The 57,273-nt window shown below is 62.8% G+C and carries 56 protein-coding genes and 1 riboswitch (2 of these 57 running past the window's edge); of the genes, 40 read left to right on the top strand and 16 right to left on the bottom strand.

What is annotated here, in order from left to right; all coding sequences use genetic code 11:
• From AK2_RS17090 to AK2_RS05920, 11 genes are all read left to right on the top strand, one after another.
• A protein-coding gene (locus AK2_RS17090) for an MFS transporter (RefSeq protein WP_067932400.1) crosses the window boundary here: on the top strand, nt 1-447 show its 3' portion. The gene continues 780 nt to the left of window position 1, outside the view; only the last 447 of its 1,227 coding nucleotides appear in the window; its start codon lies beyond the left edge, outside the window; its stop codon occupies nt 445-447.
• Nucleotides 448-566: 119 nt separating this feature from the next.
• A complete protein-coding gene (locus tag AK2_RS17085; protein WP_067932398.1) occupies nt 567-1,061 on the top strand; it encodes a flagellar protein FlgN in 495 nt (164 codons plus the stop codon).
• Nucleotides 1,062-1,126: 65 nt separating this feature from the next.
• Nucleotides 1,127-2,770, top strand: coding sequence for a flagellar hook-associated protein FlgK (flgK, locus tag AK2_RS05960; protein ID WP_067932396.1), 1,644 nt, complete (start codon nt 1,127-1,129; stop codon nt 2,768-2,770).
• A gap of 122 nt (nt 2,771-2,892) precedes the next feature.
• Nucleotides 2,893-3,807 carry a flagellar hook-associated protein FlgL gene (flgL, locus tag AK2_RS05955; RefSeq protein WP_067932394.1) on the top strand — a complete coding sequence of 305 codons (915 nt, stop codon included), beginning with the start codon at nt 2,893-2,895 and terminating at the stop codon, nt 3,805-3,807.
• 125 nt (nt 3,808-3,932) lie between these two features.
• Entirely contained in the window at nt 3,933-4,505 is a 573-nt protein-coding gene (locus AK2_RS05950) for a DUF6470 family protein (RefSeq protein ID WP_067932392.1), read from the top strand.
• A 231-nt stretch (nt 4,506-4,736) separates the two neighbouring features.
• Nucleotides 4,737-6,161: a flagellin N-terminal helical domain-containing protein gene (locus tag AK2_RS17620; protein WP_067932390.1), complete on the top strand. Its 1,425-nt coding sequence runs from the start codon at nt 4,737-4,739 to the stop codon at nt 6,159-6,161.
• Nucleotides 6,162-6,339: 178 nt separating this feature from the next.
• The gene (fliD, locus tag AK2_RS05940; RefSeq protein WP_067932388.1) at nt 6,340-8,097 is read left to right on the top strand and encodes a flagellar filament capping protein FliD; all 1,758 of its coding nucleotides are present in this window, start codon (nt 6,340-6,342) and stop codon (nt 8,095-8,097) included.
• 15 nt (nt 8,098-8,112) lie between these two features.
• Nucleotides 8,113-8,511, top strand: coding sequence for a flagellar export chaperone FliS (gene fliS / locus AK2_RS05935; RefSeq protein WP_067932387.1), 399 nt, complete (start codon nt 8,113-8,115; stop codon nt 8,509-8,511).
• Between the two features lie 227 nt (nt 8,512-8,738).
• A complete protein-coding gene (locus AK2_RS05930) occupies nt 8,739-9,158 on the top strand; it encodes an SRPBCC family protein (RefSeq protein ID WP_067922453.1) in 420 nt (139 codons plus the stop codon).
• A complete protein-coding gene (locus AK2_RS05925) occupies nt 9,155-9,511 on the top strand; it encodes an ArsR/SmtB family transcription factor (RefSeq protein ID WP_067932384.1) in 357 nt (118 codons plus the stop codon). Before AK2_RS05930 ends, AK2_RS05925 begins: the two co-directional genes overlap by 4 nt.
• 143 nt (nt 9,512-9,654) lie before the next feature.
• Nucleotides 9,655-10,596, top strand: a complete 942-nt coding sequence (locus tag AK2_RS05920; protein WP_067932382.1) for an NAD(P)-dependent oxidoreductase — start codon at nt 9,655-9,657, stop codon at nt 10,594-10,596.
• 34 nt (nt 10,597-10,630) lie between these two features.
• On the opposite strand, the gene AK2_RS05915 is transcribed toward AK2_RS05920, so the two are convergent.
• The 5 genes from AK2_RS05915 to AK2_RS05895 are packed head-to-tail and all read right to left on the bottom strand — an operon-like array spanning nt 10,631 to nt 16,899.
• Nucleotides 10,631-12,304 carry a sensor histidine kinase gene (locus AK2_RS05915; RefSeq protein WP_067932380.1) on the bottom strand — a complete coding sequence of 558 codons (1,674 nt, stop codon included), beginning with the start codon at nt 12,302-12,304 and terminating at the stop codon, nt 10,631-10,633.
• The gene (locus AK2_RS05910) at nt 12,301-12,984 is read right to left on the bottom strand and encodes a response regulator transcription factor (protein ID WP_067922465.1); all 684 of its coding nucleotides are present in this window, start codon (nt 12,982-12,984) and stop codon (nt 12,301-12,303) included. The genes AK2_RS05915 and AK2_RS05910 overlap by 4 nt, the downstream gene beginning before the upstream one ends.
• A 21-nt stretch (nt 12,985-13,005) precedes the next feature.
• Nucleotides 13,006-13,452: a GtrA family protein gene (locus AK2_RS05905; RefSeq protein WP_067932378.1), complete on the bottom strand. Its 447-nt coding sequence runs from the start codon at nt 13,450-13,452 to the stop codon at nt 13,006-13,008.
• On the bottom strand, nt 13,449-14,528 hold the full coding sequence (locus tag AK2_RS05900) for a glycosyltransferase family 2 protein (protein WP_083520894.1): 1,080 nt from the start codon (nt 14,526-14,528) through the stop codon (nt 13,449-13,451). The genes AK2_RS05905 and AK2_RS05900 overlap by 4 nt, the downstream gene beginning before the upstream one ends.
• Nucleotides 14,506-16,899 carry an ArnT family glycosyltransferase gene (locus AK2_RS05895; protein ID WP_067932376.1) on the bottom strand — a complete coding sequence of 798 codons (2,394 nt, stop codon included), beginning with the start codon at nt 16,897-16,899 and terminating at the stop codon, nt 14,506-14,508. The genes AK2_RS05900 and AK2_RS05895 overlap by 23 nt, the downstream gene beginning before the upstream one ends.
• A 268-nt stretch (nt 16,900-17,167) precedes the next feature.
• Nucleotides 17,168-17,251, top strand: a riboswitch (cyclic di-GMP riboswitch).
• A gap of 52 nt (nt 17,252-17,303) precedes the next feature.
• Here AK2_RS05895 and AK2_RS05890 point away from each other — a divergent pair.
• The 5 genes from AK2_RS05890 (at nt 17,304) to purU (ending at nt 22,461) form a co-directional block, all read left to right on the top strand.
• A complete protein-coding gene (locus AK2_RS05890) occupies nt 17,304-17,966 on the top strand; it encodes a WxL domain-containing protein (protein ID WP_067932374.1) in 663 nt (220 codons plus the stop codon).
• A 138-nt stretch (nt 17,967-18,104) separates the two neighbouring features.
• Entirely contained in the window at nt 18,105-19,241 is a 1,137-nt protein-coding gene (locus tag AK2_RS05885) for a WxL protein peptidoglycan domain-containing protein (RefSeq protein WP_067932372.1), read from the top strand.
• Nucleotides 19,242-19,460: 219 nt separating this feature from the next.
• Complete coding sequence (locus tag AK2_RS05880; RefSeq protein WP_067932370.1) at nt 19,461-19,883, top strand: GtrA family protein; 423 nt, start codon at nt 19,461-19,463, stop codon at nt 19,881-19,883.
• 42 nt (nt 19,884-19,925) lie between these two features.
• Nucleotides 19,926-21,155, top strand: a complete 1,230-nt coding sequence (locus AK2_RS05875) for a glycosyltransferase (protein ID WP_067932367.1) — start codon at nt 19,926-19,928, stop codon at nt 21,153-21,155.
• Nucleotides 21,156-21,516: 361 nt separating this feature from the next.
• Nucleotides 21,517-22,461 carry a formyltetrahydrofolate deformylase gene (purU, locus tag AK2_RS05870; RefSeq protein WP_245628890.1) on the top strand — a complete coding sequence of 315 codons (945 nt, stop codon included), beginning with the start codon at nt 21,517-21,519 and terminating at the stop codon, nt 22,459-22,461.
• A gap of 124 nt (nt 22,462-22,585) precedes the next feature.
• Here purU and AK2_RS05865 read toward each other — a convergent pair whose 3' ends face one another.
• Nucleotides 22,586-23,104: a transcription repressor NadR gene (locus AK2_RS05865; protein WP_067932365.1), complete on the bottom strand. Its 519-nt coding sequence runs from the start codon at nt 23,102-23,104 to the stop codon at nt 22,586-22,588.
• A gap of 289 nt (nt 23,105-23,393) precedes the next feature.
• Between AK2_RS05865 and AK2_RS05860 the strand changes: the two genes are divergently transcribed.
• The 11 genes from AK2_RS05860 (at nt 23,394) to AK2_RS05810 (ending at nt 36,262) form a co-directional block, all read left to right on the top strand.
• Entirely contained in the window at nt 23,394-24,218 is an 825-nt protein-coding gene (locus AK2_RS05860; RefSeq protein WP_067932363.1) for a G1 family glutamic endopeptidase, read from the top strand.
• Nucleotides 24,219-24,393: 175 nt separating this feature from the next.
• A complete protein-coding gene (locus AK2_RS05855; RefSeq protein ID WP_067932361.1) occupies nt 24,394-25,245 on the top strand; it encodes an NAD-dependent epimerase/dehydratase family protein in 852 nt (283 codons plus the stop codon).
• Nucleotides 25,246-25,568: 323 nt separating this feature from the next.
• A complete protein-coding gene (locus tag AK2_RS05850) occupies nt 25,569-27,017 on the top strand; it encodes an MFS transporter (RefSeq protein WP_067932359.1) in 1,449 nt (482 codons plus the stop codon).
• A 29-nt stretch (nt 27,018-27,046) separates the two neighbouring features.
• Nucleotides 27,047-28,225, top strand: coding sequence for an acyltransferase (locus AK2_RS05845; protein WP_245632792.1), 1,179 nt, complete (start codon nt 27,047-27,049; stop codon nt 28,223-28,225).
• A 95-nt stretch (nt 28,226-28,320) separates the two neighbouring features.
• Complete coding sequence (locus tag AK2_RS05840; protein ID WP_067932357.1) at nt 28,321-29,961, top strand: AMP-binding protein; 1,641 nt, start codon at nt 28,321-28,323, stop codon at nt 29,959-29,961.
• Entirely contained in the window at nt 29,958-30,722 is a 765-nt protein-coding gene (locus AK2_RS05835; RefSeq protein ID WP_067932355.1) for a phosphosulfolactate synthase, read from the top strand. Before AK2_RS05840 ends, AK2_RS05835 begins: the two co-directional genes overlap by 4 nt.
• 105 nt (nt 30,723-30,827) lie before the next feature.
• Nucleotides 30,828-31,226: a VOC family protein gene (locus tag AK2_RS05830; RefSeq protein WP_067922521.1), complete on the top strand. Its 399-nt coding sequence runs from the start codon at nt 30,828-30,830 to the stop codon at nt 31,224-31,226.
• A 191-nt stretch (nt 31,227-31,417) separates the two neighbouring features.
• A complete protein-coding gene (locus tag AK2_RS05825; RefSeq protein ID WP_245632791.1) occupies nt 31,418-32,236 on the top strand; it encodes a response regulator transcription factor in 819 nt (272 codons plus the stop codon).
• Nucleotides 32,233-33,396, top strand: a complete 1,164-nt coding sequence (locus AK2_RS05820) for a sensor histidine kinase (RefSeq protein ID WP_067932353.1) — start codon at nt 32,233-32,235, stop codon at nt 33,394-33,396. The genes AK2_RS05825 and AK2_RS05820 overlap by 4 nt, the downstream gene beginning before the upstream one ends.
• 89 nt (nt 33,397-33,485) lie before the next feature.
• Nucleotides 33,486-34,244 (top strand): ABC transporter ATP-binding protein, encoded by a 759-nt coding sequence (locus AK2_RS05815; protein WP_067932351.1) that lies wholly within the window; start codon nt 33,486-33,488, stop codon nt 34,242-34,244.
• Nucleotides 34,241-36,262, top strand: a complete 2,022-nt coding sequence (locus AK2_RS05810) for an FtsX-like permease family protein (RefSeq protein ID WP_067932349.1) — start codon at nt 34,241-34,243, stop codon at nt 36,260-36,262. Before AK2_RS05815 ends, AK2_RS05810 begins: the two co-directional genes overlap by 4 nt.
• Before the next feature lie 84 nt (nt 36,263-36,346).
• Here the strand turns inward: AK2_RS05810 and gcvH are convergent, their stop codons facing one another.
• From gcvH to AK2_RS05785, 5 genes are all read right to left on the bottom strand, one after another.
• On the bottom strand, nt 36,347-36,730 hold the full coding sequence (gcvH, locus tag AK2_RS05805) for a glycine cleavage system protein GcvH (protein WP_067932347.1): 384 nt from the start codon (nt 36,728-36,730) through the stop codon (nt 36,347-36,349).
• Between the two features lie 48 nt (nt 36,731-36,778).
• Nucleotides 36,779-37,237, bottom strand: coding sequence for a TlpA disulfide reductase family protein (locus tag AK2_RS05800; protein WP_067932345.1), 459 nt, complete (start codon nt 37,235-37,237; stop codon nt 36,779-36,781).
• Between the two features lie 232 nt (nt 37,238-37,469).
• Complete coding sequence (locus AK2_RS05795; protein ID WP_067932343.1) at nt 37,470-38,009, bottom strand: peroxiredoxin; 540 nt, start codon at nt 38,007-38,009, stop codon at nt 37,470-37,472.
• A gap of 89 nt (nt 38,010-38,098) precedes the next feature.
• Nucleotides 38,099-38,506, bottom strand: coding sequence for a Fur family transcriptional regulator (locus tag AK2_RS05790; RefSeq protein ID WP_067932341.1), 408 nt, complete (start codon nt 38,504-38,506; stop codon nt 38,099-38,101).
• 106 nt (nt 38,507-38,612) lie between these two features.
• Nucleotides 38,613-39,776 carry a Gfo/Idh/MocA family protein gene (locus tag AK2_RS05785; RefSeq protein WP_067932340.1) on the bottom strand — a complete coding sequence of 388 codons (1,164 nt, stop codon included), beginning with the start codon at nt 39,774-39,776 and terminating at the stop codon, nt 38,613-38,615.
• Nucleotides 39,777-40,027: 251 nt separating this feature from the next.
• On the opposite strand from AK2_RS05785, the gene AK2_RS05780 reads away from it, so the two are divergent.
• The 6 genes from AK2_RS05780 to AK2_RS05755 all read left to right on the top strand — a co-directional run bounded on the left by AK2_RS05780 (nt 40,028) and on the right by AK2_RS05755 (nt 46,636).
• Nucleotides 40,028-41,272, top strand: coding sequence for an aminopeptidase (locus AK2_RS05780; RefSeq protein ID WP_067932338.1), 1,245 nt, complete (start codon nt 40,028-40,030; stop codon nt 41,270-41,272).
• Nucleotides 41,273-41,770: 498 nt separating this feature from the next.
• Nucleotides 41,771-42,001, top strand: coding sequence for a glycosyltransferase family protein (locus AK2_RS05775; RefSeq protein WP_067932336.1), 231 nt, complete (start codon nt 41,771-41,773; stop codon nt 41,999-42,001).
• Entirely contained in the window at nt 41,998-43,212 is a 1,215-nt protein-coding gene (locus AK2_RS05770; protein WP_067932335.1) for a glycosyltransferase family 4 protein, read from the top strand. Before AK2_RS05775 ends, AK2_RS05770 begins: the two co-directional genes overlap by 4 nt.
• A complete protein-coding gene (locus AK2_RS05765; protein ID WP_067932333.1) occupies nt 43,187-44,386 on the top strand; it encodes a glycosyl transferase in 1,200 nt (399 codons plus the stop codon). Before AK2_RS05770 ends, AK2_RS05765 begins: the two co-directional genes overlap by 26 nt.
• Before the next feature lie 152 nt (nt 44,387-44,538).
• On the top strand, nt 44,539-45,930 hold the full coding sequence (locus AK2_RS05760; protein ID WP_245632790.1) for an MATE family efflux transporter: 1,392 nt from the start codon (nt 44,539-44,541) through the stop codon (nt 45,928-45,930).
• Between the two features lie 91 nt (nt 45,931-46,021).
• Nucleotides 46,022-46,636: a nitroreductase family protein gene (locus AK2_RS05755; protein WP_067932331.1), complete on the top strand. Its 615-nt coding sequence runs from the start codon at nt 46,022-46,024 to the stop codon at nt 46,634-46,636.
• Between the two features lie 113 nt (nt 46,637-46,749).
• On the opposite strand, the gene AK2_RS05750 is transcribed toward AK2_RS05755, so the two are convergent.
• Entirely contained in the window at nt 46,750-47,742 is a 993-nt protein-coding gene (locus tag AK2_RS05750) for an aminoglycoside phosphotransferase family protein (RefSeq protein WP_217994671.1), read from the bottom strand.
• Nucleotides 47,743-47,799: 57 nt separating this feature from the next.
• Nucleotides 47,800-48,429, bottom strand: a complete 630-nt coding sequence (gene yidC / locus AK2_RS05745; protein WP_067932327.1) for a membrane protein insertase YidC — start codon at nt 48,427-48,429, stop codon at nt 47,800-47,802.
• A gap of 150 nt (nt 48,430-48,579) precedes the next feature.
• Between yidC and AK2_RS05740 the strand changes: the two genes are divergently transcribed.
• Nucleotides 48,580-48,780, top strand: a complete 201-nt coding sequence (locus AK2_RS05740) for a hypothetical protein (RefSeq protein WP_067932326.1) — start codon at nt 48,580-48,582, stop codon at nt 48,778-48,780.
• 77 nt (nt 48,781-48,857) lie between these two features.
• On the opposite strand, the gene AK2_RS05735 is transcribed toward AK2_RS05740, so the two are convergent.
• Together AK2_RS05735 and AK2_RS05730 are read right to left on the bottom strand one after the other, a co-directional pair.
• Nucleotides 48,858-50,024, bottom strand: a complete 1,167-nt coding sequence (locus tag AK2_RS05735) for a multidrug efflux MFS transporter (RefSeq protein ID WP_369406120.1) — start codon at nt 50,022-50,024, stop codon at nt 48,858-48,860.
• A 151-nt stretch (nt 50,025-50,175) separates the two neighbouring features.
• Nucleotides 50,176-50,742, bottom strand: a complete 567-nt coding sequence (locus tag AK2_RS05730) for a cysteine hydrolase family protein (RefSeq protein WP_067932322.1) — start codon at nt 50,740-50,742, stop codon at nt 50,176-50,178.
• Nucleotides 50,743-50,818: 76 nt separating this feature from the next.
• On the opposite strand from AK2_RS05730, the gene AK2_RS05725 reads away from it, so the two are divergent.
• From AK2_RS05725 to AK2_RS05710, 4 genes are all read left to right on the top strand, one after another.
• Entirely contained in the window at nt 50,819-51,472 is a 654-nt protein-coding gene (locus tag AK2_RS05725; protein WP_245632789.1) for a TetR/AcrR family transcriptional regulator, read from the top strand.
• A 119-nt stretch (nt 51,473-51,591) separates the two neighbouring features.
• Complete coding sequence (locus AK2_RS05720; protein ID WP_067932320.1) at nt 51,592-52,122, top strand: MarR family winged helix-turn-helix transcriptional regulator; 531 nt, start codon at nt 51,592-51,594, stop codon at nt 52,120-52,122.
• Nucleotides 52,094-52,906, top strand: a complete 813-nt coding sequence (locus tag AK2_RS05715; protein WP_067932319.1) for an ATP-binding cassette domain-containing protein — start codon at nt 52,094-52,096, stop codon at nt 52,904-52,906. The genes AK2_RS05720 and AK2_RS05715 overlap by 29 nt, the downstream gene beginning before the upstream one ends.
• Nucleotides 52,866-53,684 carry an ABC transporter permease gene (locus AK2_RS05710; protein ID WP_067932316.1) on the top strand — a complete coding sequence of 273 codons (819 nt, stop codon included), beginning with the start codon at nt 52,866-52,868 and terminating at the stop codon, nt 53,682-53,684. Before AK2_RS05715 ends, AK2_RS05710 begins: the two co-directional genes overlap by 41 nt.
• Nucleotides 53,685-53,757: 73 nt before the next feature.
• On the opposite strand, the gene AK2_RS05705 is transcribed toward AK2_RS05710, so the two are convergent.
• Nucleotides 53,758-54,603 (bottom strand): hypothetical protein, encoded by an 846-nt coding sequence (locus tag AK2_RS05705; RefSeq protein ID WP_174521144.1) that lies wholly within the window; start codon nt 54,601-54,603, stop codon nt 53,758-53,760.
• 254 nt (nt 54,604-54,857) lie between these two features.
• Between AK2_RS05705 and AK2_RS05700 the strand changes: the two genes are divergently transcribed.
• Nucleotides 54,858-56,537, top strand: coding sequence for a phospholipase C (locus AK2_RS05700; RefSeq protein ID WP_083520907.1), 1,680 nt, complete (start codon nt 54,858-54,860; stop codon nt 56,535-56,537).
• A 23-nt stretch (nt 56,538-56,560) separates the two neighbouring features.
• Nucleotides 56,561-57,273 carry the 5' portion of a multicopper oxidase family protein gene (locus tag AK2_RS05695; protein WP_067932310.1) on the top strand. The gene runs 439 nt beyond the window's last position, so the window shows 713 of its 1,152 coding nt (coding positions 1-713); it begins with the start codon at nt 56,561-56,563; its stop codon lies off the right edge, out of view.

Genomic DNA, 57,273 nt, shown 5'->3' with positions numbered 1-57,273 from the left:
GCCTTGCGGCTGTACCAGCGCCTGGAACTCCCGGGCCGGCGGTGGATGAACATCGGCGTGGGGCTCATCGCGGCCGGCTTCCTGCTCGCCGTGTTCCCGCAGGCCCCTGTCCGCGTCGTCTCCAACTTTTTCACCACGGTCGGCATGTTTTACTTCGGATCCGTATGGAATGCGCAGCAGTACGCGATGTTCAGCGAGCTGTCACCGATGCACTCGGCGCGCCTGTTCACCTGGCGCGAGAACACGTTCAATGTGTCGCGGATTTTTGTGTACGCGGCCTTGTTTCCGCTGCACCGGTTGGCGGGGCCGCCGTTTTACGCCATCCTGGCGGCGATTCTGGTCTGCTCGGTGCTGGTCCCGTATCTGCAGAACAAGTCGCTGGAGCTGGCGCGGGGGTCTCGTGTGGCGGCCCGCCCGCTGCCGCAGGGACCGGGCAAAGGTGTGTAGCAAGATGCAAGATGCGGGCGCGTGGTGCCGATATATTGATAGAGGACAGGAGCACCCTTTGGGTTGATACGGCTGCTTGGGGTGGCAGTCCCTGCCCCCATCAGCAAAGGGGTGGTTGCATGAGCGACACAGTCCAGAGGCTGTTGACGCTGCTTGAACTGCTGCTGGCGGAGCACCAGCAGTTGGTTTCCTTGACGGAACGCCAAAAGCGGGCGTTGATTCGAAGGGATACTCGCGCCTTGGAACCGCTGGTGGCGAAGATTGACAGGTCCGTCACCCGCGTGCAGGAGCTGGAAACTGAACGCCGACGCCTGCAAGCGGATTTGGCCCGGGAATACCAGCTGGAGGAAGGCCAGGTGACGGTGTCGGAACTGGCGCGCCGCTTGGAGGCGCCGCTGGCGGGGCGCCTGCAGAAGCTGGGGGCGGCCTTACGCGAGGCACTCGTCCGGCTGCAGCAGCTCTGCGCCGAAAACGAGCGAATCATGCAGCAGTCGCTGCGCTACATTGAGCAGATGTTTGAGTGGATACGGGGCAGCGCCGAGAGCACAGGCTATGGGCCACGGACCCCGGCGGGGCGTTCCCCGTCGTCTGTGGCCATCAACGTGCGGGCGTAGAGAGAAGCTGCGGGGGAGACAACCGCGAGGCTTCTTCATGCTAGAAGATAGAAGGAGGTTGTCGCGTGCTCGGAACCTTTCTTGGCTTGGAAATCGCGACGCGGGGGCTGCAGGCGCAGCAGGCGGCGATTGAGATTACTGCCCATAACATCGCCAACGCCAATACACCGGGGTACAGTCGCCAACGGGCTGATTTGACGGCGACGTTGCCGCTGGAAGTACCTGGATTGACCAGCGCAGTGCACGGACAGATTGGCACCGGGGTCGAGGTGGTGGAGATTCAGCGTCTGCGGGACAACTACCTGGATAACCAGTACTGGGAGCAGAATCAGTACCTGGGCCAGTGGCAGGCGACCCAGGATTCGCTGCAGAAGATTACGGCCATCCTGAACGAGCCGTCCGATTCAGGCATTTCGACCGTGATGCAGAGCTTTTGGAACGCTTGGGAGCAACTGGCGACCAATCCGAGCGACTTGAGCGCTCGCAACCTGGTCGCGCAAAGCGCGGTCACGGTCGCCCAGACGCTCAATCAGACGGCCAATCAACTCTCCGATCTGAGCGACGATTTGACAACCAGCCTCAACGCCACGGTGGATCAGGTGAACTCATATCTCACCCAGATTGCGCAGTTGAACAAACAGATTGACATCGTCTCCCAATCCGGCAACCAGCCGAACGACCTGTTGGACCAGCGCGATTACCTGGTGGACCAGCTGTCGAGCCTTGTGGATATCTCGGTCCAGTCGGACGGGACGACGCCGTTCCAGATCTCGATTGGCGGCACGGTGGTGCTGGACGACCAAACGGTGGAGACCGACCCGTCCGACCCCTCGCAGCCTGTGCTGCGCACCACGGGTGACCCGGCAAATCCGGTGTCGATTCCGGTGAGCGGCGGCAAGGTGAAGGGGCTGATCGACTCGCTGTCGCTGCTCGCGGGCTATCAGGCAGATCTGGACGCGTTTGCCAACGGTTTGGCCAACGGCCCGGCGACCGTCACCCTGGCCGGGGATTGGACGGTGAGCGCGTCCGCAGGCCAGGCAACCCTGCCGGTGGACATGACGATAGGGGGCCAATCGTATCCTGCCGGGACGCCATGGTCCACCATCGCGGCGGATAATCCATCGCTCGGCATCACGTTTGATGCCTCGGGGGATGCGACCATCCCGCAGGGAACGCAGATCACCGTTGCCGGATTGAACGCGTTGGAGGAGATGGGCTACGACGAGAACGGAGACCATGCGCCCGCCTTGTTCGTCGACGATACGGGGACGTCTGGGTCCATCACCGCGGCCAACATTACGGTGAATCCGGACGTGCTGTCGGATGTGTCCCAGTTGGCGGCCGGGCTGTCCACAAACGCGGGTGATGGGACGCTGGCCACCACCATCAGCAGCCTCAAGAGCGCCGAGATTCAGTTTTCCGATGCGGCGGACTCATCGGCCGTGATGCCGCTCAAACAGGGGACATTGGACGAATTCCTGCAGGCGGTCGTCGGTCAGCTCGGCATCCAGGGGCAGCAGGCTAATCAAGAAGTGTCCGCGCAGCAGGCGGTGATGCAGCAGATTGACATGCAGCGCCAGTCGGTGTCCGGGGTGTCGATTGACGAAGAGATGTCCCACCTGATTCAGTACCAGCAGTCGTACAACGCCTCGGCGAAGGTGATATCGGTCATCAACGATCTGCTCGATACCCTGATACAAAACGTGTGATGCTCTGCACCTCGCGCGTGGGATGGTGCGGCTTTGTGGCGGCTTGCGGGCGGTGCCGGAAGAGCTGACCGGACAGCCACGGCCTGCCGACGCGCGAAGCACAGTTCGGGGAGGGATGAACGGTGCGAATCACCCAGAGCATGCTCAACCAGCAGATGCTGTATGATCTCGAAAACAACACGCAGCGGCTCAGTCAACTGCAGAACCAGGTGGCCACGGGGAAGCGTATCAATTCCCCGGCGGATGATCCGATTGGCGTCGGTTTTGTGATGCGCTACAACAGCGACATCGCCTACTACCAGCAGTACCAGAGCAACGCCAACGCTGCGCAGGGCTTCTTGAATTACACCGATACGGTGATGAACCAAGCGATACAGGTCATGCAGCGCGCCCGCGACCTGGCGGTGCAGGGGGCGTCCGACACCATGGCGCCCTCCGACCGGGAGGCCTTGGCGTCCGAGGTCGACCAGCTGTATCAGCAGCTGGTGACCATCGGCAACTCGCAGTACAACGGCCAACACATCTTCAACGGCCAACAGACGGACATTGCGCCCTACCCAACCACAGGCGCCGAGAACGCCACGACCGACACAGGCTCCATCCTGTACAACGTGGGCGACGGGATTGAGTTGGACGTGAACACCCCGGGCAGCCAGTTTTTTGGCGACGCGGTCGCTGCAACGGACGCGGGCAAGGGCGCGAGTGACAACGCGTTTGACCTGTTGCTGAGCCTGAGCACGGCGCTCAAGAACAACGACGGGCAGACCGTCAGCCAGTTGTTGGGGCAATTTGACTCGCGGCTCGACCAAATGACCGCCGCGCAGGCCAATGTGGGCGCGCGGCTCGACCGCGTACAGTTTGAGCAAAACCGCCTGTCCGACTTGGTGAACAACTTCCAGTCCTTGCTCGCCGGGGTGCAGGACGCGGACATCGCGCAGACCATCACGGATTTGACCACCGCCCAGACGGTGCAGCAGGCGTCGCTCGCGGTTGGGGCGCGCATCATCGTGCCGACGTTGGTGGATTTTCTGAAGTAGCCTTCCCGGTCCCTGGCGTCGCTTTGGTGCAAGCTGCCATCCGGCGCCTGAGCGCTGTGTGAATCTGTGTCAAGTGGGCGAGAGTCCTGCGGACGGATAGATGGCCGCATGTCGGAGGGGGACGGATGATACCGCAGATCCAGATTCAGCAGGTGTTTGGACAAATCGGTATACGCTACTCCCCGGCGCACTGGGAGATTCACACCCGCCAGGCGGACCTGACGATTGACGCCCCGGCTGCGGAACTGACCATTCACACAACCTCCGGCCGCTTGGATATCGACCAAACAGAGGCGTTTGCGGACGAGGGCCTGCGCACCCCGCTCGATTTTTCCAAGCACCAGGCTGCTCTCGCCCGCCAGGCGGCCGCCCAGGGTGTGGCGGACACGGCCGACTGGGGCCAGCGTTTCTTGCACATTGAGCAGGGCGACCCCCTGCCGCAGTGGGTGATGCGCTATCGTGACCACCAGCGTCAATTTGCCCCTCAGTTGGTTCCGCGCCCGTTTTCTGTGAAGATTCACTACCAAACGGGGCACGTGGATATCGAGGCGCACGTTCAACCCGTGCGGGTATCCGCCGTCACGCATCCGGTCGAGATGGAGTTTCAGCCGGGAAGTGTGCACACCTACCTCGCGCGGGCTCCTGAACTGCGGGTGATTCCGCCGCCGGTAAGCAGGTTGGCTGAGGTCCGGGCGTGAGCGCATGGATGCGTCTGCATCGGACCGCACAGCCGTGTCGCCAGGCTGCGTCGAGATATAGATTGGCCTCTCGATCTCCTCTTTCCAGCCCTCTTGATGTCCAGCACACGATTTCATGACGAACGATGCAAGTTTGGGGCGCTTCCCGCCGATATAAGGAATGAGCGGATGGACAAGTGTCCTCCGAACCCCGCGCAGCCGGGGAAACCTCACAAGGGAAGGGTGTACTGCATGAGCTATGGACTCATCATCAATCACAACCTGGGTTCGATGAACGCTCTGGCGGCTCTCAGTCAGAACCAGAACAGCCTGCAGAAGGTGTTGCAGCAACTGTCTACAGGTAAGCGCATCAATAGCGCTGCCGACGACGCGGCGGGCCTCGCGATTTCACAGAAGATGCAGGCGCAGATCAACGGTTTGGACCAATCCTCGCGCAATGCGCAGGATGGCATCTCGCTCATCCAGACCGCAGAGGGCGCACTGAACGAGACACAGAGCATCCTTCAGCGCATGCGCCAACTGGCGGATCAGTCGGCGAACGGCACCTACACCCCTGACGACCGCAACGCGATGCAGCTGGAGATTAACCAACTGAAGCAGGAAGTGGACCGCATTGCCAATACCACGCAGTTCAACACCAAAAACTTGCTGGATGGTTCCATCGGCAACAGTGCGGTGCTCAGTACTGACTCCTTGAATCTCAAATCCGTTTCGGTGACTGACGCAAATCTGGCCGCGGACACGTACACGGTGACGAGCGTAAGTCCGGCCACTGTCAGTGCGACCGTCAACACCAACACCACGGGTTTGAATGCCAGTACCGACTTTGACTTTACGGATACCAGTAAAGTGACGGGCTTGGCCCTCGGCAACTACACGCTGACGGTCACAGCGGGTGCTTCGTCTGGCACGTATGATCTCACTCTCCAGGATGCCAATGGTGTGACAGTGGCGAGCACTTCCGGTTGGGATAACACAGCCCCTATAACTCTTACCGGCACCAACGAAAGTGGCGTTTCAACAAAGTTCACTATCAATAATGATGCGAACCTGCAAGCGGGCACCATGACGTTCAACCTGAACGCGACGTATGGAGCGAATAATTTCACCATCACAAATTCTGCTGGTAAGAATATCTATTCTAATACCTCCAGCCTGACTATCACCGACAGCAACTTCCAGGCGGGTGGCTTCCAGTTCAACATGACTGTGGATTCCGTGTTGGCCGCCGCAAACAGCACATCGACCATCACCACCACCAACAATGCGCTCACCATGCAAATTGGCGCGAATGCTAACCAGACGATGAAGGTCGGTATCCAGGCCATGGATGCGACGTCGCTGGGCATCAACAACATCGACATCTCCACCCAACAAGGTGCCGAGACGGCTATCACCGCGTTGGATAACGCGATTCAGACCGTATCTTCGGAACGTTCGACGCTGGGCGCGTATCAGAACCGCCTGGAGCACACCATCAACAACCTGAGCACTGAATCGCAAAACCTGGCGACTGCGCAATCCGGCATCACTGACACCGACATGGCTTCTGCGATGGCCGAGTTCACGAAGGACAATGTCCTGCAGCAGGCTGCGGTGTCCATGTTGGCGCAGGCCAATCAGCAGCCGCAGTTGGTCCTCAAGCTGCTTGGCTGATTCATCATCGCTTTGGCGGGAAACCGGCTCCTGCGGCCGGTTTCCCTGTTAAGGTGGCTCTCTGCGCGTCTCCATCCGGTGCACGGCTTGCACCGATTGCGTGCGAATAGTACATCTGTGCTCTGTGCCAGAATCCATGTGCGCACTTACGCGTATTTCCAAATGAGGAGGCCTTGTGATGACCTACATCGGTTCGCTGTCGGGGGGTTATTCGGGTGGCGGAAGCTCCGCCAGCGGAATAAACCAGGTGACGTATACGCTAGGCTCGGGGCTGTCCGGTTTGGCATCGGGCATTGACACCGACAGCATGGTCGATGCCATGGTGCAGGCGGCCCAGGAGCCGCTTGTGCAACTCTTGCAGCAGCGCCAGATCCTGCAGTGGCAGGAGATGCGGTATCAGCAGGTGAACGCGTCGCTCACGCAGTTGCAGAATACGGTGCAGTCGATGCAGCTGCAGTCCACATTCATGGCGCACTCAGTGACCTCGTCGAACAGCGCTGTGGTGAGCGGTACCGCCAGTACGCTAGCTCCGAACGGTACGTACAACATCACCGTTCTGCGCCTTGCGGAGGGGGCGACGGTCTATTCATCCTCGCCAATCTCCACGGATCCCAATTATGCGAACAACACTACCCTGTCGTCGATTGGCTACAGCTCTGGTGTAACGCTCAACATCAACGGCCAGTCGTTCACCTTCCAGGGCAGCGACACGTTGCAAACGGTGTTATCCGACATCACCAGCAATACGGCAGCCGGTGTCTCTGCGTTCTATGACACGAACACGGGGAACGTTGTCATGCAGACCACTAAAACCGGAAGCGACGCCAAGATTCAAGTAGACGACACTACAGCCACGTTCTTACAAAACGCTTTTAAAATCAGCATCGATCCGTCAAACCCGCCCACAGGACATGACGCGCAGTACACCGTCAACGGCTACGAAACCACCAGCCCGACCAACCAGGCCACCTACAACGGCCTGACCCTGAACCTGTATTCCACCGGCAGCGCCAGCGTGACGGTGGGAACGGACGTGGACTCGATTGTCAATGCCATCACCAACTTTGTGCAGCAGTACAATCAAACGCTGCAACTGATGCAGGGGCTGTACAACGAGCAGCGGAATTACGACTACCAGCCGCTGACGGCGCAGCAGGCGTCGCAGATGACCCAGGACCAAATCGAAAAATGGAACGAGCAGGCGCAGAGCGGCATGCTCGCCAACGACCCGCTTTTGGGCCATATCATGAACACGTTGGAAAACGACATGCAACTGCGGTTGTCCGGTCAGACCCAGTCGACCGTGAACGGACAAACGGTGACACTCGACACGCTCGCCTCCATTGGTATCACTCCGATTGACCCGATAAACGGCGTCTCCTCGGGGGCGACGGCTCCGGGGGTGACGACCACCGGCTGGAACACATACGGGCTGCTGCAGATTGACACGGACCAGTTGCGTGCCGCCATCCAGGCCGATCCGCAGGCGGTGATGCGGCTGTTTACGAACAACCCGCAGATATCGAGCGGATCGTCCATGGGCACAGGCGTCGCGGTGCAGTTGTACAACGACCTGTCGAGTTCCATCCAGCAGCTAACCGATGAAGCCGGCAGCAACCCGGACATCGTCAATGAAATCCAGACCAAGACGTCCAACGGCACCACCATATCTGGGGCCGGGCTTCTGCCATACACGTTGATTGACCCGAATGCCGACTTCTCCACTTTGTTTGGCACCGACAGTCTAGACGTGAGCTTTTTGGGTCTGCAGATATCCGGCATAGACTCCAACGCTGAGGACATGCAACAGCAGATCAGCGACTTGCGGCAGCGTTATCAGGACGAATTCAGCCAAATGGAGCAAGCGATTGCGCAGTTGAGCGCCCAAGCCAGCTATTTGGCAGGAATGCTCGGATCCTCCAGTTCTTCGTCGTAAGGAGGTCTTTGACTCGTGACGAATCCAGCATATGCGGCGTATCGCCAGGCGTCCGTGCAGACAGCGAGCCCGGACCGGCTGCTCATCATGCTGTACGATGGCCTCATTGCCGCTTTGGAGAACGCGAAGGCGGCGCTGGAGAGCGGCGATGTCGACGTGTCGCACAAGCAGTTGATGAAGGCGCAGAGCATCATCCGGGAAGGGTTGTGGGGGCCGCTTGACATGCGGTACGAGATCTCGAAGCCGCTGGCGTCCCTCTATCAATACTTTCACCAGCGCTTGGTCGAGGCCAACCTGAAAAAGGACGTCCATCCGGTCGTAGAGGTCCTTGACCATATCCGCGGCCTCCGCGAAACATGGGTGGAGGCAGCCGCCAAGGCTCGGCAGGAACAGGCCCAGCAGCTGCAGGGATGATCCACCGGCGCAATGCGCGGTGCGGTCCGGCAGCCACATTTGGTATCACGCTATTGGAATCATCGGTATGAGGCGCGTGTTTCCATTGGGAACGCGCGCCTCGCTTTCATGTGCGGGACAAGGAGGCGGACGTCATCCGGCCAGCGTGCTTGACACATTCCCAAGGATTCATATAGTGTTGAAATAACACCTTTGGGTGTCATGTCAAAGCGGCTGGAGGTAAAAGGATGCCAGACTCGAAAATCTCCGATATTCGCAAGACCGTCCTTTTGAATGCGCCGATTGACAAGGTGTGGAAGGCGGTTGCCACAGCGGAAGGCATTGCCGCGTGGTTTATGCCAAGCGACTTTCAACCTGTTGTCGGTCATGAATTCATGCTGGACGCAGGTCCCTGGGGAAAGTCGCCCTGCAAAGTCACAGAGGTCAATCCGCCCCACCGCATAGGGTTCAACTGGGGCAAGGACTGGCACGTCCTGTTTGAGTTGAAAGACCTAAACGGGAAAACGGAACTGACGCTTGTCCATTCTGGCTGGGATGCCGAGAAGGTGACCGAGTTTGGTGAATCCCACACGGTGGTTCGGGATCGCATGGATGGCGGATGGAATCGCCTGGTCTTTGAGTCCTTGCGAGGCTATGTTGAGAAATGATGCGCACTGCCGTCCGACATGACGTGTTCCAGGCCATCGCGGATCCCAACCGGCGCCAGGTGATTCGACTCCTGGCGGAGGCGGACGAACTGTCGATTGCGTCCATCAGTGACCGCCTGCCGATAAGCCGCACCGCAGTGAACAAACACCTGCGCGTGCTTGGCGAAGCTGGGCTCGTGAAAAGCCGCAGGGTTGGACGGGAAACTCGGTACCATTTACAGCCCCAGCCGCTGCTGGAGGTCAAGCGTTGGCTCGCCGATTACGAGCGATTTTGGGATGAAAAGCTGGCCGCGCTCAAGCGGTATGTGGAAGCGGAAGAGGCGGACGACGCTCATCCTTCCGACCTGGGATAGGCCGGCGCGCCATCAGCGGCAACCTAGGTTTGACGGACGCAACCGAAATCCTGTTTTAGTCACCCATCGTCTCATCCCATGCCGTCCTATACTATCACCGGAAAGGGTTGCCCTTGTGAACCGATGAGATGGGAGTGAAACGTATGCAGCAGGAGATGCGGACGACAGCAGCCACGACACAAAGCGAGGCGGCGGGCGGAATCCAGGGCGCCGCCCGGCCCATCCGCAAGGTCGCCTGGATTGGCTTGGGCGCAATGGGTCTGCCCATGGCCCGCAACCTCGTGCGGGCGGGGTTTGACGTGCGGGCGTTCAATCGGACGCCGAGGGACTACAACCTGGGCGGGGGACGTCTGTGCGCGTCAGCGCGCGAAGCGGTCGACGGGTGTGACGCGGTGATTCTGATGGTCGCCGACGGCGCGGCGGTACGCGAGGTGCTGTTTGGACCGGACGGCGTGGCGGACCACGTCCCGATGGGAACCCTCATCGTCAACCAGAGCACCATCGGTGTTGAGGAGACGCAGGCCGTCGCGCAGCGGCTGGCGCAGGCGGGGCTGGAGTTCATGGACGCGCCGGTGTCCGGATCTGTCCAGCCAGCGGAGCAAGGGCAACTGGTGGTGTTGGCGGGCGGATCGGCCGAGGCGTTTGCGCGCATGCAACCGGTGTTCGCGGCTATGGCCAGACACGCTTTCCACCTGGGCCCGGTCGGTAGGGGGGCGGCGATGAAGCTGCTGGTCAACGCGTACCTGGGCGTGGTGGTGGAGGCGGCGGGCGAGTGCCTGACGGCCGCGGACAAGGCCGGTTTGGGCCGGGAGGCGTTCCTCAAGGTGCTGGCCGAAACGGGGATGTGGTCACCCATCCTGGCCATGAAGCGGCCGCTGTGGACGGCGGACGAGTACGCACCGGCGTTCGCGCTCAAACACATGCGCAAAGACCTGCGCCTGGCGCAGGCGTTCCTGGGCGATCTGGGGCACGCAGGCGCGGCCATCCAGGCGGCGCTGTCGGCGTATGACCGGGCGGCCGACCAGGGCCTGGCGGATGCCGACATGGCGGCGGTGGCGCGGGCGCTGGCCGAGCCGAGCGCATGAGGGCCAAACGCACGCGCTGCGTGTGCGCGGTCCGTTAACGGCCAGCTTCGCCACCCGGCTTTGCCGGGTCCGGGTTGCACGGCGGCAGCCGCACCGTGAACGTGGTGCCCACGCCCAACTCGCTCTCGCACTCGATGTTGCCTCCGTGCAGCTGGACGATGGATTGGGTGATGGCGAGGCCGAGTCCGGCGCCCTGAGTCGCGGGGGCGGCCGCACGGCTGCGGGAGGCGTCGATGCGGTAAAAACGGTCAAAGATGTGCGGCAACCGATCAGGCGGGATGCCGCTGCCGTTGTCGCGCACGGTCAGCAGGACGGCGTCGGGCTCCGCCTGCACGCTGACCTCGATTCGGCCGGTGTCCGGCGCGGTGTGGTGGACGGCGTTTTGAAACAGGTTGAGCACCACCTGCTTCATTTTGTCCACATCCGCTTCGACCAGCGCCGGGCATGCCACGTCCAGGCGCACCTGGCGCGATCCGGCCAGCACCTCCAACTGCGGGCGCATCCTGTCCAACAGTCCGCCGAGATCAGCCGGGCGGCGGTTCAGCTCCGGCTGGCCGTCCAAGCGGGCGAGTGTCAGCAGGTCTTCCACCAGGTGGCTGAGCCGTTCCGTTTCGGCGCGCATGCTGGTGAGCGCCTGTTCCAGCTGCTCGGGGTTTTTGGCGGCGCCGCGCTGCAGCACCTCAAGGAAGCCGCGGATGGAGGTCAGCGGCGTGCGCAGTTCGTGCGAAGCGTCGGCGACAAATTGGCGCATCCGTTCCGTCGCGATCCGCTCGTTCGCGAACGCCTGCGCCAACCGCTCAAGCATGGCGTTGAAGGACTCGGCCAACACGGCCACCTCGGTCTGCGGGCGGACCAACTGCACGCGCTCCGCGAGGTTGCCGGCGCCGATGTGGCGGACAGTCCGAATCATGCTGGAGAGCGGCACGAGGGTGCGCCGGACCGTCGGGGTCAGCGCCAGGATGGCAGCCAAGAGCGCGGCCGCGGCCAGGATGATGAAGACCAGCAGTTGCTGCACGACGACGTGGCGAATTTGGGCGACATCGGCGCTGACCTGGATGAGTCCGGACGGCTGCCCGGGCGGACCGATGGGCGTTAACACGACCAATTGCGCGCCGGCTGGTGTCTTGACGATTTGGTACTGGTTGTCAGCCTGCCCGTACGTCAGCGCGGCCTGGTAAACAGTCTTCGGCAGGTGCGGCGCGGCATCCGCCTGCTGTGGGTGGAACAGCTCGTGAAACCCGCCCGTGTCGTCGATGAAGGTGACGATGGCCCCGGGCAGTGTGAACGGGATGGGTAACGGGCGCTGCGCGGCCGTCGGGTTGCCGGTCGCTGTGGATAGGGACGGATCGGCATTGACCGCATCAGTCGTGCTCCCGCTGGATGCACCGCTTTCACGCGGGACGGTGGCGTTCCCACGGGCCTTGCCTGGGCTCGCCGTGCCGCTGTCGGTAAAGGCGGCTCCAGGGTTGAGAAGGCTGCCCGCGGCCCATCTACCTTCCAGGCGCGGCGCATCGTGCAGCCAAAAGCGCAGCGGCAGGGCACGCACCTGGGTGTGCACCATGTGCGCCGTGTTCTGGTACACAAAGCGGCTCATCGCCAGGTATTGAAAGAAGCCGATAAACACGAGCAGCCCGGCCAGGATGGCCAGGCACCGGACCAAAAGCTGCGCGCGCAGGGAGCGGGGGAGTTGAAACGGCAGCCTCGTCATGGCAGGTCCACCCTGTAGCCGAGCCCGCGCACGGTGCGGATGAGCCGGTGGTCGCTGTCGCCCAGCTTGTCGCGCAGGGATTTGACATAGACCTCGACGATGTTGTCTTGCCCCTGGAAGTCGTAGCCCCATACTTCGTCCAAGATCTTCGCTTTGCTGAGCACGATGCCGTGGTTGAGCACCAGGTAGCGCAGGACGTCGTATTCGGTCGTCGAGAGCGCGAGCGCCCGTCCCTGGTAGCGGATTTCCTTGCGAGCGTCGTCGATGTGAAACGGTCCAATCCTCACTTCGTCCAATAGTTGTGGAAACTGGCCGCGGATGCGCGCGTGGATGCGCGCCAACAGTTCCTGAAAGCTGAACGGTTTGACCACGTAGTCGTCGGCGCCCAGGTTCAACCCTTTGACCCGGTCTTCGACTTCATCCTTCGCGGTCAGCAGGATGACGGCCACGTTCTGGCTGCGTTTGAGCAAACTGCACACTTCGAAGCCGCTGATGCCGGGCATCATGACGTCGAGGATAACCACGTGCGGGCGGAAGCCCTGGGCGCGGTTGACCGCTTCCAGCCCGTCAGCGCAGGTTTCGACCTGAAAACCTTCGTTCTTCAGTCCGAATTCTAGAAACTGGAGTATGTTCGGCTCGTCGTCCACGACGAGAATGCGGATATCGGCGTTGTTGTACACAGTGTCACCTCGGGTTCCATTCTAGCGAATGGGGCGGCTGCGGAACACCCACCAGCGGCCGCCGGCGAAGTTGACGACGGTGGTGAGGCCGGTGGCTGTCATCTTGACTCCCAGCGCCGGCCAGCCTGCGTGCCGCAGGATGGCGAGGAGCGCAAGGGACAGGCCGCAGGAGAGCCCGTTCACCGCCGCAAAGCGCAACGCCTCCCGGAGGCTGGGGTGCGCCTGTTGCCGGAACGTGAAGGTGCGGTTGCACAGGTAGCTGTTGACGAGGCCGCAGGTGTAGCTGACGCACTGGGCCACAAGCCATGGCCAGCGGCCAAGGTGCACGAGCAGCCAGAACACGCCCACGTCAAGGCCGGTGTTGAACATGCCGATGAGCGCAAACCGCATCGCTTGTGGCATCACGGCCTGACCGAATCGGGTCTCCCCTTGGCCGGCGACACCCGGTGCACGCCCGGTATCCGTCATGTCTCCGCGCCCAATCCGTCGTCAAACCCATCCTTGCCGGCGACCACGTACAGCGGCCGGCGGCGGCTCTCGCTGTGAATGCGTGCGACGTACTGGCCGAGGACGCCGAGGGCGGACAGTTCTATCCCGGACAGCCCAATGATGAGAGCTGTAAGCCACAGCACGACGGGCCAAGCGCCGCCCGCCATGCCTTCAACCAGCGTCGCCAGCGCCAGGCCGAGTCCAATCGCCATAGCCAACGCGCCTAGGTACAGCGGCCACAGCAACGGCCTGGTGGAGAAGGAAGTGACGGCGTCGCCCGCCAGGCGCAGCATCCTCCGCAGCGGGTATTTCGTCTCCCCGGCGTAGCGGGGGTCCCGAACATACGGCACCGCCGTCTGGCGGAAGCCAACCCAGGCCACCAGCCCGCGCACAAACCGTCCGCGCTCGTCCAGTTTTCGCAGCACCTGGCAGACCGTGGCGTCCATCAGGCGGAAGTCCCCCGTGTCCATGGGGATCTGGATGTCGGTGAGCGCGCCGAGAACGCGGTAGAACGCGGCCGCGGTTGTGCGTTTCCAGACCCCTTCGCCGCGGCGGCGGGTGCGTTGGGCGTAGACCACATCGTACCCTTGCTGCCATTTGGCGATCAGCTCCGGGATGAGTTCCGGCGGATCTTGCAAATCCGCGTCCATGACGATGACCGCCGCGCCGCGGGCGTAATCGATCCCGGCCGTAATCGCCGCCTGGTGGCCGAAGTTGCGCGAGAAGTGGAGCACCCGCACGTGCGCGTCGCGCTGCGCGAGGGAGGTGAGCCAGGCCCCGGAAGTGTCCTGGCTGCCATCGTCGACAAACAGGATCTCGTACGGATGGCCCAACTGATCCATGACCGGCTTGAGCCGCTCGTAGGTCACCGGCAGCACCGCTTCCTCGTTGTAGACCGGGATGACGACCGAGTAACGCACGGCCTCTGCGGCTGCCGGGCCGAACGCCGGCCCCGCGTGCGAAGCCGCGTCCACCCGGTGGTGTGCGGATGCGAACTGCGGCGTCCGCGGGTCGCCCTGCGGCCGGCGAAACTCATTTGGAGCCGGTGTATTCATACAGCTGTGCGCCTCCCTGTCTCAAAAATCCACCCTGCCCCTGCGCGGAAGCCGCATTCCGGCCGGCCGCAGCGGATTGAGTCGACGATCCGGTGGATGCGGACGACGAGGTCCAGGCTGATTCCGGTACCACCTTGCAGTGTTGGAGGATCCACTGGGTGACCTGCGATTGCCCGCCAAACCGCCCGCTTGATTGAATCAAAAAGTAGCGCAGCTTGCCGGATTGGGTCAACTGCTGCAGTTCCTGGACGGTTACGGCCGGGTCCGACCCCGAAAAGCCGCCCATCGCCATGACCGGCAGACCGGTTTGGAGGATGATGGGCGCGGCCTGGTTGGCGTTCTGCGTCGCCACCAGATACGCCCCGGCCGAGGCCTTGTAGTGGCGCTCCAGGTATTTTATCAGTGCGCTGTCCACCGTTTGGACGTCGCTCAACCCGCGCTTGCTCCCGTCCGGTCCGTTGCCGAGGCCGCTGTTGGCACTGCCGCTTGCGCCTGGGAAGCTGCCGCCGTTGGTGGCGCCGGGGAAAGCCCCGCTGTACCCGCGCGCGCCGCCGGCAAAGTAGCCGCGGCCAAAGCGCCTACCGGCTGCTCCGTTCCAACTGCTTCCGGGGGAGCCGCCTGTTTCCCCGCTAGAAAACCGGCCCACCCAACGGCCTGGCTGGAAGTTTCCTCTCTGCCCGGTCGCTGCGAAGAAGGGCAGGCTGGTGCGGGTGAACGTCCCGGTCGGGCCGGCCGCTGGCATGACCGCGTTCACCCCGTACTGGATGGGGGTGAATGCCCAGTAGCCAGGGGCGACGAGCAACGCTGCCACACCGGCCGCCGCTCCGGCCCGCCGCAGGCCCAAGCCTGCCGCGTTCGGAGCGGCGGGCCGAAATCCGGATGCCTCCGGGCGGAAGCCGGGTGCGTGCGCGGTTGGCTGCCGCAGGGCGCGCCAGATCGCGAGCGCGAACAGGGCGAGCAGGATTGCGCCTCCGGCAATCAGTGGAACGCGCACCTGCGGGTAGGGCAGGACCAATGTCACCTGGTAGACAAAGTCGACCAGGGCCGCGGCCGGGATCACCCAGCGCCAGCGGCTGTTAGCCCGCGCGTCTCGCCACATTTGGGCAAACCCGGCACCCGTCAGGGCGGCGATGCCCGGGGCCATCGTGATCAAGTAGTACTGATGGAAGAAGCCCGCGATGCTGAAGAACACTGCCATCGGCAGCAACCAGGCGGCCCAGAACACAGCGTGTTGTTCACGCCGGCTGAGCGGCCGGCGCCAGCGCACGCGCCGCAGCAGCGCCACCAAGGAGACGAGCGCTATCGGCAACAGCCATCCGATTTGCCCGCCTAGCTCGGACTGGAACAGCCGCAGCGGACCGGGCCTGCCGGTGTTGAACATGCCGCCTCCGCCCATGCCGCCGCGCAGCCAGCCTGAGCGCTCGGCTGTGGCTTGGCCTCCCGTCCCGCCCGTGCGCCATGGGCTGGTGCCAGCACCCACCTGTTCCCTGGCGCTTGAGACCGTGCCGGCCGAGCCAGACGCGCTGGAGGCCGCCTGCATCGGCGCGCTGTTTGCGCCTGATGCGCCGTGCATCTGTCCAGTCAGGCGCTCCAATCCGTTGTAACCGAAGATAAGTTCCATCTCGTTGTTCGTCTGCGTGCTGCCGACGTACGGCCGTTCACTGGCCGGGGTGGCGTCGACGGCCACCGCCCAGGAGAAGGACACCGCGGCCAACACGCCCGTCATGGCGGCCAACTGCAGGAGCTTCCTGCGCCAACGGAGGCGCCGGGCCAGCAGGTAGGTCAGGTAGACGGCCGGCAGCATGAGGTAGGCTTCCATCATCTTGATGTTGAAACCAAGGCCGATGAATACGGCCACCCCCATCAACCAGCGCAGCCGTCGCGTCTCCAGCGCCCGGAACAGGCACCAGGCGGCCAGCAACATGACGAAGACGAGCAGGCCGTCCACCTGGTTGGTGCGCTGCACGGCCACAGCAATCGGGGTGAGCGCCATCACCAGGGCAGCGATGAGGCCGGCGGCGATGCCGAACACACGGCGCACCAGGTGGTACAGCAGCGCTACCGAACCGATGCCGGCCAGGGCCTGGGGCAACATCAGCGCCCACCCGTGGAAACCAAACACCCACGCGAACAGCGCCTGGATCCAAAAGTCCACAGGCGGCTTGTCGATGGTGATGAAGCCGTTCGGATCGAAGGAATTGAAAAAGAAGTTGTGCCAGTTCATGAGCATGCTCTTGACGGCAGCCGCATAGTACTCGTTGCCGTAGCCCTCCTGGTTCAAGCCGTACAGGTTGAGAAACGCGGAGAGCGCAAGGATGGCTGCGAGTATGAGGTGATGCAGCCGCCAGCGCGGGTTTCGTCTATGCTCCATGTGCTCCACTCCTACGGGCATGGTAAGAAACGGGACCCAGCAAGGGCCGGCTGGGCCCAAGCTGCATGATGGGACACACACCTGAAACTCGGTTGAAGGGAAACTGAAGGTTTGCTGAAGGCGAGCGCTCGGAACCCGTTGTCGCGTATCTTGGGATGGGCAGCGAGGGCGAAGTCGTTGAAAATTATAATTGAAAGGTACAACATTTCAGAGCCACGAAACAATTTGTTCCATCTTGTCGCTGGGTCAGACAACCTATATACTTTATGCCAAAGCAGGGAGTGATGAAGCCGAATCTGTATTTGGGCACTTGGATTCGGGGGAGCGAGTAGTGCAACCGACCTCTTTCGATTCTAGGATTTTTCCTAATTGCTAGGATTTCCTACGAGAGAGGTGTCGAGAAAATGCAAGAGAAGTGGCGGCGCCTTGCGGCCGCGGGTGCTGGGGCGGTTGGCACGCTGGGATTGTGCCTGAGCACCGCCTGGGCTGATGTTGATTCCGGCAATGGACGCGGGAATCAAAGCGACGGTGGGAGCGCGCAGGTGGCGGGATCCACGACCGCGCCGGTGTGGATTCAGGGCGGCAGTCTGGCGCTCGATTTTGGTGACGCACAGCTGACGCCGGCCGCAAGCCCCCTCACGGTCGGGGATGACGGCGTGTCGGGCACCTTGGCGACCATCACCGGCGCAGGGGTCATCGATGACCGCGGGACCGGCCAGGGGTGGCAATTATCAGTATCATCCGATGATTTGCGTGAAGCGGGCGGCCACGCCCACTTGACCATTCCCGCATCCGATCTCTCTTTGAAGATTGACTCGGTATCGCCCGCCTATCCGGACCAATCCAACCCTCCGACAAACAACGCAGCCAGTGCCATCCCGCTCGGTAAGGGGCAGGTGACGCTGTTGTCTGCGGGGAACAATTTTGGCATGGGGAAGTGGAACCTGGGTGCGATCACGCTGGGGCTGCACGTCCCTCCCAGCGTGCCGACGGTCGATCCGTCCGTGAACAACGGGCCTACCCAGTTTTATGCTACTATCACCTGGAACCTCACGTCCGGGGTGTAAGGAGAAAAAGGGTCTCGCCCGCCACCGGGACGTCCCGTCCCGGTGAATTTTTTGTGCCTGCCCCAGACAGGCGGGGGAAGCGCCTCCTGCGCAAGTGCCGCGCAGGACGACAAAACCGAACGGACGGAGCCGATGTGTATGCATTCACGAATACGCCGAAACCTGGCCGGCCGCAGGCTGAGATGGGGCCTCGCAGCAACTGCCTTTCTCGGTGCCAGCGCGCTGGCCGTCAACACCGCGCTGGCTGCCGGCCAGCCGGGCGGGGCGCCCGGTGCCTCGCTCCCGTTTGCTGTCACCCCCGTCCTCAACGGGCAGCAGGTTCACGGGGTGACCGGGTATTTCGATGTCCACGTCCAGCCGGGGCAGACCCTGCGCCTGCAGATGCAGGTGCACAACCTCACGCGCCAGCCGGTGACTGTCAAGGCGGCGTCCGCCAATGGCCTGACCATGGCCAACGGGGGCGTCGAGTATGTCCCACAAACCCAACTTGCGGGATCGCGGCTGCTTGACCACTCGTTCGCGTTGGCCAGCCGCATCTCTCTGCCCGCCAGCATTCGCCTGCCGGCGAGTGGGAGCGTTCGCGTGCCGATTGAGGTGAAGGTGCCCAACGTCGATGCCGGGACGTATCTGGGCGGTGTGGTGTTCAGCGCGTCCGGGGCCAGCACAGAGAGCACGGCGCGGGTTGCAGGGAACCAGACGGCCATCATCATTCAGAACCGCTTCAACATGGCGGTTGCGATAGCGTTGAACCTGCCGCACACCGTCCCTCCGCGGTTCGCCTTCGGCCGCGCGGATGTGGCGCCGGTCTCCACCGGCGAGCAGCTGCGGATTGGCATGAGCAACCAGGCGGCGGCGGTGTTGAAGGGGCTCACTGGCAGGTATGCGCTGGTGAACGAAAACGGGGATACGGTTCAAGCGGGATCGTTTGGGCCCTTCACGATGGCTCCGAAAACGGCCATCACCTATCCGGTGCCGCTCCAGGCGATGCCGCCGGCGGGCAGGTACACGGTCCGGCTGACCGCCCATGCCGCCGGACGAACGGTGGCCGCCACCCGGACGCTGACCATTGGTCAGCCGCAGGAACAAGCGTACCACGAGGCCACCGGGAAGCCGGCGCCGCGAGCTTCGCGCTCCTGGTGGCAATATGGGGCGGCGGTGCTGGTGCTGCTCCTCGTGGCGGCGGGTGTGTTCCTGTGGCGCACGGCCAAACACCGGGCGATTGCAGCGTATGAGCGGCAACAACGCCAGGACCGCCAGCAGGGCGGTCGACCATAGGGCGGGCCTGGGGAACCTTGCGCGGTCTGAAGCGGGGAGGTGCTGCTCCCCACCAGGTATGCCCCTCGGTACCGTCCACGGCGAGGATGTCGTATCATGATGGCGGAGGGGTTGACAGCGGCGAGTCGGCCTCGCGGTGCTCCGCATGAGGCCGGCACAGGTCAGGATAGAGAGACCACCTGACCTGCACAGGGGATTCGAGGGCACGGGGGTCGCCACATGCTCGAAAAATCCAGGGGCGGCGAACGCCCGCAGACGACCATTCGCCAATCGCTGCGCTTTGGTTTGGTTGGCGCACTCAACACCGCTGTCGACATGGGTACGTTTTTTGCCCTGGTGCGTCTCGGCCACTGGCATGCGCAGGGCGCCCAGGGGATTTCGTACACATGCAGCATCTGCAACAGTTATCTGTGGAACCGCTATATCACGTTTCGCCGCCGCAGCCTGCCCAATCTGGCCGAGGTGGTGCGGTTTGCCGCCATCACCGGAATCTCCTATGGGGTGTCTGAGTGGCTTCTGTGGCTGCTGCAGCAAGACGCGTGGCCCTTGGCCGGCATCAAGGTCACCATTTCCTTGACTGCCTCGCTGCTCAACTTCATCGGCAGCAAGTGGTGGGTGTTTCGCCGTCGCGCTGCCCATTGACGGTCAGGGGCGTGGAGGCGGCGGCACAAAGGGGGATGGGCTGTGACCTGGCTGTTGCTGCTGCTCGTGCTGGCTTTGGCGGCCTGGGTGTACCTTCTGTGCGCCCACGGCGGGTATTGGCGGACCCACATTGGACTGCCTGCGGCCCTGCCGGCAGACGCGAGGGCGGTCCCAGCCACGGACAAACGGGACACCTGTTCTGTCGCGTCAGGCGGGTACCCGCCGGTGTGCGTCATTGTCCCGGCCCGCAATGAGGCCGAAATCCTGCCGCGCTCGCTGCCTGGACTGCTGCGACAAGATTATCCGGGGAGGTTGCGGGTGGTGCTTGTCGATGACCAGAGCGAGGACGGGACAGCGGAGGTGGCGCGCGATGTGGCCCAAAGCTGCGGCCGGGCGGAGCGCCTCAGCGTGGTGCGGGTGGATTCGCTGCCCGCAGGGTGGGCCGGAAAGGTTTGGGCCATGCAGCAGGGTTTTCTATCCACGTCCGCGGAGGATGCCTTTCTTGTCTTCACGGACGCCGACATCTGGCATCCGCCGACCTCCATCCGCGCGTTGGTGGACAAGGCGGAGGCGGAGGACTTGCAGCTTGTCTCGCGCATGGTGCGCCTGCGCGCGGACTGCTTCTGGGAAAAGCTGTTGATTCCGGCGTTTGTGCTGTTCTTTGCGAAGCTGTACCCGTTTCGCTGGGTGAACCGCGACAAGTCCCGGGTTGCCGCAGCGGCCGGCGGGTGCATTCTGGTGCGGCGGGCGTGCCTGCCCGACGGGTTGCTGCCGATACGCTCGGCCCTGATTGACGACTGTGCGCTTGCGCGCTGGGTGAAAGGACGCGGCGGGCGCATCTGGCTGGGATTGGGCCCCGATGTCCTGAGTCTGCGGTCGTATTCGCGGCTCGGTGACATCTGGCGCATGGTGGCGCGCTCCGCGTTTGTCCAGCTGCGTTATTCGGGTTGGCTGTTGGCGGGTGTTGTCCTCGGCATGACGTTCCTCTACCTGCTGCCGCCCATGTGCGCCATGGTCGAGTTCATTCGGCTCATCGCCGGCGTGGCCGCCACCCCGGACGCCTGGGCCCTGGCGCTTGGCGCCGCGACTTGGCTGCTCATCTCGGTGTCGTTCTGGCCGATGCTTCGTTGGTACGGCGTGAACGGGGCGTGGGCGCCGCTGCTCCCGTTGGCGGCTCTCCTGTACACGGGGATGACCATGGATTCGGCGCGCCGCTTCTGGTTGGGCGGCAAAGACATGTGGAAAGGGCGGCCGTTTGTCAGGCAGGCGTAGGGCCGCTCTCCCTGTGCTGTCGGCGCCAGGGCGGCCGTCTGGCCGCCGGCGCAGCCCATCTTGCCGCCGGTATGAAAGACTGTCATCAATCGAGGTCTATCATGCCTCTGCTCTGGAGATAGTCCCATAGGACACGCGCAGCCTTGGATGTATCGAAATGTAGAAAGAGTTCCTAGTTGTCCAGCCCGCGTCCCCATCCCCGTTTGCGCGACCTGCTTGTCGATAGACTTGCAAAAACGCATAATATAAGAACTGTCCTGTAACGGATTGGCGTATGGCGTGATTGTGCGCAGCCGCAGCTGACAGGGTTTTGGTGCCTGTCGCCGGCGCAGGATTACGAATTGATGGAGGAATTCAGCCAATGTCGTTGACGATGAAAGCCGACCAGTCGAACTCATTCCAAGGCCAAGGAACGCTTGCGGCCTCCGCCAGCCGCGGCAGCGGGCAGCACGGCGAACGTGCGCGGTTGCGCGTGGTCTGTCCCGACCAGCCGGGCATCGTTGCGGCGGTTTCGCAGTTCCTGTTTTCACAAGGGGCGAACATTGTCCAGTCCGACCAATACAGCACCCACCCGGAGGCGGGGCGCTTCTTCCTGCGCGTGGAGTTTGACATGCCGGGAATCGCTGCGGACATGGCCGGCTTTCGGACCGCCTTTGCCGAGGTGGCGGACCGGTTTGACATGCGGTGGGAGGTGTCGCTGGCGGCGGTGCCCAAACGGATGGTGGTGTTTGTCTCACGCGAGCTGCACTGCCTGACGGAGTTGCTCTGGCGCTGGCAGATGGGTGAGTTGTTCACGGACATCCGGGCGATTGTCAGCAACCACCCAGATGCCCGCGAGCTGGCGGAGCAGCATCGCATCCCTTTCCACCACATCCCGGTCAGCAGCGAGACGAAACCCGAGGCAGAGGCCAAGGCGCAGGCGATTCTGGAGCAAGTCGGCGCCGAGGTGGTGGTCTTGGCTCGCTACATGCAGATTCTCTCGCCGCAGTTTGTACACGCCTGGCCGGGGCGCATCATCAACATTCACCATTCGTTCTTGCCGGCGTTCATCGGCCGTAACCCGTATCAGCGCGCGTACGATAGGGGAGTGAAGCTGATAGGGGCGACTGCCCACTACGTGACCGAGGAGTTGGACGAAGGCCCGATTATCGAGCAGGACGTGGAGCGGGTGGATCACCGCATGAGCGCGGATGACCTCAAGCGCATCGGCCGCCACGTCGAGCGTACGGTACTGGCCCGTGCCGTGCAGTGGCACTTGGAGGACCGGATTCTCCTGCACGGCAACAAGACCATCGTCTTTCGCTGAGTGAGGCGGTGCGTGGGGGCGTGCGGGGGATCGCTGGGACGGCAGGCATGATTGGGCCTACATTCCCTCCTTCCAAGCCGGGGTATCAGGAAAACCGGGATGTGGGTGTTCCGGCCTCCGGCACCTATTCGTAGACGTGAATCCCTTGCCTGCGCAACTGTGCGATGGCCTCGGTCAAGGCCCCGATGTCCTCGTATTCCACCGTGTGCAAATGGTGCCCGTCTGTTAAAGTGGAGAGCAGCGTCGCCCCGGACGCCCGTACCTGTTGGAGAAACAGTTCCACATCGCGGCGCGACGCCAACCGCAGGGAGCCGCGCAGCTCGCCGTAGAGCGGATGCTCCACCAGCACGTCCAGCACGCGGATGCCAAAGTCGACCAGCGTCATCAGTTCCTTGCGCGTCAGCTCAGGCGGGTGATAGACCGCGAGCACGCTGCGCTGGGCGGGGGCTGGGTGCGATTCGAACAGGTAGCCGCGCGGGGTCGACACGATGTCCATGCCCTGCGCCCGCAGCAGGGCAATTTCGTGCACCACAACCTGGCGGGTGACGCCCAGCGCCTCGGCCAGGTCCGATCCGGTCACGGGTCTTTGGCTGTTGTGCAAAATCTGCATCAGCTTCTGCTGCCGCTCGTGTCGGTCTCCCATGCGAATGTGCCACCTCTTTTTTCCACGCTGCAGGCTGCCCCCTGGTCTGCCCGTTCATGGCTACGCCCATTGTAACACAGGTCCCAGGCCCACCAGGCCTGGACATCTCCCTTCGGACGCGCGTATCCGCGTCTGCCAGCTCCCCGCGCGCACAGCCCGTCTACCTGGGCGGGTTGCCCCGGCAGCCACGCAGCTGGCGACGGGCCAAGACACAGGTTGCCTGTCCACGCGCGAGCGTGTCGCCTGCATACCTTGAAGACAAGTTGCCAAGGAAGGAGGAGTGCAGGCGATGACGCGGGGGAGAGTTCAAGCCACGGCGCGTGGGCAGGGTGCGCGCCGGCCAGTGGACAAGGTGACCCATGCGGTGACCAGCGCCGAGTATGGGTGGACGTCGCAAAACTGGTCCGGCTATGCGGTGGCTGGGGATTCCGGCGCCTTCCAGGCGATAACTGGGAACTGGCGGGTGCCGGAGGTGACGCCCACAGTCGGCGGGGACCAGGCCGCGGCTCACGGGGGCTGGTGGAAGCGCCTGCTGGTGTGGCTAAGCCGCCTGCTGAGCGGCAACGGATCGCAAAGGGATGCGTATTCGGCCACATGGATAGGCATAGATGGATTCAGCGACACGCAGTTGATTCAGATTGGCACCGCGCAAAACGTGATAGCCGGTCAGCCGCAGTACTACGCCTGGTGGGAAATCTTGCCGAGCCCGGAGACGGTGATCCCGCCGCAGGCCTATCCTGTACGGCCGGGCGACCAGGTGACGGCCGCCATCACGCGGCAGGAGGATAGGCGTTGGCGGCTTTCGCTCTGGAATCGCACCCAGGGATGGGTCTTTGCGCGACCCAATTTGAATTACGATGGGCCGCTCACCTCGGCGGAATGGATTGAGGAGGCGCCGGAAGTGGACGAGCGGTTGGCGCGCCTGGCTGACTTTGGCGAGGTGGTGTTCACCGGCTGCAGTCTCAATGGGTTGGCTGTGCGGTTGCAGCCGGCGGATGCCGGCGCGATGGTTCAGGGCCGCCAGACCGTCGCTGTGCCGTCGGCCCCGGCGAAAAGCGGCGACGCATTCACAATCGCCTTTGGCAGCACGGCGCCTGCGGCCCCGGGAGGTTGATGTGCAGCGCAGACCTGGCCGCCCCGCCGGGTCTTTCTTCGTCCCGTGGCAGCGCGCTCCGCGTGCGGCAGAATGTGGCAAAGTACGGCACGTCCACTAGAGGACATGGCAGCACTTTTGCTAGAATTGGTTGTTGTCGCAACACATCACCAATTCGTTCACGGGGAGTGGGGTCATGGCAAAACGAGTGGTTGTGACGGGAGGCAGCGGCCGCCTGGGGCCGTGGGTCATCCGCGAATTTCTCGAGCATGGGTACGAGGTGGTCAACATCGACACCCGGCACCCGCAGGAACCGCTCTGTCCCACCGTGATTGCGGACCTCGCGCAGCTGGGGGACGCGGTCGACGTGCTGGAGGGGGCGGACGCGCTCGTTCACCTGGCGGCCATCCCTGCCGCTGGCCTGAGGCCCAATGAGTTCACGTTCCGCAACAACGTCCTCTCCACGTACAACGTGCTGGCGGCTGCGTCGTTGCTGGGCATGAGCAAGGCCGTTATCACCTCGAGCGAATCGTCCTACGGGCTGGTCTTTGCCCTGCATCCGTTCTCGCCGCAATACGTGCCGGTGGACGAAGACCACCCACAGCTGCCCCAGGACAGCTACGGCTTGTCGAAGGTGGTCAACGAGGCGACGGCCGACATGTTCCACCGCCGGTCGGGGATGCAGGTTGTGTCGTTCCGCCTCGGCAACGTGATTGCCCCGGATATGTACGAGAATTTTCCTTCGTTCATCCACAACCCGCGTGAGCGCGAACGCATCCTCTGGAGTTACATCGACACGCGCGACGCGGCGGTGGCCTACCGGTTGGCAGTGGAGGCGGATGGGCTCGGCAGCATGCGTTTGAACATCGCCGCGGATGACACCAGCATGGACATCCCCAGCCGTGAACTGATGGCGGTCAGTTATCCGGACGTGCGGGACTTTCGCGCACCCCTGGAGGGGTATGAGACGCTGTTGGACAATCGCCGCGCCAAACAGGTGCTCGGCTGGCAGCCTGTGCATCGCTGGCGCGACTACGTGAACGTCTAAAGCTTCCCTGGCGTTCCTTGCGACAACAGGTGCTGTCCCATAGGCGGCCGATCCGCGCGGCCGCCTGTTCTTTGCCTTGCTTCTCCTATGAACTATGACGTTCTCCACAAAATCTCCACACCGACTCCACAACTGTCCATACTCCTTCCAACACTCCTGCGGGTGGCGTTGCTAGACTTAAAAACACATAACCCATGCGTGGGGGCGTTCCCATGCTTATGTGTGTTTCTGCCATTGGGAATGGAGAACGGCGCCTACACGGCGCGCTGGACGGTCTTCTGGGCTAACGCGGCGTGAATCTGCCTCTAGGAGGGTCCCTTTTTATGACATCGTCAGCTAGGCTTGGTCCGTCGTCGCGGGCCGGTATCCCGGAACGCATGGAGCGGCTGCCGATGACCCGGTTCACCGGGATGGTGGTGCTGCTCTCGGGCCTTGCGTGGTTCATTGAGTCGCTCAGTATCGGATCGCTTGGGGTCGCGCTCGATCCGCTCAAACAAGTGATGCACCTGTCGGCGGGCCAGGTGGGCGTGCTCACGGCGGCCTCCACCTTCGGCATCGTGTTGGGCCTGATACCCGCCGGGTTTCTGGCGGACAAGTTCGGCCGGAAACAGATGTTGGTATGGGGGATTTTGGAGTACAGCCTGTTCACCTTGCTCTGCGCATTTAGCCCCAACTACGGGGTGCTTTTGTTGTTTCGCTTCTTGTCCGGCTTCGGCATGGGTGCGGTCTTCCCGCTGCCGTATGCGATAGTCAGCGAGTTTGTCCCGAGCACGCGGCGGGCTTGGTTCAACGGTCTGTTGGATGCCTGCCTGTCTGTAGGGTACTTTATCGCGCCCCTGTTGGGACTGGTCATTTTGCCGCGGTTTGACTTGGCGATGTCCTGGCGGGTTTTCTTTGCGGTGTCCGCCCTGCCGATGCTGTACGCCTACGTCATTCACCGGATGCTCCCGGAATCCCCGCGGTGGCTGGAGCGCAAAGGACGGCTGCAGGAGGCGGAAGCGCTGATGCGCTCTATTGAGCAGCGGGTTGAGCGTCTGACCGGGCAGCCGCTGCCCGCTCCCGTAGCTGCCGGGGTGGGCGAAGACGCCGAGGCAGAAGCCATATCGGCTCAAGGCTCGGGTGCGAATCCGGGGCCGGGTGGCCGCTTGAGCGCCGGAATCCTGGCGCCCTGGCGACCGCCGTATGTGCGCCGCACCGTGGCGCGGGCGGCCTCGGCCATCGGCACCTTCTATATGTTTTACATCGTGATGACCTATATGCCCACTTTATTCGTCTCGCAGGGGTTGTCGTTCGCGCATTCGCTCGAGTTTACGGCCATCATCACGGCCGCCGCCATCCCGGGCAAGCTCCTCAACGGCTGGATGGCCGAGTGGCTGGGCCGCAAGTGGGTCTATGTCCTGTTCATGGGCGTGGCCGGGGTGGCCTCGTTGTTCTTTGGGCTGGCCCGCTCCGCCGTCGGGATGGTCACATTCGCCTGCGTGATGTCCCTGTTTGGGACGGGCGCGTTCCCGGCGCTGAAGATGTCGTACGCGGAGCAGTATCCGACGCACCTGCGGACCACCGGCGCTGCTACGGTCGAGACGCTGGGACGGTTCTTCGGCGGCGTGGTGGGCTCCTACGCGATGCCGGTCATCCTCCAGTCGGCCGGCATGGCGGTCGGGTTTTACATTGTGGCCGCGGTGGCGTTGTGCGCCGTAGTGATTGAACTGGTGTTGGCACCGGAGACCAAGGCGCTCACGCTGGAGCAGCTGGAGGCCCGGTTGGCGCACTAGTTGGCTGAGCGTGCAAGGAGGTCGCACAGTTGGCCCAGAAAAAAGTTCACCTTTATGAAATCGACCTAATGCGCGCGTTTATCATGCTCGGCGTCCTGTCGGTACACACGGTCACGGTTTACGCGTCAAGACTGCGGGACGGGACCATCGCCTTTCTGTCGGTAGCCGCGGTTCACTCGTCGATGCACTTCACGCGTGAATCGTTCATGTTTATCACCGGCCTCGTGCTGTTCGTCACCTATTACCGGCGGCCCTTTCATACCCTCAAGTTCTGGTGGAAGCGGCTGACTCTGATTGCCGTGCCGTACGTGGTGTGGAACATCGCCTACATCCTGTACGGGCGCGACTACGGGGGGACGTTCGGTTCATTTCTCGCCAAGCTGGGCCATTCCTTGGAGGTGGGAGATCAGGGCTATGTGTACTATGTCCTGGTGTCCATTCAATTGTACATTGTCTTTCCCATCCTGCTTTATGGACTACGCTGGCTGGAGCGCTGGCACGCGCACATCCTTGTCGGCAGCTTCATCTTCCAACTGGCGTTGATGGGGTTTTACCATTACGTGCTGATTCACATCGACTATCAGCATCAATGGCCGTATCTGTTGGCGCGCATCGCCGATCGCTACGGGACGTTTGTGCTGACCTACCAGTTTTGGTTTGTGGCCGGCGGCATTCTGGCCTGCCATTACGATCGCATCAAGGAGTACGTGGAGTCGCACGTGGCGCTGTTGCGTTGGCTGCTTGTCATCGGGGTGCTCGCCATGTGGGCGCAGTATTTCTTTGAACGGTTTGTGCTCGGGTATTCGGACTCTCACGCCGAGTTGGCCGAGACGCCGCTCATGATTCCATACGCCCTGGTGGTCACGGCCAACATGTGGCAGTTGGGCATGGCGTGGGCGAAGCGGCGCACCCGGCCCGGGTGGCAGCCGTTCAGCCGGTTTGTCATGCTCGCCTCGTCGACGTCGTTCGGGATCTTCTTGTTCCAACCGTTCCCGCTCGCCCTTCTGTGGCACGTTGTGCCATACCTGAAGACACCGAGCTGGGTGACGTACGGATCGCTCCCGTTTGCGATTCTGTTTGTCTACTTCTCGGGCATGCTGGCGGCATATCTGATTGGCAAGGTGCCCTATGTGGCCTATTGCATCGGTCGCAAGGTGCAGTGGCCTGTCCACAAGCCGCAGCCCAACGCGGCATCGACCAGCGCCTGAGGCGGCGCGGGGGAAGGCGTCAAGCCTTCGCCGCGGCTGTACACCGTCTTGGCCTGGAGAGGTACTGGATTGAGACAGGAAAGGAGTTCTTCGTGATGTCCCAATTGATGGAACGCCTGTTCGCGGCACCGTTTGACGGCGATGCACCATGTCTGTGCTTCGCCGGGCGCTGGTACAGGCGGCGCGAGCTCTTGGCCGAGGCCGAGACGCTGGCTGCGCGTATGAGCAAAGCCGGCGTCCAGCCGGGCCAGCGGGTGATTTTGGGGGTGCCCAACTCGGCCGCCTTTGCCATTGCCTGGCTGGCGCTTATCCGCATGGGCGCGGTGGCTGCTCCCTGCAACCCGGACATGCCGGCGGCCGAATTGCTCGTGTTTCTCAACCGCTGCCAAGCGGCGGCTGCGGTGTTGCGACCGGAGCAGTGGCAGGCACTGCAGGCGAGCGCGTCTATCCCGGAGAGCTTGACGCGCGTGTGGCTGGTCGACGACGTGGCTCAGCCCCAGCCTGCACGATACCTCCTGCGGGGGCGGGATGGGGGCTGGTCCGAGGTAGCAGACGCCCTCGCACAGAGGGAGGCAGCCAGCGCGTCCAGCCAGGGCGAGGCCATGCCGGGGACTGCCGGAATACTGCCGGATCTGGCCGACATCTCCGATGAGGCGCAGGGCGTTCTCCTTTACACTTCCGGCACGACCGGCGTGCCGAAGGCGGTCGGCCTGCGCCACCGGCATCTGTTGGCGACCGCCGACAACGTCATCGTCTCGCACCAGTTGACGGAGCGGGATGTGACCTACTGTTTCCTGCCGCTGTTTCACATCAATGCGCAGGTGATCGCGTTTTTGGCGACGCTGCTCTCGGGCGGGCGCATCGTATTGGCGCCCAAATTCAGTGCGTCCTCGTTCTGGCCGCAGGTGGAGGAGTACGGGGTGACGTGGGTGTCAGCGGTGCCGACCATCATCGCTATCCTGCTGAAGAAGCCGCGTCCAGAGCGCATCCCACCCCACCTGCGCTTTGTAAGGTCCGCTTCCGCTCCGCTGCCTGTGCTCGACGCGATGCGGTTTGAGCGCCGCTTTGGCATTCCCATCATCCAGTCGTACGGCATGACGGAGGCGGCCAGCCAAATCTGCGTCAATCCGCTGCCCCCGGGGGAGCGTCGGTTGGGATCGGTGGGGCTGCCGGTGGGAGTGGAGCTGATGGTGGTGGATGACAACAACCAGCCGCTGCCGCGCGGGCAGGCGGGTGAAATTGTCATCCGCGGTGCCAGCGTGATTGAGGCGTATGAAGGCTTGGACAGTCCAAAGGATTTTGCTGGTGGTTGGTTCCACACCGGTGACCTGGGGTACCAGGACGAGGACGGCTATGTGTTTCTCACAGGCCGCAAGAAAGAGATGATCAACCGCGCCGGCGAGAAGATCAGCCCGTACGAGGTCGAGGATGTCATCCGCGAGCATCCGCGGGTGCGTCAGGTGGGCGTCATTGGCCTGCCGGATCCCCTGTATGGGGAGCGGGTGATCGCCTGCGTTGTGAGCGACGCGCCGCCGGCGGAACGAGACGGGGTTGCAAGCGAGATTCTACAGCTGTGTCAATCGTCGCTGTCACGTTACAAGTGGCCGGCCGAGGTACTGTTTGTCGAGGACATCCCGGTCGGGCCGACCGGCAAGGTACAGCGGACGCGGCTGAAGCAAGAGTTGCTCGAGGGGGAGCGGGTTCCGGCGGATTCTGAGAGGAGGTCGGTGCCGTGAACACGGCTGAATTGACGCTGCCGGAGCGGGCCAGCAAGCCCCGCTCCCGCGGCCTCACCCTGTTGATTGACAACGGGGTTCCCCTGCACCACTTTCAGGATGTTGTCGAGAGTTTTGACGGGTTCATCGACTTCGTCAAGTTCGGTTGGGGCACCTCCGTCATCACCAAGCACCTGACGGACAAGATCCGATGTTTGGAGGAACACGGCATCGGCTGGTTTTTTGGCGGCACCTTGTTTGAGAAGTACGTCCACCAAGGCAAATTGGCCGAATACCGTCGGTACCTCCGTCAGCACGGTGGGCGCTACGTCGAGATCTCCAACGGGACCATCGACCTGTCGAATGCGGAGAAGGCCCAGTACATCCGCGAGTTTGCCAGCGAGTTCACGGTATTCAGCGAGGTGGGCTTCAAGGATGGCGAAAAGTCCATCCGCCTCTCCCCGGCCCGCTGGATTGAGTACATTCAGGAGGACCTGGCGGCGGGCGCTTTTAAGGTCATCACCGAGGCGAGGGAGAGTGGCACCAGTGGCATCTGCCGCAGCAACGGCGAGGTCCGCTACGGCCTGATTGAGGAGATTGCCGATTCGGGCATCGATTTGGACCAGGTGGTCTTTGAAGCCCCGAACAAGACCTTGCAGACCTATTTCATCCGTCTCTTTGGCACCAACGTCAACCTGGGCAACGTCGCTTTTGACGACGCGGTGGCGCTGGAGACCTTGCGCCTGGGCCTGCGTTCGGACACGTTGCTGCAGTTCTCCTGAACGGGGCCGCGTGGTGGTCGGGGCGTTCCCGTCGACGGGCGGTTCGCGCCCAAGTGGGTTTTGCCCGGGAAATTCGGACAGTCATCGACAAAGGAGGCGTTGCCCGTGCGCAACCCGAATAACGTGTTTCACCTCGCCATACCCTGCCGCGACTTGGACGAAGCGTACGAGTTTTACGTGAAGGGGCTCGGGTGCAAGCTGGCCCGCCGTTATCACGACCGCATCACCTTGGACTTTTTCGGCGACCAGGTGGTCTGCCACCTGTCCGACGCGTGGGAGCGTGATCCGAAGATGTATCCGCGCCATTTTGGCGTTACGTTTTCGGACAAGCGGGAGTTTGACAACCTGTTGAGGCTGGCCAAGATGCGTGACTTGCCTTTCTTCCAGCCGCCCTCGAAGCGCTTTGAGGGCCTCGTCGAGGAGCATGAGACGTTCTTTCTGAAGGATCCCTCCAACAACCTCCTGGAATTCAAATATTACCTCGACGAGCGGATGATGTATTGACGGCAGCCCGCAGTCTGACCCGGCACGGCACAGACACCGCCGGACCGGGTCTTCATGCCTCGCCTCTGCATCTCGGGTTCACACTCTGCCAATCCCCCGAGTTCCCGTATAATGAGGATCATGCGGCCTAGGAGTCGGCCAAGCCATTTCCATCAGGCCATGGATGAAGCGGCTTTCCGGGAGGGATGCGCGTGACCAGGCAAGAGGACGGTCTCCCGCAGGGCCATCATGTCGAGTCCGCACCCGCACGGGGGGAGAGGGCACAGCCCCTGCCGGGGGAAGAGCGGGCTTCCCCGTCGGCTGGGGCTCGCATCTTCCTCGTCGAGGACGACGACAAGTTGGCAGCGCTTATCATGCGTCGGCTCGCTGGGTACGGATACTGTGTACGGCAGGCGGCCGATTTCAACCGGGTCGCCGGTGAGGCCGCCGCGTTTCAGCCCCACCTGGTCATACTCGACGTAAACCTGCCGCGTTACGACGGCTTTCACTGGTGCCGAGAACTGCGCCGCTTCTCGCGTGTGCCGATTCTGTTCTTGTCGGCGCGCACGGGCGACATGGACAAGGTGCTGGCGTTGGAGCAGGGGGCGGACGACTACCTGACCAAGCCGTTTCACCCAGATGTATTGACGGCGAAGGTCAAGGCGTTGCTGCGCCGCGCCTATGGCGACTACGCACAGGCGGCCGAGACCCAAGCGGCGCTGGTATGGGGCGGCTTCGTCCTCGACGTGCGCAGGTCCGTCTTGGCCCTCGGCGGCGAGCGGGTGACCTTGTCCAACACAGAACGGGAGATTTTACGCTTACTGTTGCAACGCCAGGGCGATATTGTCACGCGGGAGGAACTGTTGGAGGCGGTGTGGGATGAGGCGGATTTTGTCGAGGACAACACGCTGACCGTCAACATCGCGCGCATTCGGGTCAAGCTGGCCGCCGCTGGGGCGCCCCGGGTGTTGGAGACGGTACGCGGCGTGGGCTACCGCCTGCGGCCGCTGGCCGAGGGGGTGGCGGAGTGAGGCTGCGCGACTATGTTCTCGACCTCGGCCGCCTTCTCTCCCTGGCCTGCCTGGGGCTGGGTCTGTTTGTGTTGGTCGTCGTGCTCTCGCTGCAAAGCCGAGGGCTGGCGGTGCCGTGGGCGGACTTATTGTACGGCTGCCTGCTGGCGGCGCTGGCCACCGCCGCCGGCGTCCTCTGGGAGGTGTGGGTCCGCATACCTCAGGGGCGTGCGCTCGCGGCGCGGCGAGCGGCCCTCGAACAAGGCGGCGCCCAGCCGCGGCTGCGGCTGGTGGGCACGCGTGAGCAGCGGGCATGGGCCGCCCTCGTCAACGCGGAGTACGCCCACAACCTGCGCGAGCAGTACGAATCCGAGCGGCAGACCAAGTTCTACGAGGCGTTCGTCACCCGTTTTGCCCACCAGATGAAGACTCCGCTGGCGGTGATGACCCTGTTGTTGGCAGAATTGCGGGAATCGGTCGCCGCGGGTAACGCAGGCCCCGCAACGGACGCGGGGCAGGGCGCAAAGGCGGGCGGCAACCGGAACGTGAAGGCGGCAGGCGTGGCGCCGCTGCTCGACAGCCTGCTTGAGGAGAAGGAACGGTTGGAGGCCAGCCTGGAACAACTCCTTCAGACTGCCCGCGTCACCTCATTCCGTTTCGACGCCCGGCCCGAGCGGGTGGACGTGGTGCCACTCCTGCGCGAGGTGGTGAACGAGCACAAATCCGCCTGGATACGCCGCCACCTGTATCCACGCATCGATGCCGAAGCGCCCACTGTGTACGCGTGGACGGATGGCAAATGGCTGCGCTTCATCGCCGAGCAGTTGGTGCGAAACGCGCTCCAGTACGGCGTTCCTCCCGGGACGGATGGCCGTCCCTTCGTTATCCGCGTTCGCCGACGCGGCGGGGATGTGGTGCTGGCGTTTTGCGATCAGGGCATCGGCATCCCGCAGGCGGACCTGCCGCGCCTCTTCCAGCCATTTTTCACCGGCGCCAATGGGCGCCTGCATTCTCGTGCCACCGGGATCGGCCTGTACCTGGTCAAGGAGGTGTGTGAGCGCCTCGGTCACGACATCCAGGTGTGTTCCACTGCGGGGCAAGGCACCACCTTCACCCTCACCCTGCACGACTCGACCCACCTGTCCCCTGCCGCGTTATCGGACGACCTTACAAAACTGTAAGTTTGGCGGGAGCGACTGTAAGCTTCCTGTTAAGGTTTGCCCGGGTCCGTTCTGGCACACTGGCGGTAGGATGAAAGGAGGCCGGGGCGATGCAAGTCCTTGAAATTGTCCATTTGACCAAGGTGTACCAAGGCCGGCGCGGGCAGGTGGCGGTCCAGGCGCTCGACGGAATGGACCTGTCGGTGGCCAGGAGTGAGTTCGTGAGCATCATGGGGCCCTCAGGCAGCGGCAAGACCACCCTGCTCAACATCCTCGCCGGGCTGGACCGACAAACCGGCGGCGAGTGCTGGATTGACGGCCGCGAGCTGTCGACCATGAGCAATGAGGAGCTGGCGGTGTTCCGACGGCAGAAGCTGGGGTTTGTCTTTCAGGATTTCAACCTGCTCGACACCCTCACTCTGGCGGAAAACGTCGCCCTGCCGCTCGCCCTCGACGGGGCGCGTGGGGCCCGTCTCTACGAGCGCGTCGTGTCGGTGATGGCGGACCTCGGCTTGGACGCCGTCCGCGACAAGTACCCGTACGAGGTGTCCGGCGGCCAGCAGCAGCGGGCCGCGGTCGCTCGCGCCGTCGTGCACGAGCCGGCGCTGCTGTTGGCGGACGAGCCGACCGGCAACCTCGACTCCGCCTCCGCCCAGGCTCTGCTGGAGCTGTTCCGGGCGTTGAACCGGCGGCGGCAGGCCACATTGCTGATGGTCACGCATGATCCCTTCTCGGCCAGCTACGCGGACCGGGTTGTGTTCATCAAGGACGGACGAGTACACAGTGAACTGGTGCGCAACGGCGGCCGGGAGGCGTTCTTTCAGGACATCCTGAGCGGGCTGGCGGTGCTGGAGGGGGCGCGGGCATGAGCTGGTTTCGTCTGTTGGTGAAAAACAGCCTGCGCACCATCCCGCGCTACCTCGGTTTCTTCCTGGCCGGTGCGATGGCTGTAGCGGTTTACATGCTGTTTGCCTGCTTCATCAGCAACCCGAGCGTCATCCACGGCACCATGCCGGGAGACGCGCGCGGCGTCCTGCGTCTGTGCCAAGGCATTGTCATCGTCTTCTCTGTGTTCTTTGTCGTCTTCTTCCACGCTGCGCTGCTGCGGCTGCAAAGCCGTGAGTTTGGCCTGCTGTTGGTGCTCGGCGTGCGCCCGCGCCAACTGGCGCTGCTGGTGTTTGTGGAGAGTCTGTTGCTGGGCGCCGCCGCACTGGCGCTGGGCGGCGTACTGGGTCTGTTGTTCCTGCGGCTGTTCCTGATGGCCATCACAGCGGCCCTCTCACTGCCGCCGGTGCCGTTTGCGGTCCCCAGCTCGGCCTTGCTGAGCACCTGTTTGGGTTTTGGGTTGCTGTTTGCCGCGGATGGGCTTTGGCAGGCGCTGCGCACGGCGCGGCGGATGCCGCGAGCGCTCATCCTGGGCGGGCGGGTGCACCAGCGGGAGCCGCAGGCGGCGCCGTTCAAGGTGGTGTTGGCCCTTTTGTGTCTGGCCGCCGGCTACACAATGGCCATCCGCTTCCCCCACGCTGTCATGGTGACGATGGTCCCGATTCTGGTGTTGGTCATCTTCGGCACGCTGCTGTTGTTCAGCCAGGTGTCCGTATACGTCCTGCGCCGTCTGCGCCGCCCGGCGATGGGCGGCATCACGTGGCTGACGTCCGCCCGTCTCATCCATCGGATTCGCGATCACGCCCGCATCCTGACGGTGATCACGACCTTATCGGCCGTGGTCATGACGGCGATGGGTACCGTGGTGAGTTTTACCCAGTTGAACGCATCGAATTCAGAACGCGTGGCTCCGTTTGCGGTCCAGGTGACCGCGCCGGTGGGCGCGAAGACGTTGTGGCAGAGTGTGGGCGCCTCCGACCTGCGGGAGTCCGGGTTGTCGGTTTCGCAAACCGTGCAGGTGCCGGTGCTCACAGCCGAGTTGAGCGATCCCTCCGCGAGCGGCCAGTCGGTTACAAAGACGGGCGGATCGACACGAATGACGCGCGCCAGCGGGAACGCCTCAGCGTTGAAGGCAATGGTCATCTCCGACACGGGCTATCACCGCCTGCGAGAAGCATTGCTCGCCAGCCATCCCAGCCTGGCGACAACCATCCCCGATTTTTCGCTGGCCGGCAATCAGGCGGAGTGGGTGGTGCCGTATCCGTACATGGTGCCGCGCATGTTTCAAAGCGGACGTGGCGTGGTGCGACTGGGTGGCAAAGAGTACGCGGTGCGTATCCAGGGACAGAGCGACGCCCGGGCCTGGAACGAGCAGCAGGAAATCGACCGGGCGCTCATCGTTTCGGACGCGCGCTTCCAGGCGTGGGCGGCCGCCGCAACCCCGACGGAGCAGTGGCGGATAGCGGCCGCCACGGCCAAGAATTGGCGGAGGAGCACAGGCATCCTGCGCCACCTGCGGGCGGGGCTGCCCGCAGCGGACCGTTGGTGGGTGACGGGAACGGCGGACATGTACACATCGGGGATGCAGCTGTTCTCGACCAGTTTGTTCGCCGGGTTCTTCGTCAGCGCCCTGTTCTTCCTGGCCTGCGTCAGCACACTGTACTTCCGCCTCTCGGCCGGGCGCGAGGAGGATGTGCGCCAACTGCGCGCCCTTTTGCGCATCGGCGTGCGCAGGCGGGAAGTCCGGCGCCTCATCAGCTCGGAAATGGCCTGCCTGTTCTTCGCCCCCCTGGTGTTGGCGTTGTCGCACACCCTGGTCGCGATGGTGGAGTTCTCCCGGTTGGTAAGCATGGGATGGTCCAGTTGGCGGGATGTTGCTCTGGTGGCGCTAATATACGCTGCCTTCTGCGCCTTGTTCTTCCTTATCGCCCGCTCGGTTTACCTGAACGACGTGTTGCGGCAAGCGGGCTGGCAGGACGAAGCGGCGCCGCCGGCGGCGTGAAGCAAAGGTGAGTGGCGGGTGCAGCGGCGCAGCCCTCAGCGCGTTGCGCATCGTGTGTGGCGCGCGGTGAGCGGTCGGGGATATCTATTCGTCCTGTATCGCCTGTTCGTAGCCGTCGGCCGACAGCAGGGAGTCCAACTCCCCCGTGTCCGTCAGCTTGACGACAACCATCCAGCCGTCCCCGTAGGGGTCATGGTTGACCGTTTCGGGGTCGTCGTCCAGGGCGGAGTTCACCTCGACGATCTCGCCGCTGACCGGGGCAATCAGGTCGGACACGGTCTTCGCCGACTCCACCGTGCCAAAGCTTTGGCCCTGGGTCAGGCGACCACCTGGGGATGGAAGGTCGACAAACACGATGTCTCCCAGTTGGTCCTGAGCGAAATCGGTGATGCCGATGCGGGCCAGGTCGCCTTCGACCTGGGCCCAGGTGTGTTCCGGGTGGTACTTCCTATCGGATGGATTGGCCATATTCTCCCTCCTCGCTGTGTCTCGGGGCGGCGCCTCGGTTTCCCGTCCTCAGCCTTCGACCGGCAGGCCGAGCGCCTCGCGGATTTTCGGCTCGACTTTCTGGAATCCTTTGTCCCCGGCGGCGCGGAACTTGAGCGTGCCGTCTTCGCCAAACACGAAGAACGCAGGCACGTACTCGTTCTCAAACCGTTCCGCGACCTGCATGCGGTGGTCCAGCCCCACAGGTTGCTCGATATGGTACTCAGCAATGTCCCGGAGCACCTTGTCCTTGTCGACATCTTCCTGCTGCCGCGGCATGTGGATGGCGATAGTCTGCAGCCCCTGGTCCTTGTAGCGGTTGCGGATGGCCACCACGTCGTTCATCGTCTCGTGGCAAATGTGGCAGGAGACGGCGAAAAAGTGGATAAACGTGACTTTGCCCGGCTCCACACGGGGCTGGCCGTCGCTGTTCAGCCACTCGGTGGCGCCATCCAGGCTCGGCATGGCGGTTCCCAAACGCATTGGCATGCGAATAAGACCTCCTTACAATCAATAGGATGCAGTGTTCACGTTGCCCATACACCAATCCGTGTATGTACAAGGCGCGCGAAACACTCTTCTTGATTTATGGTGAACGGCGCCCGGGCAGAACCCGGACGCCGGAATTGGCAAGCCAGGCCGCCAGCGGCGTTGCCGTTTCCGCGGCCGCCAGCGTCCGGTCCCCATCGCGCCGCGGGCGCAACCGCCGGTGAGGCAAGCCTCAAACCTCGAGCAGCTTGTCGCCAGGCTTCCAGTTGGCCGGGCAGAGTCCCCCCGCCTGCAGCGCCTCCAGCACACGCAGGGTCTCGTCCACGCTGCGCCCGATGTTCATGTCGTGTACCACCTGGTAGCGCAGGATGCCTTCCGGATCTATGATGAACAGTCCGCGCAGCGCTTGGCCTTCCGATTCCACCAATACATCATACTTGCGCGCGACTTCCTTCGTGAAGTCGGCAGCCAACGGGTAATCGAGACCGCCGAGCCCGTTTTTATCCCGCGGCGTCTCAATCCAGGCCTTGTGGCTGTGCACGCTGTCGCAGCTGACCCCGAGCACCTCCGCGTCCAGGTCCTTGAACTCCTGCAGGCGGTCGTTCATCGCGATGATTTCGGTGGGGCAGACGAAGGTGAAGTCGGCCGGATAGAAGAACAGGATCAACCACTTTCCACGGTAGTCAGACAACTTCACCCGTTCATCCAGGGTCTTCAGGTTTTTCGTCGACAGCATGTCGAAATCAGGAGCCGGGTTGCCTACGAGCGGCATGGGAATCACACTCCTTTGAAGTTTTGATTCTTGATTTAGACTAAGTCTAAATCAACAACGCGAGTATACCACAGGGCCGAGGCATGTGTCTAGTCTCGACTCTGTGCGTCCTGTTCCGCGCTCCGGCAGGCTGGGCACAATCCGGTCAGGTGCACATTCAAGGAATGCACTTTGTAACCCGTCTCGGCTTCAATCTGCCGCACCAGCTCGGCCGTGTCGACGTCGGCCTCGGCGATGGCGCCGCAGCGCGAGCATACCACGTGCTGATGCTCCTCCATTCTTCCGTCGTAACGGGTGATGCCGTTGCCAATGTTAAGCTCGCGTATCAAACCATGATCCGCCAGGTACCGCAGGGAGTTGTAGATGGTCGCATAGGCATACCGCTCGCCTCGCTGGGCCAGGGCATCCATGATGTCGTTCGCGGTAGGGTGTTCCCTGGACTGCCGGATCACCTCCAGAACAGCTCTGCGCGGAGCAGTCATGTTGAGCGATTGCACCGAGAATTCCTCCAATAAAAGATAGTCATGATCCCATCCTACACAAGGTTTCCCTCTCGCTCAAGGGAAATACGCTGGCAACGCGCTTCCCCGTCGCCGTAGCTGGTCAGGGCCGCGGCTGGCTGGGCGCACAGGCGACAGCCAGGGCCAGATCGGCCTTCGCGTCTTCCCAGCTCACGTGGCCGCGCCAGCCGGGCTCTTCCATCATCCGGCAGAAGTCGAGCCAGCGCGCCCGCGCCATCGCTTCATACCACCCTTGGCGATCCGTCAGTTCTAAGGTCCGCTCATAGACAATCCGTTCGTCCGCATCTGCGCTCGGAACGGGCGTCACGTCCATGGACGTCAACCGCTCCAACGCTTGGTGCGTCGGCTGCGTCGGTACCGCATCCAGCACGCGGTCACACAGTTCGGCCTGAGCCCGGGTGAGTTTCGCTTGCACACGCACGCCAGTCGGAATCCACCCGTCCACCTGCAGCCGGCCTTGCGCCAGGTGCAGCATCCATCCTGTCGATTCGGGGATGTCCGAGTCCAGGGTGAAGCCGTGATAGTATTGCACCACGACCTTTTGCTGGCTGTGGCCAGCGTGTACCACCTGCGCGAACACGCGCGATTCGCGCCCCTGTTCGTCCGCAAGCACATCGCCGGCGGCCGCTAGGGCTTCGCCGAACCAGCGGCGCGCGACCTCGAAGAAATGAACCCCGTGTTCCACGAAAATGCCGCCGCTCAGTTCGCGCGACCAGAACCAGTGCGAATCGTCGGGCACGCGGTGGGCGGAATTGTACAGACTGGCCTGCCAAGGGCGCCCGAACACCTCCAGCTCCAACAATCGCCGCACAGCCTCCACCAGCGGGTTGAACGGCTGCACCAGATTGACGGCCAGCGCGAGACCCTGTCGATCCGCCAGGCGTCCGTTTTCCGCCATCGCTTCGACCGCCAGCGCTCCCGGCTTTTCCGCCAGGACGTGCTTGCCCTCTTGGAGGGCAAGGGCGGTGAGGGAAGCGTGCAGGTGCGGCGGTGTTGTAAGGATGACCGCGTCCAGTCCAGGAGCGGTGACCAGTTGCGCCGCGTCCTCATACTCCTGGGGCCGCTGGGCGGTGGCGCTGCTGCGTCGGAGCAGGTAGGCATCGATGACAGCCTGTCGCTTGTTCGGTGTCCGGCCGGCCACGGCCATGAGCTCGAAGCTGGGCAGAGGCGCCAGCGCCTGCGCCAAAAACGCCGCAAACGCCCCAGCGCCGGCGATGCCCACGCGATGTTTGCGGGAGCAATCCATGGGGGGCCACCTCCTCAACTGCAGGCGTCTTGCTGCGGGTCTAGCGTGTCTACCTGTATTGTAATACAGCCGTGCCATCTCGGCGAATCGACCGCTCTATCCCCCTTGCTGCACTTCCCGCTGGGACATGGGAGGGACGCGCTTGGAGCCGTAGGCGGCCGATTGCGGCTTTGCGCGGCCCGCGGGGCGAGTGGTAACCTGGATAAGGCAGGAGAAGATACATACATCCCTGAAGAGGAGATGACCGCGCAGTGGATGCGAAACAGTTGCGCAAGTACGCCGATTTGGCGGTGCGGGTGGGCGTCAACCTGCAGCCTGGCCAGCACCTGGTCATCGGTTACGGGATTCGCCAGGTGCTGCCGGAGCACATCGAGTTCGCCCGGATGTTGACGGCCGCCGGCTACGACGCCGGAGCCAAGTTTGTGCAGATTGAATGGGGGGACGAGTGGTGGCAGCGGGAGACCATTCGCCGCGGCTCGCTGGAGACTTTGGAAGCCCGCGCCCGCTGGCAGCTGTCGTGGATTGAGCAGCTGGCGGAAGAAGGCGCTGCCTTCATCGCCATCCCCGCATCCGATCCGAACCTCTTTCAAGGCGTGGACGCGGGCCGCGTCACCACGGCCAACCGTGCCGTCGCCTCGGTGTTCCGCGCGTTCAACGACAAGCGGACCAACGACGAGTACAGCTGGACACTGGTTTCGGCCCCAACGCAGGCGTGGGCGGACCAGGTGTATCCCGAGCTGCCGCCGGAGCGGCGGGTGGAGGCGCTGTGGAAGGACATTCTTTTCTGCGCGCGCGCTGACGGGGACGACCCGATTGCAGACTGGCACCAGCACATCGACAACCTCAAGCGCCGCAGCCAGCGTCTCAACCAGCTTGGCATCCGCAAGCTGCACTACCGGGCGCCTGGCACGGACCTGACCATTCGTCTGCACGAGCGGGCGTATTTTACCGCCGCCTTGCAGCACACGCCAGAGGGAGTGGGCTTTGTCGCCAACATGCCGACAGAGGAAGTGTACACGGCTCCCCTCAAGGATGGTGTGGACGGGGTCGTCTCGAGCACGATGCCGCTGAATCACAACGGCCACCTGATTGACGGCATTCGCCTGCGCTTCGAACAAGGGCGCATTGTCGAGTACCACGCGACAAAGGGAGAGGATGCGCTGCGCGACATCATCGAAGCGGACGAGGGCAGCCATTACCTGGGCGAAGTCGCGCTGGTGCCCGTCGATTCGCCAATTGCCAAGCTAGGCCGCCTGTTCTACAACACCCTGTTTGACGAGAACGCCTCCTGCCACCTGGCCATCGGCAAAGCGTATCCATTGGTCGAGGGCGGTCACGACCTGGGGCGTGAGCAATGGGCCGAGTACGGCCTGAACGAAAGTCTGATGCACGTGGACTTCATGATAGGTTCACCAAAGCTCGACATCGACGCAGAAACAGCGGACGGCACCACCGTTGCGCTGTTTCGCGGCGGTCGCTGGACCGAGTCCGTATAAACAACCGCCATCGCCGCGCCGGGCAGCCGGGCGGGCGCCTGCCTAAGGCGCCTGCCTGAGGCCCCAAGCGCTCAGCTGTCCTGCCAATCTAGCACATCCGGCCCTAGGCGGCTCCTCGCGCTGCTCGTCTGCACCCAGGTTTACCCTTCGCCGGGGTATAGAGCTTCCGTGTATTTTTGCACTTGTATCACGACGATAACCGATGGTCAACATAAAACTTGCGCCCAACCTGCGAGGTTATGTATACTTATTAGCAGACATCTTGATTGAGTGCTAAGTGGCCGTGTCGCAGCCGCCTGATTGAGGTGTCGAAGCTATGCGCACCGTCGCGCTGACTCAAGGTTGCGTGGTCGAATCGGCGGCATCGATTTTTTCCCCCGGTCGCGGGACGCGGCTGATTTTTCTCCCATTCGTCGCTTCTCATTTTTTCATTCGTCTATTTCGGAATTCGTATCTGTGGAAACACTGATCTCGAAACCAAATGGAGGGATGGGAAAAATGAAGGCGCTGCTGCTTGCTGGCGGGCATCGCACCCGCCTGCACACACACAGAGACAGTCTGGCCAAACCGGTGTCTCACCGGTCCGGGCTGCATTCACACCTGCGTCAACGAACGAACCAGGGTATCAGACGAGGCGCCCGGACGGCCTATCACGGCCTGAGGGTGTCAGCCGCACAACCGCTCGCGCAGGCCGCCGTCGGCCGGGGCGGAGAGGCGGTGCAGGCATGAAGATTGCCTACGTCAGCACCTATCCGCCCCGCCGCTGCGGCATCGCCACATTCACCGAACACCTGCGGCACAGTATTGTGACCGCCAGCCGGCGCCGCGACGGTGATGTGGTAGTCGTCATGGTCAACGACGACGGCGCCGCGTACCGAAACCAGTCCAACTTTTGGCCGCTTCCCGCGGCCGACAGGGCGGCCTATGCCAAGATGGCCGAGAAGCTGAACAAAAGCGACGTGTCGGCCGTGATCTTGCAGCACGAGTTCGGCATCTTCGGCGGCGAGGCGGGGGCGTATGTGCTGGATTTTGTCCGCGCGCTGCGCAAACCGCTGGTCACCACGTTTCACACCATTTTCCCGGACCCCCAGCCTCCTTATCGGTCTATCCAGCAGGAGCTGGCCGACCGTTCCGACGCCATCGTTGTCATGAACCGACGGGCCATCCCGTATCTGACGAATGCGTACCGCATCGCGGAGGAAAAAATTGCCTATATTCCGCACGGATCGCCCAAGCCCAGGCGCGAGGAGCGGGCGAAAATACGGCGGCGGCTCGGGGTAGCAGGACGCAAGGTGATGTTCACGTTTGGTCTGCTCAGCCGCGGCAAAGGCATTGAGTCGGTGCTGCGGGCGCTCCCGGGCGTGGTGAGGTCGGTGCCAAGCGCGCTGTACGTGATTGCCGGCCAGACGCACCCGGAAGTGCGCAGGCACGAAGGGGAGGCGTACCGCGAAGAGCTGCTGGGTATGGTGCACGAGCTGGGGCTGGACGGGCATGTGCGCATGGTCAACCGGTACATCAGCGAAGAAGACCTGGTCGACTATCTGACGGCTTCTGATTTGTACCTCACTCCTTATCCGGGGCTGCAGCAGATCACCAGTGGCACCCTGGCCTACGCGGTGGGGCTTGGGAGGCCGGTGCTCTCGACACCGTATGAGCACGCTCGCGACCTCCTCGCCGGCTGCGAGGAGCTGCTGCTCCCGTACGGCGACGTACCCGCTTGGGAGGCGGCGCTCAGGCGCCTGCTCGGCGATGACACCGCGCTGCGTCGCTTGGAAGAGCGGATCCGCCAAATCGGCCAGGCGACCCACTGGCCGCAGGTGGCCGGCCAGTACCTCAAACTGTTGGCCAAAGTGTGCGGTGAGAAAGCTGGTGATGCGGTGCTGGCACCGCCAGTGAAAGGGAAGGTGAAACCGATTGTCTCCGTCAGCGATTCGATTTGACCACCTGGAGCGCCTGACTGACGACACGGGGCTGCTGGAGCATTGCCTGGGGCGTATTCCGCGCCGGCGCGAGGGATATTCAGCGGACGACAACGCGCGCGCCATCTGGCTGTGCGTGGAGTGGCTCGCCCAGCTGCCCGAGGACTGCCAGGCTGAGCGAAGCCTTTTGTACCGCCTGTTGGACCGGTACCTGGCTTTTCTGCTCTGGGCGCAGAAGGAAGACGGTTGGTTCCAGAACAACATCCGCTTCGACCGCACCCCAGAACCCGAGGAACGGTCTGAGGATTGTCTGGGCCGTTCACTCTGGGCGTCGGCGGTGGTGTGTGTGCATTTGTCCGACGAGGCGCGCAGAGAGGTGGCAGCGGAAATCCTGCGCCGGGCGCTGCTGGCTGCCTCGGAGCTCCGGCGCATGCGCGGGCTGGCGTGGGCGCTGGCTGCGGGCTGCCTGCTGCTGGCTCACACCGGCCTGACGCCGACACGGCGAGCCGAAGGCGTCCGTTTTGACCTCCTGGCGGATGCCAGACCAGACAACCATCCCCTGCGGCTGGAGGCCTTGGGGTTGACAAGGGAACAGTTGACATCGCACGTCCAAGAGTGGGAGCGGCGGCTGACCAACGCGTACGAGGACCAGGCGGATGACGGTTGGCGTTGGTTCGAGCCCGAGCTCAACTATTCCAATGGCCTCCTGCCGTGGGCGATGTGGGTGGCCTGGCGGGTCGGCGGGCGGGAAACGACCCGCCGCATCGCGGAAGCGAGCCTCGACTTTCTTGTCCAGCAGATGAGCGGCGAAGACGGGCGCATCCGGCCCATCGGCAACCGCGGCTGGTGCACCCGCGAGTGGCGGGCGGACTGGGACCAGCAACCAATCGACGTGATGAAACTGGCTCTGGCGGCGCGCGAGGCCTACCTGGCGACCGGCGAGGCGCGTTGGCGGGAGGTCTTGCGGCGGTCGCTCAATTGGTTCCACGGCGACAACGACCTCAACCTGCCGATGGCCGATCCGTCCGACGGCAGCTGCTGCGACGGGCTTTCTCCGTCGGGAGCCAATCCCAATCGCGGCGCCGAGTCGACCTTGTCCTACCTGTTCACCGAGGCGTACGCCGCATCGCTCAACCTGGCCGGCGGGCGAAGCCACGAGCTGGCGTACACCCCGGATAGGGCGGCCAGCGTGTGAGCGAGCTACGGGCTCATCCTCGGGCGTCGACGGCAGACGCGCTTACAGCCCACCGGCACCGCCGGTGGGCTGCTGTATGCTCCCAAACTATATCGCCATCCCCAGTTCCATGATAAGATGGGTACGCACTGTACAGCGGGGTGGGGAGTTGCGTGGCCGTCGTACACCTGTGGAAAAACATTCTCAAGCTCGCGCTGCCGTCCATCGCCACGTTTTCTTCGATGACCTTGACCGGGATGATCACGCTCATCCTGGTGGGCCGATTGGGACCGAGCGCCATCGCCATCGTCGGCGTGAGCAATGTGTTGATGTATAACACCTGGGCGCTGTTCGCGGGGCTGAACGAGTCCGTCAATTACCTGGTGTCGCAGAATTACGGCGAGCAGACGATGCGGGAGGGGAACGAGCGAACCCAGATAGCCCTCTGCATTTCGGCGTGCCTGTCCGTGGGCGTGTTTCTCGCCAGTTTTTTCACCCCTTACGCCGTGCTGGTGGCGATGGGGGTCAGTCATCCTTTGGCGGCGCTTGGGGCGCCGTACTTGCAGGCGCGTTTTATCGCCTTTTCCTTCACGCTGTTGACGAACGTGTTCTACGCCTACATGCGCGGTGTCGGGGACACCAAGACACCGATGTACATCTCGCTGGCCACCAATGTGCTTTTGGTGGTGCTGACGTACGGCCTTACCTACGGCCACTTTGGCCTTCCGGACCTCGGCCTGGTCGGCGCCGGGTGGAGCATGGTGGTCACAGAGTTCCTTGGCTTTGCGGCCAGTGTCGCGGTCTACTACGGCCGCTACCACGCCCAGTTTCACACCCGGACGTGGTTGGCCATGGCCCGCAGTCAGGTGCGGCTGATTCTTGTGGAAACCGTCAAGCTCAGTGTCATGGAGCTGTCCATGAGCCTGGGGATGTTGGTGTTCACCGCCTGTATCACACGTCTGGGTACCGACGCGATTGCCGCCAATGAAATCGCGCTCAATATCCTGTCGCTAGGTTTCATGCCCGCCAACGGCTTTGGCATGGCGGCGACCGTCGCCGTTGGCCAAGAGATTGGCCGCGGCCAGCCACAGGCGGCGAAGACGGTGGGCCTGCACACGTTGCTGCTAGGGCTCATGTTCATGGCGCTGTTTTCCATCTGCCTGTGGCTGTTCGCCCTGCCGGCGACCCACATCTACACTTCCGACGCCCGAGTGGCGTTGTTGGCCGTCTCGCTCATCCATATCGCTTCGTTCATCCAGCTGTTTGATGGCGGCGGCATCGTCCTGTCCGGTGGCCTGCGCGGGGTGGGGGATACGACATTCCTCTTCCGGATGTCGCTCATCCTGAATTGGTTGTTGTTCATTCCCATGACGATTGTCGTCACCCGTGTGCTGGATTGGGGACAGGCGGGCGCCTGGCTGGCCCTGTGCACACTGTTGGTGGGCATCGCCGTGGCCAATTTGTGGCGGTATTTGTCCATCCGGTGGGAACTTATGGTCACGAAATCACAGGGCGTCCGCGAACGCGACACCCATCAGCCCACGGCGTCCAACACTTCTGTCTGAGGATACGCTTGACTTACTTATAGTTAGTTGTGTACCATATATCTGCTGTAAGTTAAAAAGTGAGCTAAATAGAGAACAGGAGTGGAGAAATATGGCAACCACGACGGTGACTAAGGACCTGATGGCTGCGCTGCGTGACCGCCGGTCTATCTACGGCATCAGCGCGGAATCGCCGATTTCGGACGAAGAGATTCAGAATATCATCGAAGAAACGGTCAGACACACCCCGTCCGCCTTTAACTCGCAGAGCACGCGCGTCGTGCTGTTGTTGGGCAAGCAGCATGATCGGCTGTGGGAGATCACGACCGATGTGCTGAAGGCGGTCGTGCCTGCGGACCAGTTCACTTCGACGCAGCAGAAGATGGACAGTTTTCATCAGGGTCATGGCACCGTGTTGTTCTTTGAAGACATGGCGGTCGTTGAAGGCCTGCAGAAGCAGTTCCCGCTCTATCAAGAGAACTTCCCGGTTTGGGCCGAGCATACCAACGCCATGCATCAGCTGGTGGTTTGGATGGCGATTGAGGCCGCCGGTCTGGGAGCCAGCTTGCAACACTACAACCCTCTGATTGACGAACGGGTGAAGGCGGAGTGGAACCTGCCGTCAGCCTGGAAGTTGATTGCCCAGATGCCGTTTGGCAAGCCGACCGCCCCGGCCGGTGAAAAGCAGTTCCAACCGCTGACCGACAGGGTCAAGGTGTTTCGCTGAAGACGGATACCCATCCAGTCCCCGGGCGCAGGCAGGCACGCCCCTTGCCTCGCGTCTGGACAACGCCTGGGCAACAAGACAGCCACCGACAGGCTTTGTCGATGGCTGTTTTTCTACAGGCGTCGCAATTCGCGTGCGATGGAGAGCAGACCCGCGTAAGTCTCCCTCTCCTGCCTGTTCAGTTCGCCCCCGGGGTGGCGGCCGGCCTCTCGGTCCGCCTGGATGCGCGTAGCAATCCACAGCAGGTGGATGGCCGCAAACTGGAGATATCCGCGGAGCCAAGCCGCCGTTCGTTCCCGCAGGTCAGAGCGCGCTCGCGCATACGCCAGCAGCACCCGCCTGCGGCCGAGAGGACGCCACAACGGGGTCGTCGGACTGGTGGCGTCCAGGAGCTGAAAGAGGTCGAAGTAGTCGTAGTCCGGGTGTAAGTATTCCCAGTCGATCACGGCCGGTTGCCGATGCGCCCGCGACCACATCAGGTTGCCCAGGTGCAGGTCGCCATGGCAGAGCACCCGCGGCCTGCGCATCAGTGCCTGTCCCCAGGACTCTATCCGGCGGTAGAGCTGGGACACCTGCCGCCGTGCCGCCGCCGGCCAACCGCATGCACCCATGGCGGTGGCGAACACGGACGGATCGACCACGAGGGTTTGGCGCAGCACCTCGGCCAAATCAGGAGTGTGCGTGCTCAGGGGCACCCGGACGGCTCCGCCCGCCGGAGGGTCCGCTTGATGCAGCCGGGCCGCCGCCGCCACCGCCATGAGGATCCCGTGGCGGCGCGTGGTGATGGGCACCAGTTGGTCGTCCCGGTAGGCAATCCACGCCCACTGACGGCTTTGGCCGCTCCCGGCAACCTGCGGTGCGCACACAGGCAGGTGACGGACGTACGTCTCGTACAGCGCGGCTTCGCGGCGAATCGCCGGATGGTTGTGCGACGCTTTCACGATGAGCGGCAGTCCGTCCCTCGGCAGCAGGCGGACCACCATCGCCTGGGCTGTGCGCGCTATGGGCTGCACCCGCTGCACCTCAATCGACAGCGGGCTTATCACATCCAACCAATCGGGCTCCCAATCGCCGCTTGGCACCAGCCTTCTTCCCGTCCCTCCCACAGGCTTTCATCCCCCGGAGCCGGCGTCAACTACGCGCCGCTTATCGAGTCATCCTCGTCACGCCGCTGCTGCCTTCGGCACCAGGCGGCCATACGTCCATCGCTCACCGGCTCCCCACAACCCGGAGATGGCGTAGTAGAGAGCCGCCGCCACGGGCGCATGCCATAAGATCACAAGGCTCAGCAGACCGCTGATGATGGCGCCTGGGACCTTGGCGCCCAAGCGGGCCGGGCGGTGGCTGACCAAGCCGGCGAGGAACAGCAGCGCCGCCGCGACGAGGGGGGCAACATGCCACGGATCTACGGCGGTCAACGGCACCCAGGGCACCAGGATGCTCGTCACCGGGTGGTTCAAGGTGCGAAACAGCTGGTAAACCATGTACAGCACCGGCGCCTGCAGCAGCGGCAACAGCACGGACGAACTGCGCCGCACCCCATGCCGCTTGAGCAAATCCTGTTGCGCGGCCAACAGTCCTTCCTTCGATCCGTTCCATCTGGCGGCTAGTTCCCGCAGACGCGGGGCCACTGCCATCTGTTTGTCCATGTCCCTCAGCATCCGCATTGACAGCGGCATCAGCAGCAGCCGGACGGCCACCGTCAGCAGGATGATGGCCAGGCCCCAATCGTGCGTGTACATCGCCATGTTGAGCAGCAAATCATGCAAAAACGATTCAATCGATCCATACATTTCTTGTGGCCTCCTCCATGCATGCGTGAACAGGTCCGTGTCCAGGTATGCGTTTTTTGTGACGCGCTGACGGCGCATGCATGGAGGGGCCCCTCTTCGTCGTCACCAGGGCCTGCCAATTTCCGGCGAATCGTGCGCAGGATGCGAAGGATGGGCGACACTTCCGTCCTTTTGTCAGGAAGGGCGGCGGGCACCACCCAGACCGGTCGGGAATACGCCATCCGCGGGGCGGGCGAGCGGCCGCAGCTCCACAACAGGCTCGCCAGTCCCACGAGAATCGGCAGCAGCGGGAGCAACGAGAATACCGACGTGTCCAACTCGCTCACCCCTTCGCACCGTGGTTTGGCATAAGCCTACTACGACACTTGATTCCCGTCCAGTCCAGGGATGGGTTTCCAAATGGATTCGACACCTGATGTCAGCCGCCTCTAAACCGTGGGTTGCACAGAAGAGACGGCCATCTTTTTGTACACCTGGAAATAGACCCAGACCGCATCCATCAGCAGCAGTGCGCTTGTGATGAGAAACACGTACGGGATCCCCATATAGGCTGCGATTTGCCCGCCCAGGACGGAGCCTCCGAATACGCCCAAGTACCCGGCCGACATGCTGAAGCCAAACACCCTGCCTGTGACCGATCCCGGTGTGATTTTCTTCAGGAGGGTGTTGACGGAGGGACTCAGCCCTGCCGCTGCCAATCCAAACACAAAGCGAAGAACCATTAACTGCCAGGTGTCTTGCACGAAGGCGTGCGGAATAAACACGATCCCGGCCACGGCCAGCGCCACCCATATGACTCTTTGGGCTCCCAATCGGTCAGAGATTTTTCCCAATATGGGAGCGGCGATGATATTGGCCAGTCCCGTCACGGAGAATGTGATCCCGGCCAACAGCGCCACATGACTGGCATTGTGGGACAACTCGCCGACATAAACGGTGATGATGGGCTGAACCGAATATAACGACAGGTTGATCACAAAAAAGGTCGCCAGCATGATCAGTGTCAGGCTTTTTTCCGGGAGAATGCCCCATATCTCCTTGGTGCTGAGCGTCTTTTTGCCTGGACGGGTAAACGACTCCTTGACGAACAAGACGGTCGTGATAAACGCAATCAAGAGCAGTGCGCCGGTTATGAAAAACACGTCCGGTATGCCGAGATTGTCTTCAATGAAGCCGCCGATTGTGGGCCCAAGCAGAGACCCGGCGATATTGGCTGTGGAAAGCGTGCCGAGGGCCCATCCGGCGTGTTCATTGTCTGTTTGAGTCGCAATCAACGTGGTGCAGGCTGTGCCGTAGCCGGTGATGACTCCCTGCAGCAATCGAAGCCCTATGAGTTCATAGACATTCTGGGCAAAACCCATGCTGAAGATGACAACGGCCATACCCAGGCTGGCCCGCAGCAGCATCGGTTTTCGCCCATATTTATCGGCGGCCTTGCCCCAGATTGGTGAGAACACAGCTGAAACGATGTAAGTGATGCCGAAGGCAATCCCCGAAAATTGGTCGATGAGAGCCGTATTGTGAACCCCCAGGTGCCTTATGTACAGTGGCAGCACTGGGGCAATCTGGCTCATCCCAATACTCGTGACGAACATCCCGAACCAGCAGACGAATAGATTCCTTTTCCAAATCGGCATGGATGAAGACCTGCCTTCTGCTTACAGGGTTGGGTAAAACGACAGCCTGACGGACCACGCTGGTTGATGGTCCGTCGTTGTCGCCGCGCCGGTTGAAAGGGCTCGATATTCAATCCAATGTTTTGATCCAGTCATCCACGGTCAGCACATCCGCTTGCCGGGGGAACACCTTTTCCATGAGAACGCGGTGCACTTCTGGATCGGCGTCCAGACAAGCGTCCGCCAGCACCGTGAGCGCGAAGTCTTTGTCCGCCGCCTCTCGCAAGGTCGACAGGACGACGCCGCTGGTGGCGATACCGCTGAGAATCAATGTGTCGATCTGGCGGGACCGGAGCAAGACTTCAAGGTCGCTGCCAGCGAACGCGCTGACCCGAATCTTCGTCACCACCGGTTCGTCCGGCCGCGGTTGTACAGATTCGTGAATTTGGGTCGCCGCGTCTGAGTGAGTCATTCCCGGGCGCCCGGAAATTGCGGAGAACGACTTGTTGCGGGGGCTGACCTCGGGATAGCCCTTGCGAAACGCGACGCGCACAAAGATTACCGGAATGTCGTGTCGCCGCGCGGCTTCCACGGCTCGTTGAAACGGCAGCAGGACTTCTTTGTTCTCGGCAAAACGCGATACAATTCCGTTTTGCACATCCATGACCAGCAGGGCAGCGTTGCGATTCGGCATCATATTGGCACACTCCTCGTTTCTGTGTTACCATTAAGTGGAGAATTCTCCTCTTGATATTAACCGGAGACTTCTCCGCTTGTCAAGGACGGTTGGCAATCGGATTTCGGGAAGTGATGATGCGGTGCATGAGGCGGAGACAACCCGCACCCGTTCTGAACGTCGCGATGCGGCCGAGAACCGCCAGCGCATATTGAACGCGGCGCTCCGGCTGTTTGAGCGATACGGGGTGGAACAAGTCAGCATGAATCAAATTGCTACAGAGGCCCAGATTGGTCCCGGGACGCTTTACCGCCGCTATCGAAACAAGAGCGAATTGTGCCTGGACCTCATTAAGGACAACATTTTTCTGCTGTTCGAGGACATCGAGGCCTTCTTGAATGAGCACGGGGCTGATCCGCCCGGCCAACGCTTGAAGGGGATTCTCAACTTGTTCATCCGTTTCCGCGAGACAAAAGCACAGTTGTTGAAAGGGGTCGAGGACCCCGGGTCAAGCCACCGGCCCAGGAACCGAGCGCGGAGCGCCTTTTATAACGATTTGCATCCTATCCTCGTCGGTCTGTTCGAAGAGATGAGCGCCGCCGATCAGACGCCGGCCGACAGCGCCTTCCGAGCTGACATGTTGATGACGGCTTTGACCAGTGATTCTTACCTGTTTCAAAGAGAGGTGCGCGGCCTCTCCCCCGAGCAGATCCTGGAGCAGCTGTGTTTGACTTTTATTCCATCGGAGTGAGGGAATCGACTCAGAAGAAGGCAGTGTCCCATTTATTTAGTGTCGCTATATAATATAATAAGAGCAGAGGATGAAACCGCCTGCGGGACACAGCTCCCGTACGGGAAAGGAGGCGCTCCATGGGAACACCGGACGGTGCGCGTTTGGAGCGGCTGTTTGAAGCGTTTCAGGTCGTCAACCGCGCGTTGCGCAAAGGCTCGCTCGCCCAGGGCGGGTTCAACATCACCCGCGTCCAGTGGATGATTCTGCGGCACGCGCATCGGCATCCAGGGTGCACGGTGGGCGAATTGGCGGAGCGGCTGGACGTGCGTCCCAGCACCATGTCGCAGATGCTGGACCGGCTCGGAAAGGTGGGCTATCTGCAGCGGGAGGCTGCGCCCGAGGATTCGCGGGTGAAACGGGTTCACCTGACGGAGTTGGGTCAGCAGGTTATCCGCGAGGTCGAATCGATATGGCTCACCCGCCTTTCCCAGCCGTTCGCCGACCTGACAGCCGCCGAACAGGCGCAGTTGGTCGAGCTGATGGAGAGGTTGGCCCAGTCGGTCCGAGATGCTGGAGCGCTTGGGCAGATGCGGGGGGAGCCATCAGGAGACAATCGAAAGGCAAGGGAGGGGATACCGGATGACGCAGACCGCAGGTCTGGCGATTGAAGTGGAGCACCTGTGCAAGCGGTTCGGCGAGGTGCGGGCTGTGAACGATGTCAGCTTCTCCGTCGCCGCGGGGGAGTGCTTTGGCCTGCTGGGCCCCAACGGCGCGGGGAAATCCACCACCATTAAAATGTTGACCACGCTGCTCAAGCCGGACGCCGGTCGCGTGCGGATCGCCGGCTGGGACCTGGCCACGGAGCCGACGCGGGTGCGCGCTTCCATCGGGTATGTGCCGCAGGCGTTGTCGGTCGATGGATCGCTCACCGGCTACGAAAACCTGCTCATTTTCTCCAAACTGTTCGGCTTGACACGCCGGGAACGGCGTCAGCGCATCCCACAGACCTTGGCCATGCTTGGCCTTGAGGACGCGGCCCAGCGGCGCGTGCGCACGTACTCGGGCGGCATGATTCGCAGGCTGGAAATCGGGCAGGCCATTCTCCACCGTCCGCGTGTCCTGTTCCTCGATGAGCCCACGGTCGGGCTCGATCCGGTGGCACGCAAGGGCGTCTGGGACCACATTGAGCAACTGCGCCGGGAGCACGGCATGACCATCCTCCTCACCACGCACTACATGGAGGAAGCGGAGCAACTGTGCGGGCGTATTGCCATCATGAGCCGCGGCCAGGTGGCCGCTCTGGGGTCCGTGGCGGAACTGCGCGCCCAGATGGGCCAGCCGGATGCCACCTTGGATGATATCTTTGTCCACTTCGCGGGTGCGTTTGAGCCCCAGGGAGGAGGCATGCGCGATGTCTCAAGAAGCCGTCGCACCGCGCGCCGGCTGGGCTGATTCGGGCCTGCGCGCGGTTTGGCTGTACGTTGTGCACGCGATGACCGTGGTGGAGCTGGAGGTGCGCAAACTCCGCCAGGATCCGTCCGAGCTGTTGATGCGGGCGGTGCAGCCGGCCCTATGGCTGCTCGTCTTTGGCCAGGCCTTCGGGCGCCTGCGCGCGATACCGACGGGGGGCGTCAGCTATATGGCGTTTCTGACCCCGGGCATTCTGTCGCAGTCCATCACGTTCATCTCCATCTTTTATGGGATCGCCATCATCTGGGAGCGGGACATGGGGCTCCTGCAGAAGTTTCTCTCGTCGCCGATGCGCCGGTCCGCCCTTGTTCTCGGCAAGATGCTGGGCGCTTCCGTGCGCGCGGTCGGGCAGGGTGTCATTGTCGTGCTGTTGGCGCTCATCGTCGGTGTGCACCTGCGCATGGGCTGGGACCTCATCGGTGTGCTCGTCACACTCGTTTTGGGATCCGCCTTTTTTGCCGGGATGTCGATGGTGTTGGCGGCGCTGCTGCGCACGCGCGAGCGGATGATGGGCATCGGCCAGGTCATCACGATGCCGTTGTTCTTTTCCTCGAACGCCCTCTACCCGATTCACATCATGCCGGCTTGGCTGCGGGTGGTGGCCACCATCAATCCGATGAGCTACCTGGTCGACGGCCTGCGCGGGCTGCTGCTCGGCACCAGCTTCCACCTGTGGTTGGACTGGGCCGTGCTCGTCGGTGCGGGGGCGCTGATGCTCACGCTCGCCTCTATTTTGTTTCCGCGTCGGTTGGCCGGGTGAAGGATGTGTCCCCTTGAGCGGATGCGCGCTCCCGGCGCATCCGCTGGGAGCGGCAACGGCTCATGCGTCCTTCTCATTCGGGACGGAGACTGGCGCGCGCCGTCCGCGCCACCTGCTGCCGTGCATAGAAGCAACAGAACCGGGGGGCGTACCCGACGATGTACAGCACCAGCAGGGTAACCGCCGCGTTCAGGATCATGAGTGAGGCGTTCAGACTCAAAAAGGTGGTAAGAATGCCGACACACACGCTCGGCACAACAAACCCCGCGTAAGCCGCGAAGTAAAACATGGAGATGACTCGGGGGCGCTCCCGCGGTCCGGCCAGCCCACCCGCCAACTGCAGGCCTGCCTGGAACGTCCGCCTGCTTCCGAAGGTTTGGAACAACATCCCCATCCAGAGCAACCCCATATTCGACACCTCGCCGGATGTCACCGTTGTCCACGCCCCCACCGACAGCAGACTGACCCCGGTGCAAAGTTTCGCCACAGGATGGGCCGGGCGGGGAATCAGCTGTACGAAGGCCGCACCGCCGAGCAGCAGCAAGATTAGCAAGCCGGAAATCGACAGGTTGGAGGTATGGATGACATTCTTCACATAGGAGGGGACCAGGGACAAGACGATCCCGTTCAGCGTAAAGTTGGCGAACGCCGACAGCGCGACAAACGAGAGGAACGGGGCCCTGATGTCACTAGCGGAATACAGCATCCATGCCTCGCTGCTGAACAAAAACAAAAGCGTGGACGGCAGCGAAAGGCCGACGCTAACTCTTAGCACCCGCTTTAACCCCCAGGCGCTGCCTTTGCTTCCCACAATCATCAGCGTTGGCAGTAAAAACACAGCGTAGACGACGAACAACGCCGTCACCCCAAGGCCGTTCAGTCCATAACGCTCCTCGTACAGCGGAAACAAAGGCGACACGAAGGTCGCGCCAATCACATCGACAACAGGACGGCTAGCATTCTCTGCATCGTCAACAGCTCCTGGGCGACCGTTTGCCGGCGCCGTGAATTTTGGAACGATCGTTCAAATATGGGACAGGCAGCGGGAGAACGGGCGCCTCGTCCGCATTTACGGCATCTTCAAACAGCGTTCATAAACCACCAACATTCCACCGGTACACTGCGAATTGCACAAAAGCGATACCTGGGAGAATCCGATGGAGGCGATGCATGATGCAGCCACGCTTGCAGCGGCCGTGGGCGGTACTGGCCGGTCTCGCGGCCCTTGGTGGGGCACTGGGCGCCGGTGGCTGGGCGTACGCTCAGGTCGTCATGCCTGGGACAGGCGGATCTGGCAAGGCGGTGCACGGTCACTCAGCGGCCCCTGCTACGACGACGCCAATCAAGCACGTCGTGGTGATCTTTCAGGAGAACGTGTCGTTCGATCACTACTTCGGCACCTATCCCAACGCGAAGAACCCGCCCGGCGAGCCCAAGTTCACGCCGGCCAAGGACACGTCCAGCGTCAACGGGCTGAACACGCCGCTTTTGACCCACAATCCCAATGGCGTCAACCCCCAGCGGCTCGACCGCTCGCAGGCTGTCACCGCCGACATGGACCACGGTTACACCAGCGAGCAAAAGGCGTTCGACGGTGGCCTCATGGACAACTTCGTGCAAGGCACGGGACACGGCAACGACATCGTCATGGACTACTACGACGGCAACACCGTCACCGCCCTGTGGAACCTGGCGCAGCATTACGCGATGAGCGACAATTCCTTCGGGACCACCTTCGGCCCGTCCACCCCGGGGGCGCTCAACCTCGTCTCCGGACAGACACACGGAGCCACCGCGTATACCGCCAGTGTCAGCAGCGGCGGCAAGCCGGTTCCGGGCAACGTGGTGGCCGGCAAGCTGAACAACGGCACTCTCTACAGCGATATCGATCCGTATTACGACAAGACCTCGAGCGGGCAGACGGTGGCCATGAGCGGCAAGAACATCGGCGATCTGCTGAACGAGAAGCACATTACCTGGGGCTGGTTTGAGGGCGGCTTCCGCAACAGCAAGGAGCAGCACGACAACGTGGCGGGCAGCGCGTCAACCGACTACATCCCGCACCACGAGCCGTTCCAGTACTACAAGTCCACTGCCAATCCCAACCACCTGCCGCCTTCGTCCATCGCCAAGATTGGCTACACCGACCAAGCTAATCACCAGTACGACCTGACCGATTTTTGGTCTGCGGCGGACAGCGGCCACCTGCCGGCCGTCAGTTTTCTCAAGGCGCCGGCGTATCAGGACGGCCACGCCGGCTATTCCGATCCGTTGGACGAACAAACCTTCCTTGCCAACATCATCAACCACCTGGAGCAGCTACCAACCTGGAAGGATACGGCCATCATCATCAGTTACGACGACTCGGACGGCTGGTATGACCATGTGATGGGTCCGCTGGTCAATCCTTCTGACGATCCGGACGCCGATGCTCTCGACGGTCCGGGCAAGGCGGGCACCCCAAAGCCCAGCGCCTACCTGGACCGGGCGGGTTACGGCCCGCGTCTGCCGCTTCTGGTCATCTCGCCCTACGCCAAGGTGAACTTTGTCGACCACAGCGTCACCGACCAGGCGTCCGTTCTTCGCTTCATCGAGGACAACTGGCGCTTGGGCCGCATCGGCGACCAGTCGATGGACGCGCTGGCGGGGTCCATTGACAACATGTTCAACTTCCAGAAACCGCAGGCCAAACCGCTGTACCTCAACCCAGCCACCGGCGAGCCGGAGAGCGCGGGAGAGGCAAGGAAGCAGATTGCGGCCTATCTCAAGTCACTCTACCACGATGCGGGGGTCCGGCAGCCGGCCGGTCCGTTCTCCAACGCTGCGTCCGCCACGTCGGGCGGCACGCGCTGAAGCCCGCGCCGGGGGGTTGACCAATGAACGGCAAGAGGCTGAAAACACGCGGCGCCTCGGACACACCGCTTGTCATGCGGGGGGATGAGCAACCGCCCCAGCGCTTTTGGTCAGGGTGGCGGCTCGGGCTCGCGGCGGCGGCCGTAGGTGCGGCCGCCACCGTGCTGGGGGGGTGGTTGTTGCCGGCGCATGCTGCCACGCAGACACCAGCCACGACCGCGGCGTGGCCTGCGGCCAAGCCGACGGACGCTGCCACAGACGTGGCGGCCGACGCCACGCCGGACGGGGCACCGGCGGTCGGGCAGGGACAGGCGGGTGCCCTGGCGGATGGGACCCTGCACGAACAGGCGCTCAAGCCCCAGGTCCTGCCGGACGGCACGAAGCGCTTTGTCCTCACCGCAGCGCCCGTGCGGTGGCCTGCCACGCCCGGCCGGACGGTGCAGGCTTGGGCGTTGAACGGCCAGGTGCCGGGGCCGCTCATCCGCGTCCAGGTGGGCGACCGGGTGCAGATTGTGGTGCGGAACCACCTGCCCGAGGACACCACGCTGCACTGGCACGGCATGGCTGTACCGAACGCCATGGATGGCGTCCCGGGGATGCCGACGCCGGCGATTCGGCCAGGCGCGTCCTTCACGTACACGTTCACCATCACGTCGCAGATGGTGGGCACGCACTGGTATCACAGCCACGTCGATGACGACTTGCAGGTGGACATGGGCATGTACGGGCCGATAGT

The organism is Alicyclobacillus kakegawensis NBRC 103104 (assembly GCF_001552655.1).
Classification (GTDB): domain Bacteria; phylum Bacillota; class Bacilli; order Alicyclobacillales; family Alicyclobacillaceae; genus Alicyclobacillus_G; species Alicyclobacillus_G kakegawensis.
Note: the sequence above shows the minus strand (reverse complement) of the source record. Positions and strands in the feature narration are given on the sequence as shown.

Excerpts from the sequence above, each read along its gene's own strand:
- AK2_RS17085 (WP_067932398.1), top strand. The coding sequence starts at position 567 with ATGAGCGACACAGTCCAGAGGCTGTTGACGCTGCTTGAACTGCTGCTG.
- AK2_RS05950 (WP_067932392.1), top strand. The coding sequence starts at position 3,933 with ATGATACCGCAGATCCAGATTCAGCAGGTGTTTGGACAAATCGGTATA.
- AK2_RS17620 (WP_067932390.1), top strand. The coding sequence starts at position 4,737 with ATGAGCTATGGACTCATCATCAATCACAACCTGGGTTCGATGAACGCT.
- fliD (WP_067932388.1), top strand. The coding sequence starts at position 6,340 with ATGACCTACATCGGTTCGCTGTCGGGGGGTTATTCGGGTGGCGGAAGC.
- AK2_RS05930 (WP_067922453.1), top strand. The coding sequence starts at position 8,739 with ATGCCAGACTCGAAAATCTCCGATATTCGCAAGACCGTCCTTTTGAAT.
- AK2_RS05925 (WP_067932384.1), top strand. The coding sequence starts at position 9,155 with ATGATGCGCACTGCCGTCCGACATGACGTGTTCCAGGCCATCGCGGAT.
- AK2_RS05920 (WP_067932382.1), top strand. The coding sequence starts at position 9,655 with ATGCAGCAGGAGATGCGGACGACAGCAGCCACGACACAAAGCGAGGCG.
- AK2_RS05915 (WP_067932380.1), bottom strand. The coding sequence starts at position 12,304 with ATGACGAGGCTGCCGTTTCAACTCCCCCGCTCCCTGCGCGCGCAGCTT.
- AK2_RS05905 (WP_067932378.1), bottom strand. The coding sequence starts at position 13,452 with ATGACGGATACCGGGCGTGCACCGGGTGTCGCCGGCCAAGGGGAGACC.
- AK2_RS05900 (WP_083520894.1), bottom strand. The coding sequence starts at position 14,528 with ATGAATACACCGGCTCCAAATGAGTTTCGCCGGCCGCAGGGCGACCCG.
- AK2_RS05895 (WP_067932376.1), bottom strand. The coding sequence starts at position 16,899 with ATGGAGCATAGACGAAACCCGCGCTGGCGGCTGCATCACCTCATACTC.
- AK2_RS05890 (WP_067932374.1), top strand. The coding sequence starts at position 17,304 with ATGCAAGAGAAGTGGCGGCGCCTTGCGGCCGCGGGTGCTGGGGCGGTT.
- AK2_RS05885 (WP_067932372.1), top strand. The coding sequence starts at position 18,105 with ATGCATTCACGAATACGCCGAAACCTGGCCGGCCGCAGGCTGAGATGG.
- AK2_RS05880 (WP_067932370.1), top strand. The coding sequence starts at position 19,461 with ATGCTCGAAAAATCCAGGGGCGGCGAACGCCCGCAGACGACCATTCGC.
- purU (WP_245628890.1), top strand. The coding sequence starts at position 21,517 with ATGTCGTTGACGATGAAAGCCGACCAGTCGAACTCATTCCAAGGCCAA.
- AK2_RS05865 (WP_067932365.1), bottom strand. The coding sequence starts at position 23,104 with ATGGGAGACCGACACGAGCGGCAGCAGAAGCTGATGCAGATTTTGCAC.
- AK2_RS05860 (WP_067932363.1), top strand. The coding sequence starts at position 23,394 with ATGACGCGGGGGAGAGTTCAAGCCACGGCGCGTGGGCAGGGTGCGCGC.
- AK2_RS05855 (WP_067932361.1), top strand. The coding sequence starts at position 24,394 with ATGGCAAAACGAGTGGTTGTGACGGGAGGCAGCGGCCGCCTGGGGCCG.
- AK2_RS05850 (WP_067932359.1), top strand. The coding sequence starts at position 25,569 with ATGACATCGTCAGCTAGGCTTGGTCCGTCGTCGCGGGCCGGTATCCCG.
- AK2_RS05840 (WP_067932357.1), top strand. The coding sequence starts at position 28,321 with ATGTCCCAATTGATGGAACGCCTGTTCGCGGCACCGTTTGACGGCGAT.
- AK2_RS05815 (WP_067932351.1), top strand. The coding sequence starts at position 33,486 with ATGCAAGTCCTTGAAATTGTCCATTTGACCAAGGTGTACCAAGGCCGG.
- AK2_RS05810 (WP_067932349.1), top strand. The coding sequence starts at position 34,241 with ATGAGCTGGTTTCGTCTGTTGGTGAAAAACAGCCTGCGCACCATCCCG.
- gcvH (WP_067932347.1), bottom strand. The coding sequence starts at position 36,730 with ATGGCCAATCCATCCGATAGGAAGTACCACCCGGAACACACCTGGGCC.
- AK2_RS05800 (WP_067932345.1), bottom strand. The coding sequence starts at position 37,237 with ATGCCAATGCGTTTGGGAACCGCCATGCCGAGCCTGGATGGCGCCACC.
- AK2_RS05795 (WP_067932343.1), bottom strand. The coding sequence starts at position 38,009 with ATGCCGCTCGTAGGCAACCCGGCTCCTGATTTCGACATGCTGTCGACG.
- AK2_RS05785 (WP_067932340.1), bottom strand. The coding sequence starts at position 39,776 with ATGGATTGCTCCCGCAAACATCGCGTGGGCATCGCCGGCGCTGGGGCG.
- AK2_RS05775 (WP_067932336.1), top strand. The coding sequence starts at position 41,771 with ATGAAGGCGCTGCTGCTTGCTGGCGGGCATCGCACCCGCCTGCACACA.
- AK2_RS05770 (WP_067932335.1), top strand. The coding sequence starts at position 41,998 with ATGAAGATTGCCTACGTCAGCACCTATCCGCCCCGCCGCTGCGGCATC.
- AK2_RS05755 (WP_067932331.1), top strand. The coding sequence starts at position 46,022 with ATGGCAACCACGACGGTGACTAAGGACCTGATGGCTGCGCTGCGTGAC.
- yidC (WP_067932327.1), bottom strand. The coding sequence starts at position 48,429 with ATGTATGGATCGATTGAATCGTTTTTGCATGATTTGCTGCTCAACATG.
- AK2_RS05740 (WP_067932326.1), top strand. The coding sequence starts at position 48,580 with ATGGGCGACACTTCCGTCCTTTTGTCAGGAAGGGCGGCGGGCACCACC.
- AK2_RS05735 (WP_369406120.1), bottom strand. The coding sequence starts at position 50,024 with ATGTTCGTCACGAGTATTGGGATGAGCCAGATTGCCCCAGTGCTGCCA.
- AK2_RS05730 (WP_067932322.1), bottom strand. The coding sequence starts at position 50,742 with ATGATGCCGAATCGCAACGCTGCCCTGCTGGTCATGGATGTGCAAAAC.
- AK2_RS05720 (WP_067932320.1), top strand. The coding sequence starts at position 51,592 with ATGGGAACACCGGACGGTGCGCGTTTGGAGCGGCTGTTTGAAGCGTTT.
- AK2_RS05715 (WP_067932319.1), top strand. The coding sequence starts at position 52,094 with ATGACGCAGACCGCAGGTCTGGCGATTGAAGTGGAGCACCTGTGCAAG.
- AK2_RS05710 (WP_067932316.1), top strand. The coding sequence starts at position 52,866 with ATGTCTCAAGAAGCCGTCGCACCGCGCGCCGGCTGGGCTGATTCGGGC.
- AK2_RS05700 (WP_083520907.1), top strand. The coding sequence starts at position 54,858 with ATGCAGCCACGCTTGCAGCGGCCGTGGGCGGTACTGGCCGGTCTCGCG.